44 protein-coding genes (2 of these 44 only partly in view) are annotated in these 57671 nt (G+C 36.7%); 15 read left to right on the forward strand and 29 right to left on the reverse strand.

Annotation, left to right across the window (positions count from 1 at the left end; all coding sequences use genetic code 11):
- The 3 genes in view from IQ282_RS13145 to IQ282_RS13155 are tightly spaced (at most 23 nt apart) and all read left to right on the forward strand, a layout consistent with a single transcriptional unit that may run on beyond the window.
- A protein-coding gene (locus tag IQ282_RS13145) for a DEAD/DEAH box helicase (protein ID WP_194852330.1) crosses the window boundary here: on the forward strand, nucleotides 1-3951 show its 3' portion. Its footprint begins 171 nt before the window's first position; only the last 3951 of its 4122 coding nucleotides appear in the window; the start codon falls outside the window, past its left edge; its stop codon occupies nucleotides 3949-3951.
- Entirely contained in the window at nucleotides 3944-7813 is a 3870-nt protein-coding gene (locus tag IQ282_RS13150) for a UvrD-helicase domain-containing protein (RefSeq protein WP_194852331.1), read from the forward strand. The genes IQ282_RS13145 and IQ282_RS13150 overlap by 8 nt, the downstream gene beginning before the upstream one ends.
- Nucleotides 7814-7836: 23 nt before the next feature.
- Nucleotides 7837-8862: a hypothetical protein gene (locus tag IQ282_RS13155; RefSeq protein WP_194852332.1), complete on the forward strand. Its 1026-nt coding sequence runs from the start codon at nucleotides 7837-7839 to the stop codon at nucleotides 8860-8862.
- 154 nt (nucleotides 8863-9016) lie between these two features.
- On the opposite strand, the gene IQ282_RS13160 is transcribed toward IQ282_RS13155, so the two are convergent.
- The 13 genes from IQ282_RS13160 to mnmE form a co-directional block, all read right to left on the reverse strand.
- Nucleotides 9017-9274 (reverse strand): hypothetical protein, encoded by a 258-nt coding sequence (locus IQ282_RS13160; protein ID WP_194852333.1) that lies wholly within the window; start codon nucleotides 9272-9274, stop codon nucleotides 9017-9019.
- A 9-nt stretch (nucleotides 9275-9283) separates the two neighbouring features.
- Nucleotides 9284-9862 carry a GIY-YIG nuclease family protein gene (locus IQ282_RS13165; RefSeq protein WP_194852334.1) on the reverse strand — a complete coding sequence of 193 codons (579 nt, stop codon included), beginning with the start codon at nucleotides 9860-9862 and terminating at the stop codon, nucleotides 9284-9286.
- A 235-nt stretch (nucleotides 9863-10097) separates the two neighbouring features.
- On the reverse strand, nucleotides 10098-10334 hold the full coding sequence (locus IQ282_RS13170; RefSeq protein WP_194852335.1) for a hypothetical protein: 237 nt from the start codon (nucleotides 10332-10334) through the stop codon (nucleotides 10098-10100).
- Nucleotides 10335-10408: 74 nt separating this feature from the next.
- Nucleotides 10409-11011: a ParA family protein gene (locus IQ282_RS13175; RefSeq protein WP_228547335.1), complete on the reverse strand. Its 603-nt coding sequence runs from the start codon at nucleotides 11009-11011 to the stop codon at nucleotides 10409-10411.
- Nucleotides 10992-11606, reverse strand: a complete 615-nt coding sequence (locus IQ282_RS13180; RefSeq protein ID WP_194852336.1) for a hypothetical protein — start codon at nucleotides 11604-11606, stop codon at nucleotides 10992-10994. Before IQ282_RS13180 ends, IQ282_RS13175 begins: the two co-directional genes overlap by 20 nt.
- A 2-nt stretch (nucleotides 11607-11608) precedes the next feature.
- A complete protein-coding gene (locus IQ282_RS13185) occupies nucleotides 11609-14341 on the reverse strand; it encodes a relaxase/mobilization nuclease domain-containing protein (protein WP_194852337.1) in 2733 nt (910 codons plus the stop codon).
- Nucleotides 14338-14637 (reverse strand): plasmid mobilization protein, encoded by a 300-nt coding sequence (locus IQ282_RS13190; protein WP_194852338.1) that lies wholly within the window; start codon nucleotides 14635-14637, stop codon nucleotides 14338-14340. Before IQ282_RS13190 ends, IQ282_RS13185 begins: the two co-directional genes overlap by 4 nt.
- 160 nt (nucleotides 14638-14797) lie before the next feature.
- Entirely contained in the window at nucleotides 14798-15694 is an 897-nt protein-coding gene (locus IQ282_RS13195; protein ID WP_194852339.1) for a DUF6371 domain-containing protein, read from the reverse strand.
- A 194-nt stretch (nucleotides 15695-15888) separates the two neighbouring features.
- Nucleotides 15889-17301 (reverse strand): DUF3987 domain-containing protein, encoded by a 1413-nt coding sequence (locus tag IQ282_RS13200; protein WP_194852340.1) that lies wholly within the window; start codon nucleotides 17299-17301, stop codon nucleotides 15889-15891.
- A gap of 185 nt (nucleotides 17302-17486) precedes the next feature.
- Complete coding sequence (locus IQ282_RS13205) at nucleotides 17487-17774, reverse strand: helix-turn-helix domain-containing protein (RefSeq protein ID WP_194852341.1); 288 nt, start codon at nucleotides 17772-17774, stop codon at nucleotides 17487-17489.
- Between the two features lie 164 nt (nucleotides 17775-17938).
- Nucleotides 17939-19456 carry a hypothetical protein gene (locus IQ282_RS13210; RefSeq protein WP_194852342.1) on the reverse strand — a complete coding sequence of 506 codons (1518 nt, stop codon included), beginning with the start codon at nucleotides 19454-19456 and terminating at the stop codon, nucleotides 17939-17941.
- On the reverse strand, nucleotides 19449-20588 hold the full coding sequence (locus tag IQ282_RS13215) for a site-specific integrase (RefSeq protein ID WP_194852343.1): 1140 nt from the start codon (nucleotides 20586-20588) through the stop codon (nucleotides 19449-19451). The genes IQ282_RS13210 and IQ282_RS13215 overlap by 8 nt, the downstream gene beginning before the upstream one ends.
- Before the next feature lie 171 nt (nucleotides 20589-20759).
- Nucleotides 20760-22217 (reverse strand): tRNA uridine-5-carboxymethylaminomethyl(34) synthesis GTPase MnmE, encoded by a 1458-nt coding sequence (mnmE, locus tag IQ282_RS13220; RefSeq protein ID WP_194852344.1) that lies wholly within the window; start codon nucleotides 22215-22217, stop codon nucleotides 20760-20762.
- A 125-nt stretch (nucleotides 22218-22342) separates the two neighbouring features.
- On the opposite strand from mnmE, the gene IQ282_RS13225 reads away from it, so the two are divergent.
- Complete coding sequence (locus IQ282_RS13225) at nucleotides 22343-24808, forward strand: S9 family peptidase (protein ID WP_194852345.1); 2466 nt, start codon at nucleotides 22343-22345, stop codon at nucleotides 24806-24808.
- An 878-nt stretch (nucleotides 24809-25686) separates the two neighbouring features.
- Nucleotides 25687-26115 (forward strand): DUF4268 domain-containing protein, encoded by a 429-nt coding sequence (locus IQ282_RS13230; RefSeq protein WP_194852346.1) that lies wholly within the window; start codon nucleotides 25687-25689, stop codon nucleotides 26113-26115.
- 321 nt (nucleotides 26116-26436) lie between these two features.
- Here the strand turns inward: IQ282_RS13230 and IQ282_RS13235 are convergent, their stop codons facing one another.
- On the reverse strand, nucleotides 26437-26802 hold the full coding sequence (locus IQ282_RS13235; protein ID WP_194852347.1) for an Hpt domain-containing protein: 366 nt from the start codon (nucleotides 26800-26802) through the stop codon (nucleotides 26437-26439).
- 19 nt (nucleotides 26803-26821) lie between these two features.
- Entirely contained in the window at nucleotides 26822-28360 is a 1539-nt protein-coding gene (locus IQ282_RS13240; protein WP_194852348.1) for a YifB family Mg chelatase-like AAA ATPase, read from the reverse strand.
- Nucleotides 28361-29130: 770 nt separating this feature from the next.
- Here IQ282_RS13240 and IQ282_RS13245 point away from each other — a divergent pair.
- Both IQ282_RS13245 and IQ282_RS13250 read left to right on the forward strand, forming a co-directional pair.
- A complete protein-coding gene (locus IQ282_RS13245) occupies nucleotides 29131-29700 on the forward strand; it encodes a nitroreductase family protein (protein WP_194852349.1) in 570 nt (189 codons plus the stop codon).
- A 140-nt stretch (nucleotides 29701-29840) separates the two neighbouring features.
- A complete protein-coding gene (locus IQ282_RS13250; RefSeq protein WP_228547336.1) occupies nucleotides 29841-31763 on the forward strand; it encodes a DEAD/DEAH box helicase in 1923 nt (640 codons plus the stop codon).
- 254 nt (nucleotides 31764-32017) lie between these two features.
- On the opposite strand, the gene IQ282_RS13255 is transcribed toward IQ282_RS13250, so the two are convergent.
- Nucleotides 32018-33997 carry an endonuclease gene (locus IQ282_RS13255; RefSeq protein WP_194852351.1) on the reverse strand — a complete coding sequence of 660 codons (1980 nt, stop codon included), beginning with the start codon at nucleotides 33995-33997 and terminating at the stop codon, nucleotides 32018-32020.
- A 126-nt stretch (nucleotides 33998-34123) separates the two neighbouring features.
- On the opposite strand from IQ282_RS13255, the gene IQ282_RS13260 reads away from it, so the two are divergent.
- A complete protein-coding gene (locus tag IQ282_RS13260) occupies nucleotides 34124-35305 on the forward strand; it encodes a DUF3095 family protein (RefSeq protein WP_194852352.1) in 1182 nt (393 codons plus the stop codon).
- Between the two features lie 352 nt (nucleotides 35306-35657).
- On the opposite strand, the gene IQ282_RS13265 is transcribed toward IQ282_RS13260, so the two are convergent.
- Both IQ282_RS13265 and IQ282_RS13270 read right to left on the reverse strand, forming a co-directional pair.
- On the reverse strand, nucleotides 35658-37106 hold the full coding sequence (locus tag IQ282_RS13265; RefSeq protein WP_194852353.1) for a glyceraldehyde-3-phosphate dehydrogenase: 1449 nt from the start codon (nucleotides 37104-37106) through the stop codon (nucleotides 35658-35660).
- A 264-nt stretch (nucleotides 37107-37370) separates the two neighbouring features.
- A complete protein-coding gene (locus IQ282_RS13270; protein ID WP_194852354.1) occupies nucleotides 37371-38771 on the reverse strand; it encodes a trypsin-like peptidase domain-containing protein in 1401 nt (466 codons plus the stop codon).
- A 114-nt stretch (nucleotides 38772-38885) separates the two neighbouring features.
- On the opposite strand from IQ282_RS13270, the gene dapF reads away from it, so the two are divergent.
- The 6 genes from dapF (at nucleotide 38886) to IQ282_RS13300 (ending at nucleotide 44062) form a co-directional block, all read left to right on the forward strand.
- Nucleotides 38886-39668 (forward strand): diaminopimelate epimerase, encoded by a 783-nt coding sequence (gene dapF / locus IQ282_RS13275; RefSeq protein ID WP_194852355.1) that lies wholly within the window; start codon nucleotides 38886-38888, stop codon nucleotides 39666-39668.
- Nucleotides 39665-40186, forward strand: coding sequence for a GNAT family N-acetyltransferase (locus IQ282_RS13280; RefSeq protein ID WP_194852356.1), 522 nt, complete (start codon nucleotides 39665-39667; stop codon nucleotides 40184-40186). Before dapF ends, IQ282_RS13280 begins: the two co-directional genes overlap by 4 nt.
- Entirely contained in the window at nucleotides 40179-41225 is a 1047-nt protein-coding gene (mltG, locus tag IQ282_RS13285) for an endolytic transglycosylase MltG (protein WP_194852357.1), read from the forward strand. Before IQ282_RS13280 ends, mltG begins: the two co-directional genes overlap by 8 nt.
- A gap of 257 nt (nucleotides 41226-41482) precedes the next feature.
- A complete protein-coding gene (locus IQ282_RS13290; protein WP_194852358.1) occupies nucleotides 41483-42142 on the forward strand; it encodes a peptidoglycan-binding protein LysM in 660 nt (219 codons plus the stop codon).
- A 366-nt stretch (nucleotides 42143-42508) separates the two neighbouring features.
- The gene (locus IQ282_RS13295; RefSeq protein ID WP_194852359.1) at nucleotides 42509-43291 is read left to right on the forward strand and encodes an Fpg/Nei family DNA glycosylase; all 783 of its coding nucleotides are present in this window, start codon (nucleotides 42509-42511) and stop codon (nucleotides 43289-43291) included.
- Nucleotides 43292-43717: 426 nt separating this feature from the next.
- Nucleotides 43718-44062, forward strand: coding sequence for a GIY-YIG nuclease family protein (locus IQ282_RS13300; RefSeq protein ID WP_194852360.1), 345 nt, complete (start codon nucleotides 43718-43720; stop codon nucleotides 44060-44062).
- 1527 nt (nucleotides 44063-45589) lie between these two features.
- Here IQ282_RS13300 and IQ282_RS13305 read toward each other — a convergent pair.
- From IQ282_RS13305 to IQ282_RS13335, 7 genes are all read right to left on the reverse strand, one after another.
- Entirely contained in the window at nucleotides 45590-47026 is a 1437-nt protein-coding gene (locus tag IQ282_RS13305) for a pyridoxal phosphate-dependent decarboxylase family protein (protein WP_194852361.1), read from the reverse strand.
- A 284-nt stretch (nucleotides 47027-47310) separates the two neighbouring features.
- Nucleotides 47311-47982, reverse strand: coding sequence for a YggS family pyridoxal phosphate-dependent enzyme (locus IQ282_RS13310; protein ID WP_194852362.1), 672 nt, complete (start codon nucleotides 47980-47982; stop codon nucleotides 47311-47313).
- Entirely contained in the window at nucleotides 47975-49201 is a 1227-nt protein-coding gene (locus tag IQ282_RS13315) for a DUF1015 domain-containing protein (protein WP_194852363.1), read from the reverse strand. Before IQ282_RS13315 ends, IQ282_RS13310 begins: the two co-directional genes overlap by 8 nt.
- 83 nt (nucleotides 49202-49284) lie before the next feature.
- Complete coding sequence (locus tag IQ282_RS13320) at nucleotides 49285-49734, reverse strand: hypothetical protein (protein WP_194852364.1); 450 nt, start codon at nucleotides 49732-49734, stop codon at nucleotides 49285-49287.
- A 91-nt stretch (nucleotides 49735-49825) separates the two neighbouring features.
- A complete protein-coding gene (locus IQ282_RS13325; RefSeq protein ID WP_194852365.1) occupies nucleotides 49826-50275 on the reverse strand; it encodes a hypothetical protein in 450 nt (149 codons plus the stop codon).
- A 3-nt stretch (nucleotides 50276-50278) separates the two neighbouring features.
- The gene (locus IQ282_RS13330; protein ID WP_194852366.1) at nucleotides 50279-51169 is read right to left on the reverse strand and encodes a 3-hydroxyacyl-CoA dehydrogenase family protein; all 891 of its coding nucleotides are present in this window, start codon (nucleotides 51167-51169) and stop codon (nucleotides 50279-50281) included.
- Nucleotides 51170-51383: 214 nt separating this feature from the next.
- The gene (locus IQ282_RS13335) at nucleotides 51384-52352 is read right to left on the reverse strand and encodes a Gfo/Idh/MocA family protein (protein WP_194852682.1); all 969 of its coding nucleotides are present in this window, start codon (nucleotides 52350-52352) and stop codon (nucleotides 51384-51386) included.
- Nucleotides 52353-52710: 358 nt separating this feature from the next.
- On the opposite strand from IQ282_RS13335, the gene IQ282_RS13340 reads away from it, so the two are divergent.
- Nucleotides 52711-53352, forward strand: a complete 642-nt coding sequence (locus IQ282_RS13340) for a protein-L-isoaspartate(D-aspartate) O-methyltransferase (protein WP_194852683.1) — start codon at nucleotides 52711-52713, stop codon at nucleotides 53350-53352.
- 176 nt (nucleotides 53353-53528) lie between these two features.
- Here IQ282_RS13340 and IQ282_RS13345 read toward each other — a convergent pair whose 3' ends face one another.
- The 4 genes from IQ282_RS13345 to IQ282_RS13360 form a co-directional block, all read right to left on the reverse strand.
- A complete protein-coding gene (locus tag IQ282_RS13345; protein ID WP_194852367.1) occupies nucleotides 53529-54098 on the reverse strand; it encodes a hypothetical protein in 570 nt (189 codons plus the stop codon).
- A 163-nt stretch (nucleotides 54099-54261) separates the two neighbouring features.
- Entirely contained in the window at nucleotides 54262-54795 is a 534-nt protein-coding gene (locus IQ282_RS13350) for a hypothetical protein (protein ID WP_194852368.1), read from the reverse strand.
- 218 nt (nucleotides 54796-55013) lie between these two features.
- Nucleotides 55014-56471, reverse strand: a complete 1458-nt coding sequence (locus IQ282_RS13355; RefSeq protein WP_194852369.1) for an FAD-dependent oxidoreductase — start codon at nucleotides 56469-56471, stop codon at nucleotides 55014-55016.
- Between the two features lie 144 nt (nucleotides 56472-56615).
- Nucleotides 56616-57671, reverse strand: the 3' portion of a protein-coding gene (locus IQ282_RS13360; RefSeq protein WP_194852370.1) for a Xaa-Pro dipeptidyl-peptidase. The gene runs 786 nt beyond the window's last position; the window shows 1056 of its 1842 coding nt (coding positions 787-1842); its start codon lies beyond the right edge, outside the window — the gene reads right to left on this strand; its stop codon occupies nucleotides 56616-56618.

Here is a 57671-nt window from a genome sequence, read left to right on the forward strand (position 1 = left end):
TCGCTATCAACTGCTAGCCCAAAAGTTATTCTGGATAATACTACTGTTATCAAAGATTTTACAAAGCTACCAGAAGTCCTTGTAGATTTCAAAACAGAACCAATCTTAGGGTATGTAAAGTATGTAGCTGAAGATAAATCTCATGCTTTTGTAAGAATAATCGAAAACTTTGAAGAGACGCTTAGTTTTAACTTTAATACGGATAGAGAGAAAGGAGTAAAGGTTGAGAATTTTGACACTCTACACCTTACTCAAATTGTACAACTTAAGGATATATCATACAAAAGGAGCCGAGTTAAAAAATATAAAATAGATAAGGAATATTTTATAGGTACCATCTCTAATATTAACAATGAGCTTACATTTATTGAATGGAACTCATTTAATAAGCCTTATGTTTTTGAAAAACCGATCGCCATTTTAAAGGATTTCAGTGATGGCCAATTATATAGACTCCGAATATTTTTAGGTAATAGAACTTTTAAGTTTGTTGTAGTCCAAATGGAACTTGAGCTCTATGGCTTTAGAGAAAAATTAAAAAGCCAATATGAAAAGATATTTGAGACACCCGAACTTTCAAGTATCGATTTAGTTTATGCTACTCTGGCTAAAACGCATTTGGAAGACGCTGATGATTTATTACATCAAAAACTAGAAACACAACTTCGTGAAATTTCTAATAAAAATGATAAAAAAGAAATATTAGATATCCTAGCATGGTGGAATAACTTATTTCCTAAATTCATAGATTATAGTAAGCTTAAAAACAATAATCTTGAACGTATATTGATATTATGCTGGATTGATAAAGATCTTCCCACTCCTTTTTTTCAAGATTATCTAATTGATATATTGTTACTGTTAGAAGAGAATGGATTCTCAATACCATCAAATTCAGAGATAAATTTTTACCACATTGAAGAGTTCGAAATAAAGCTTCAATCCATAATAACTAGCCTAAAAATTATTGATTATCGGCACTATGTGAAACTGGCCGCCCTAATCCGGAAGTTTGAATCTCCAAATTCTGGTCAATTGGAATCCAAATTAACATCAATTCTTGATGATGAAGGTCGATATCAATTATGGAAATCAGATGAAAAATTTCCCTTTGAAAGAAATTTTGCATTAAAATACTTTGGGGATGAGCCAGTAAAAATTCAAAATAGAATTATTGAGCTGGTCACTGAGAAAGATTTTCGAGCGATAGCCCCTCTTGTTCAAGATAGATCTAACTTGAATTTTGGTAGGAAGTTAAAAGCGTCATGTATACATCTGATACAATCAATTTTTAATCCTGTTAGTTTTGATTTGGAGAGCGACGGACAGAATGTCTCAGAGATCGCCTGGAATGTAGATTCGGACTGGAACTATTTTTTAGATGACGCAGAGGCTCAAATTGAACTTTTTAAAACAGTTTGCAATTCTCCTGAAAACATTATAATCGGTCACAATTGTTTGGATTTTGACATCCCCATATTAGAAACATTTAATTGCAACATAGACTTATCCATTGTCTGGGATACATTGAGAATGGAAACCATGCTGAGTCCAGACTTACTGAGCTATTCCTTGGTAACAAGCCATAAAGCAAAGGATGATGCTGAATTAACATTGAACTTATTTTACAATCAAATATGCAGGATTGTCATACTAGAAGCTGAATATCGGGATGAAATAATAGATTGTTTACCAAAGCATTTTAAAAGTAAAATTAACCTTATATGGCAAGATAAACTTGTCCGTTTACTTAGTAATTCACAACTTGAAGCCGAAAAGAACCTTTATTTTAAGCCTGAAAAGTTTGAATTAGGTACGCTTAGAGATTTGAAAGATCTACTTGATCAATCAGAATCTCTATGTACTGTAATAATTGCTCCTCTAGAAATAAGAAAGTACATACTCCGTACATTACCGGTTGTAATCTATCGACTTGACAATCTGCCTTATGATGAATGTTTATTAAATAAAAACTCCATCAAAAACTCGGATGAGTTATCGGATTGGGTTAAGTTGTCGGTATTGCACTTTTATAATTTCTGTGCTAAGATTAATATAAAACCTCTTTTAAAGAATTTATCTCCATACACTTACAACAAACTACAGCACGAAGTATTAGACATTTCTAAATACCTAGAAACCCCAGATTGGGATAAGGAGAGTTTTCTTTTTGTTGACCCTACTTCCTTAAATAGAAATACGTTCAAGGAACTTTCAATTAAACCACATCAGGCAATCTTGTTATATCCGGACTATGTAAATAACGTCCAAAAAGAATTATTAAGAACACTTGACTTGAAAGAATTGAGCAGCATTGGTAATGAAAATCCAATATGGATGCGGTTTTCTGGAGCTCAAAGCTATACAGTTTTAAGTCAAAAAGAATGTAATCTATTAGGTATAAAGGAAGAAGCTAACAATGAAAGGTGTTGGATAAAAAAAAGTGGTTTCAACACTTATGAAATCTACAGGAAGGAAAATATTACATCAAAAATTAAATCAACTGGAATAGATAGCATTGTCGAGGTCCACCCTGAAAATAATTCTATTTATAATGACAGCGCACATTATGTAAATTTCACTTTAGCTAACAATTACGGCAATTATCTTGAAATATTAAATCCTGACACGCTTTACCGATCTTCTTACTGGATTGCCATAAAAGAGATAGTCAAACAGATATTTGAAGTCAACAAGCACATAGTACTTCTAGTCAATAACAAGAACGAAATACAAGCATTACAACAATATTTTCGGTCTGAAGGATATTTTGTTATCGATCAAAATAAGTTTCCTAGACTGTCTAGAAGACTGGAAATATTACATAATAGTTTTTCAAACAACAAATTACTGATAGAACCACTAGATAGTTTATCGGCCATTTTAGAAGCGAACTACATAAGACATCTTACAATCTGTATTGACTCATTTATGCTGACTGAAAATATTTTTAGTTCGTTAAAAAAAAGCGATATAAAAGAAATACTCGCTGATAAGTTTAAGACAACTACAATAAATGATGATGATGATACAGTAATTATAGATATTCTTGATAACAAGCAAATAAGTCACAATTATTATTTAGGGCTACAACTCTATAAAAGTCAAATTGACTTCATGCGGTTACTTATTAGTGATAATGACTCAAAAAATATTTTATTTTTTCTAGATCCAAGAATAAACGATTTTCCTAATCTAGCAAAGACTTGGAGCCTGAAAAACTTTAAATTAAATCTGTGGCTATCTAAGGTAGATTACGAATCAGAACTTGAAAAAGCCGAAGTTTTTTTTGCTGGCCCAAAAAAAATTGATGAATTACCATTCAGTATAGAGGAATCTAAAGAAATACTTTCAAATATATTTCTTCCAAAAGAGTGTACATGGCGACCAGAACAGCATGAATACCTCGACTGGATTATTCCTGGTAAACTTGATGTTTTGGTTACCCTGCCAACCGGTGGCGGTAAGTCATTATTATTCCAAGCTCCAGCGTTGTTGAGGAATATGTTCACTAATAGGCTTTCTATAGTTATTACTCCGCTCAAAGCACTTATGCAAGACCAAGTTTTGGCATTGTGGGACAAAGGGTTTTTTGGTAATGTTGAATATCTAAATAGCGATAGAAAGTCTGATGCACCTATCATTTATCGTTCTCTGTTTAGTGGAGATATATCGCTGTTATTCATCACACCTGAACGTTTTAGAAGTCGTTCTTTTATAAAAGCTTTGGAATCTAGAATACAGAAAGATGGAGGGCTCGAGTATATGATTTTTGATGAAGCGCATTGTGTCTCTCAATGGGGACACGAATTCAGACCTGATTATTTTAATTGTGCACAACAATTGAAAAAGGTAAAAAGGTTATCGGACAACAACACTCCTCTCTTATTATTTTCGGCAACTGTTTCAGAAAAGATTCATGAAGACTTTATAACTATTTTCAATGATTGAATTTAAAAGAAACCTTACTCAGACCAACCCCATAAGAAAGCATATTGGATTATCATTCGATAGAGTAGGGTCTGATGATGAGCGAATAAATGAAGTCGTGAAAGTACTAAAGAGCAACAATTTTGACCCTTCTAAAAGTAAAGTTTTAATTTTTGTAGGATCGCGTAATGGTTGCGAGGAGGCGAATAAGGAATTAAACTCTTGCCTCATTGAATCTAAGCATCCCTCTGCTAATAGAACACAATTTTACCATGCTGGGCTAGATGCAATTCAAAGAGAGGAAAGGTATGAAGACTATAAAAATGATCGGCTTGATATTTTAATAGCAACGAAGGCATTCGGAATGGGAATGGATATTAAAAATATTCATTTTGTCTTTCACATAGGACCATCGGCTACATTTGAAGATTTCTTACAAGAGATAGGTAGAGCTGGCAGGGACCCAAATTTGCTCAATGCCGCAGGATATTCTGACTCTAAAAAGCTTATAACAAAATGCCTTTTAACAAATGATGATTTTGCTAAATTAAAAGATCGTAATCATAAGAACCAAATTACGTGGTTAGATCTAGGTAGGGCTTTTAATACTATCATTAATTATATATCCCAATTCAGAGATCTTGAAAGTACAATTGAGAACCCGTTTCCTCTACCATTAGATCTTATCGATAATGATGAAAAATACGATGAAGTTCTTAATAAAGATACATTTCTACGTGTATGCCTCTATTGGCTTGAGAAACTTGGTAGAGTTTCGTTAGGTTTATATACCCCTACACACTTCCCGTTTTTGATAATTCTCGATCAAACCAAAAATATTAAAATCTTTAAAAATTCATCTGATAGAGATAAAGCCCAGCTCATACAAAATGAGATTTTAAGATTAAAATCATTACCAGAAAACTCTGAAAAGGTCATGATTGGTATGGAAAGTCTAAAGCACCTCATTGCTGAAAATAGGAAAAGCGAGGTAATGAGAATACTGTTCCTAGGTCAAAATTCTGGAATGTTTAAAATCGATAGAAATATAAAGTTCGAAGTAACTAAGCTTAGGAGCGCGTCATTGAAAAGAAATTACCCGGCATATCATCCTACTATTTTAGCGACAATGAATCTGGCTCAGAAACTAATTGAACTTGTTCCTTTTGGAAAAGAGACGGCATTTACTTCTGATGAAATCGAAGATTTAGGTAGGAAAGTTGTTTCCGATATTTTTATAATAAAAAACTTAAATTGGAAAGAACCTAAACTCAGTAGCAGTATTCAAACAAATCCATTGTTTTACACTGCCAAAGACTTAAGAGCAAAATTAATAGAGGATTTTATCACTAAAAGAGCAAAATTTGCTTTCAGAATTTTGAGCTTTTTACCGGGTGTAAAGCACAAATCGACAATTAAAATTGATAAGCATACGGGTAAAGCTTCAACTATTAATCTTTTATACAATGGAAATAAAAATACAGTTCTAAATACAGAATCTTTAAAGACTTTCACTAGAGACTTGACAAAATTCGTGGAGTTCGTGGCTGAATACTACTTTCAGAATAATGTTGAAAAATTCAATTTGATTGATTTAATCAATGAACTAGAGTTATCTATTGGAACCGAAAGACATTTTCAACATATAATGTTTATAGCTAGAGCTTTAGGTTACATACGTGGCGATGGAAATATAGCCTCAATGGGTATCGAGTTGGGAGTTTTAAACTTTGAAAAACTAGACGCCCTTGAAACAAATAATCGAGATAGTAAGATTCAGCAAGAATTCAAGAAGGTCAATCGGATGAAATTACTTCGTTTACTGGCATTGGAGTGTTTAGCTAGTATCTCAAATCAACGACAAGAAGCTTTCATAGTGGGGTATTTTCAATGCAAAGAGGAGTCTGATATATTGATGCTGATGGATGAGCATTTCGGTAGTAATCACCCTAGTTTAGCTGCATTTAGAGAGGAAGCGCTTCAAAAGGCGAAAGAGGAGTTGAATCCAGATCAGAAGGCAATTTATGATTCGGCTTTGAATAAAAATCTTCAGGTTATCGCAGGTCCAGGAACCGGAAAGACTAAAACTCTTACTCTGCGCGTTGCAAGGCTTATACAAGAGGAAAATGTAAGGCCAGAAAAAATTTTAATTCTTGCTTATAATAAAGCAGTGGTTTTAGAGCTGAAAAGTAGGTTATCGGAGCTATTTGCTAAGTTAGGATACCACCGGATTATCAACCGTCTTAATGTATTCACTTTCCACGGATATGCAAAGTACTGTCTTGAAGATTCACTGAATGACACTGATTTCGACAAATGGATTCCAATACTAATAGATAAAATAAAAACAAATAATATCGATGTTTTGAGTAAGATCGGTACAATTAATTATCTGTTGGTAGACGAGTTTCAAGATATCACTGGAGAACGGCTCCGCTTTTTGAAACAACTAAGTACTGTAAATAAGCTAAAAATGACTGTGATTGGAGACCCTAATCAAAGTATTTATGGTTACGAAAGATCAGAGCAAGGTGATCAAATGAGTCCAGTACCATTGTATAAAAAATTTCAAGATGAATTCCGTCCAATTAATCTTCACTTATCGATTAATTATCGTTCCTATCCAGAAATTTTGAATGTTGCTCAGGATTTATTATCCAAGAATTCTGAGGAAATCAAATTGCCTAAAATAAGAGCAAACAGTGCTACTCCACTTGATTTTGTTCCCGTTAGAATACTGGGTAATGAAAATTGGAATACTGAATTAAAATCGCTTACTTCTTATATCGATCAAGACGGAAATAAACTTCAACAGATCGCAATTATGTTTCGGTCAAACAATGAGGTTTATAAAGCATTTAATTTGATACAAGATTTGTCTTGCGATACTTTAAGAATCAGAATTCAAGGGGCGAAGGGGGCATTAGTAAAAACTAGAGAATTCCATTTCTTTTTGAGTTCGTTGAACTCAAAATTAGACGAGTATTTAAATACTGATTTTATAAAGGAGTTTAAATCCTTAAGAGACAAAAAAATGGAGGAACGATCCAATTGGGACTTGTACTTACTGGACCTGTTTCTATGTATCCTCAAGGAATTTGGGGATGAGAAAAAATCAACATATGCGGAATTAAAAGAATTTGTTTGGGATTTATCATCTAAGGATGATGGTCACTTCGGTAAAATCTATGATAAAAATATTAGTAAAGTTTCAAATAAGACTGCCGGACAAGAAGTTGTTTTGACAACAATGCATAAAGTGAAAGGACTGGAATTTGATGCAGTTCTAATACCATCGTCAATCACTGATCTTGCGAAGACCAATGATACTTCAAAGATTGACGAAATACTCGAGGAAGAAAGACGCTTATATTACGTCGCCTACACAAGGGCAAAGAGGAAACTTACTGTAATTAAGCATAAAAGGGAAGAGGCTTTAGACAACAATGTTCCGTTTTCCTATCAAAAAGCAGCGATTGATAAGGCTTATGGCTTTTTCTTAGAGGAAGGTATTCAAAAATTCAAATTATTTTGGGGGGCCAGTAAGTATGGCGAGTCCTCTTATGATTTGATTGATTCAAAAATAAAAATTGGATCCGTTCTAACCTTAAATAGAACTTTACGTAGTGTCTATACTTTTTGGGAAGTAAGATTTAACAATCAAACCATTGCGCAATTAAGCACGGAGATCTCTAAAAGGTTACCTGACACAAACTGTATTTATGGCTTCATCATTTCCGCAGTTTATGTATCTACCTATGAGGAGACTTTAAAATCTGATGAGATAAATGACACAAAATTTGCATCTAAATGGAATCAAGAATCAATTGACCGTGGATATATTTATATAATCGATTTTTCTGGATTTGGTAAATACTCATAATTTGGAAATTTAAATGGAGGTTTGTGAAAAGTAATATTATTGAATCAATCAAAAACTTTGACATTATTAAGCTCAAAGATCTTCTTGATGATGAATTGTCATATATGGACGTTTCCAAGGAGCTGTTTATTATTAAATTGGAAGAAAAATTTGATTTAGCTATAAAAAATGATTGCCATTCCTTCGATGATGTTTTTTTCGGAATTTGTGGATCTTGCAACAAAGGGTGCGAAGGAGTGACTTTTCTTTCTAATACCGGATATTATTTAGACCTCTATTTCGAATCTCCAGATGGGAATGCGGTAGAGGATATTTACGTTTGTAATAAGCTTACAAACTTCGCTGATTTAGAAAAGACGGTAGACTTAGCCTTTTATTGTTATGAAGATGAAAAAGTATTATTTCAGCCGTCCATTAAATACTTGGAAATACAAAAAGAGTATCAACAGGCTTTGGATGACATCAAATACTTTCCATCAATTATAAAATTGTCAGAATTGGTCAATTGGTTTGACAGATACAATGGCTTTAGAAAGTTCGTTTTGGAAGTCGATATGTTTGAAAGATTCGACTATAAATTATATTCAGAAGCCTTCAGTTTGATTGGCGACATTGATAATATAGTCACTTTAAAAGATAGTTCTATTCATGCATCAAACGCCATGATAGAATTAGCAAAAGCGAACACAGAGCGTGAAAAGGTGATTTGGCTCCTGGGTAATTTGGATGATCTTGACAAAGCTATATATTTTGAAGATCTCTATATAAAAGACGATAGAACCCTTGAAGATCTCTATATAAAAGACGATAGAACCCTTGTAGACTGTAAAAGCAAAACTTTGAATATTAAGCTAGATATTACTGAGTATGAATATGTATTGGATTATTTTCAATTTATAGATGACCTACACGAGCATCTAATGACAAAGTACAAGCCATCTGAAGAGCAATTTATGAAGGGTAAAAATGGATATTTAGAATATTCCTTAGGAAATTATTTTCGGCTGAGCGATAAATATTTGGACTTGCTAGAGAAGTATGGTTTGTGACTCCTTAAAATAATAAATTGATTGAACGTCCTGAATATTTTAGAATTCCAAAAAATTGCATAAGCAGTTTGAATAATTTGAACTAACTAGTTTTGTAGATCACTACAATTATAGTAATCTATAAAACTAAATGCCATCTTGTAACTTTTGATGTTTAATTCTCTGGAAACAAGGTCTTTTGTACTTGTATTTCATGTTTAGCATTCGCTTCTCGGATAGCTTTATCATCCAGATAATCTATCAATGCTAAATCATTATCGTAATTCTTCAAAATAGCATTAGGATCAGTTCGAGGCCCATCATAATCTTGAAGTATGCAAATTTGCTCGTAGGTGTACGGCTTTCCATTTTTTGGGTTGAAAAAGCAGGTGCTTAAGTCAAATAGGATTTTTGATTCATTTTTGTTTTTCATTGTCATAATTTATGTCTTAAAATAGTTATCATAATTTTTAATTTCTGAAGAATCTTTTCTGTCTATTCCTTTCTCTGCCGCATATTTATACAGAGCTATATTTAAGAAGTCGACATAATCAATTTTGGTTTTTTTGCAAAAAGCATTGATATCATTCATTAGTAGTGGTGAAACTCCACTTACCGATTTATCAACTGGGAAATAACATTTAGGTATTGTTCCCTTATAATATCGACCACAAATATCTATACCCTTAAAAAACTTAATTTGAAGATTATAATTTTGCTGTTCTTCCAACCATTTTTGTAATATCGGTAAACTCTCGCCTGACCTAAATTCGTTCATTCCGGAAAACTTTACACCACTCTTCCAGTTCAGAGCAAAACCCCTAGTTATCTCTAGAAAGTTACGTTCTAATAATCTTATATTGGAATCTGAATGATTGGTTATAACGACTGAAACTGTATGATTGACTTTGTAACCAATTTCGGAAGCTAATGTTGAAATTCTTTTTTTTAGATTTTTAGTTATTCCGATTTTAATCCATCCAGGTTCGGAAAAATAAAGTACGTATAAGATTGTTTTCATTTTTGGCGATTTATGAGGTGACTTCATAAATCAAAAGCAAGAAGCGTGGAACTGAACTAGAAACCTCTAGGTATCGCCAAACACCCTTCCTTCCATCATAGAACAGCCCACGCCATGGCATGGGCGCTAAACTTTGATGGGGAGGAAACTTAAATTTTGGCGATTTTAAAGGTCCAATCAAGCTAAACGCTTACAGTATGTATTTTATTAATCGATCTAATCGACTAGGATAAAATTAATCATTGCTTTTGATATATAAGGTTATACTCTTGTTTATAATATTTTTAATTGTTTCATCTTCCTTTAAGGCTTGCATTTTCAGGCTTTTCATCAAGCCTTTATCCACATAGCAGGATAATTGAACTTCGTCCTTGGGTTTTTCCTGTATCACAGGAACTACTTTTTGTGTAACTGCTGGTGGTTTCTTGGCTTTAATTTTATTTATCCAATTACTGACTTCATCCTTTTCCATTGGTGTAGTTTTATATTAATATTTAATTGTAGAGGTCTAGTTTTGGAGAAATCTAGAACTGTATAAATCTAGTATTATAGTAATTTTGCTAATACCTCTCTGGTTAAACTATCTATTTGATTTTTTGCCTTCAAGTCTTTGCCTAAACCAGAACGAACGACAGACCTAGTAAATGATACCAAATCACTGATTTGTGTTTTGGCAACATGAACATCGTATTTATTCAATTCAATCAAGACGTCTAGGGTCAAGGTTGTATTTGGCTTTACCATGCTTAAAACAATTAATGTGTTATCTAGACGTCGTCTCTCTTCAATCATAAGTATTGTACTGTTAATAGCCATTAGATCTAAGACTCCAGCCTTAGTAGGAACAATGATTAGATCAGCAATACTTATCAATTGAGGCAATGAATTTGACAAATATGGTGGTGTGTCTATAAAGATGAAGTCATAACCTAAAGTGCTTATTGAATCCAAATCTGCTGGACTTTCCAATATGTCCATCGTAGTTATCGTTGATTTCAACTGTAACAAACTACCTTGAGCATCAAAATCGATAATGGCTACTTTCGCACTGTCTGCAAGGTTAAGTGCTAGATTAAAAGTCAGGGTAGATTTACCTACGCCGCCTTTCTGATGTGTGATAAGGATAATATTAGTTATCATAGAGTTCATTGAGTTTGAAGTTGTAGAATGCTTCAATTTCCTGTTTGGTTTCTTCTTTACCTCTTTCATAGGACTTTTTGTGCATGTGATTAGTGAAATATATCTGTGACACGAGAATTATCAAGAGCAATACAGTCGATATAAAATGATAAATACCGTACCATTTCAATCCATCATGAATGATATTGAAATTATTAATTAACAGCTGTTTCCCATCATCTGCATTCAGATAAGCGACTAAATTTTTGCTCAAATGATAGTTTTTCTTAATCAATTGTTTCATCTCAAGTTGATCTTCCTTTCCTGCGATTAAATGTTGAGAATTCTTAGTAGCATTTAATAATGCATTAATTTCTTGAGAATTCACTTTGCATTCTTTCCTTATATCAGCTTGTATATTTTTATCGAATATTCTCAAGTTATTTATTATCCCATTTGAATAATTTTTCAAAAGAACATCTACGTTATCCATGATATCATCAATGGTTACACTCTTAGGAACCTGTGCCTGGTGTATTTGAATTTCCTCTATCTTTTTTTGAAGAAGATCGATTTTCTCTACCATGATGTCCTGGCCTGTTTCTAACTTGTTTTGTTTTGCCATAATTATCGTTTTAATCCTCTTTTACGTTTTTTCTTGTGTCCTAAAGTCTCATCAATGCCACCCTCTGATTCGTCATGCATTGTTGGTGAACTAGGAATGAATTGAGATGTAATTGATTCAATGACATCCATCGTTCGACCGTCAGCCATTGATCCCTCCGGAGTTGCAGTTAATTTATTTGAGTTTGTTACCAATGGTGAACTTGTTACATCAGCATCTAAATTATTTCTGATATTTCTTAAAGACATAGATTTGTGTACTGAACTACCTTTAAAACTATGTCCAGCTAGTCCAAAACTAAATTCATCCACAATTCCTCGCGGGTTCATCAGTTTTGTCACTTTGATATTCACTTTTGCGAAAGCGTTGATATATTCTTCCTCATTTGTCACTTGAATATTGTTGATTATAAACAAGTGTTGTAAGTAAATGGCCTGACGATATTCTTCTACATTTTTTTGTTGTGGTTGCTGTTCTGTTTCCGAATTTCCTGAGGTTTTCTCATTCTCATAATCTTCATAGGCTGCTCTTCTCTCGTTCGATGTATTCTTATAATTGGATGAAAACGGTGAAACAGATTTCCTTTTTTGGGATAAGGACTGATCGCTGGAAGACTGTTGACTTGAGTTTTTGTATGATAATCCATCAATCGGAGCTTTATTGATTGCCTTTGGGATGAAGAAATTATTTTTTATTTTCTCAAAAGTCATCGATCTGTGAACTTCCCCACCCTCAAAACAATGTCCAGCTAACTCATATCTAAATTCATCTATAGATCCATTGTGATTTAAGGCTCTAGTTACTTTGATGTTCGCTTTCGCGAAAGCATTTATATAGTCATCCTCACTGCTAACTTCTAAGTTTTCTACTAGAATTAAATATTGCTGATAAATAGCCTGGAGGCATTCTTCAGAATTTTTATTTCGACCTTTTTGAGAAGGTGCTGCTCTACCTAAGACGTTTTCGCTTACATAACCATTATAGGCAGTTCTTTTCGCATTGTGTGAATTGTTAGAACCAGGTACAAATGTGTTAGAGATATTTTTTTTGAGACTTTCGGTTTGTCCACGATCAACTTTTTGATCTGATGAATTTATCTGTGAAATTTTTGTCGTCACTGTGTTGCCTCTCAATTCATTAATTGAGAAACTTTTTTCAATGTTTGTTAATGACATTGAACTGTGAATATCACTTCCGTTAAAAGAAAAACCAGATCTTTCAAATCGAAAACCATTGACGGATCCATCGGAATCCTGAACTCTCGTAACTTTTACATTAGCTTTCGCGAAAGCGTTTACATATTCATGCTCACAGTTGACCCGTAGTTGATTTGTAATATGCTGATGTTCGATATAAATGACTTTACTGCATTCTACAAATCTTTCATCTTGCCTGTTGTGATTTACTTCCGTTCCAGTTGAGATTCTTCCTTCTGAATAATCTGCATCCACTCCTTTTTCAATACTCATTTCCGTAGAACTAGTTTTAAGAATAGGCGTGATATCCATTCTGTTATTAGCCATATTATGACTGAAAAGTTCATGACTTGGAAGGTTTGACTTTGGGGTTTTTAGTATAGTGCTATTACTTACCGATTCTTTGAGTAAAAAATATTTTTTAATGTTTGTTGAAGACATTGAGCTATGTATTGAACTTCCTTTGAAACTAAATCCTGATTGCTCAAATCTATACTCATTGGCCGAGCCGTCCGGACTTAGCACTTTAGTGACTTTTATATTCACTTTATCAAATTCTTTGATATACTCCTCTTCACTGATAACTGAAGACAGGTTTCTAATATGTAAATTTTGCAAGTAGATAGCATGGCAAGTTTCTTCCTCATTCGATTTTGATTCGTACTGTATTGATTCTGTATTTCCTTTGGCATGACTCTTTACGTAACTGTCTAACTGATCCAAAATTTGTTTTTGATTTGCCTGGGAACCATACTTTCCACCGTCAGTTTTAAAGTTTTGTTTTTTCAGTTCAGATAATTTTATCTCTGGGAAAAGAGACTTATTTAGATTAGTTAGGCTCATAGATCTGTGAACTAAGCTAGCTTTCAAGGATGATCCACCCTTTTGATATCTAAAACCATTCAGATGTCCATTCTTACTTGTGATGGCAACAACATTTATATCTGCTTTCGCGAAAGCGCTAACGTAATCACTAAATAATTTAGGTTTTACGTATTCTAATACGTACACATGGTGTGTATGAATCGATTTCCTGTCATCATTGTAATGATTTCTTAATTTTTCTTCATTGTCTTTTTTAATTTGCTTAGGACGTTCAATGCCATATTTTATATTTAATTGATCAGCTATATCCCCAGCTTTGGATCCTATAAATGAATCATTAAATGCCTTTCCTTTAAAATTGATTCTATTTACATATAGGTGCACGTGGTCGTGATTTTTATCAAAATGCCGAAAAGCTATGTATTGATGATTTTCTAGTTTTAACTCTACAATCAAGTCAGTTATATAATTTTCCCAATCGTCTGTACTAAACTTTTTATCAGAAATGGCTGATCTAGAAAGCACAATACTGATTGTGTTTTTAGGACAGGTAACATTACTTGCTTGAACCATCTTGAACATTTCTGTAGCTTCTTTAGGGTTATTAGCTATCATATATTTTTGAGAAATAACGGTAGCTTTCTTCTCCTTTTCATTCCATCCGTACTCCATACTTTCAGAAGTATGAGAGATACTTTGTGCCAGCACCATCATTTGAAATTATTTGTTATGATCTCCCTGAAATCTTTAATTAGTTTTTCAACTTCTGATGATAATCTCGGATCTTTTTTTCTGAAAAGATTGCTGATATTTTGCCATCGATTCGATTCTATAAACAGGTTTTTCATTAAAGCTAAATCTTCATCGGTCAGCTTAGGATTTAGATGTTGTCCATCTAGTTTTTTTCGGATGAATTCGGCCAAATTCATTCTATTTAATTTTGCCATTCTAGTATATCTTGAGTGTTCCATTGAGGTCACTCTGAACTGAATTCTCTTTTTTCTTTTCATTTGGATTTTTTTCTAAATGCCGAACAGCTGTGAGCATTTCGAGTACGTTTAGAGGTTCACCATGTGAGCCGCTAAACACTACTCGAATACCCATTCAAATTATCGTTATATTCATGAGGCTAATATCATTTACTCCTTTCTCAAAATTCAAAATCAAGTATCAAGTAAAATAATCTGCTAGGTCCAAACCTTCTCGACGCTCATTAATTGACCCTCTATTTTCTAATAAAGTTGAGACTGATATATCGAACCCTTTTTTGTTTAATTCCATTGATTTCAAGCTCCATTTTTTAAATGGAGATTCTTTTTCATTGATCCCTAAATCTGGATACAAAACTATTTTTCGACCTTTCAAGGGAACCATTTTTGAGAAATTGATTCCATTTAAACTACCGGCAGCAAGCCATAAATATTTGTCAAATTTTAAACTCATTATTAGAGCGGTCTTTTCTGATTCAACTATAGCTATTGGTTTTTGTGAGGTCCTAATTAAATGCTCTCCAAAAAAGCATTGCTCTAATACAAATTCTTTTAGTTTACCATTTTTTAATTGATAGGAATGAACCCAGTTTATATACTTGGATCTTTTGCCTTTGTTGGAATAGCTAATCATCTTTCCTCCTCTAATATTTTGATTATTATCAATAAGCCAAAAAATTGTAGAATTATACCAATGAGGAGCTGTCCCAACCTTATATAGCTTCCAAACAGAATTGACGAGATTTCGGTTATATAGATCCGAGAGATACCTATATAAGTTACATTCTCCTGAAATCATTGACTGGATTACTTCATCATCTTTATGATATGTTACAGATCGCTCGATCGCTTGATTTATCTGTTTAGGATAGGCTAGGGGTCGTACCAACTCGTTATCGCCAAAATATTGTCTTGGTTTATAGTGATTCCCACAAGACTGCTCTGCATCACATCTCCCTACAGAGTAATCTAGAATCTTAGCATCAGAGTTATTCAAATACAAGACAAACCTTTTCCGCTTGCACTTGGGACATAAATATTTCTTACTGGACTTGTCTAAAGAATATAGGTGTTTCATTATTTATAATTTTTTACAGTTCACTTTCCGCACTTTCCGCACTTTCGACTGCTAATGGGAAACTTGGACCTCTTTGTTTTGCAGTTTGATTGCATTATCCGCATTTTATACACACTATTCGGTAGTGTTAAACCTCTGTATTTCAACATTTAAGGTTTGATTATGCGGAAAGTGCGGAAAGTGCTAGTATTTTATTAAGGGAGTACTTTCTTATAATGACCATGTTTCACTTTTGAAAATAGATTCTTGTCTTGGAGCCATATAAACAACTGACGTTCACTTATACCTCTTTCTCCGATGAATTCTTTGGTGGCTAAACCTTTAATCTCACTTGTAGAAAATTTTGGAGTCAGAGTTGTATAAATCTCTCTTTGAAAACTAGTTAGACTTTCAACAACTGCCACCCCAAATATTTGATGCTTGACTTTTAAAGCTGAACCTAGGAAATAGTGAAAAAGTTTTATAGCTTTTTTTACTGAATCAACTGTAATTTGCTCAACCTTACGCTTCGAGCAGACTGAGTCTACAACCTCTAAGATCAGGCTGAATCTCAATACATACTCTTGAAGTTTTGCCTCAATACCTTTTTCAAATTCATGGAAATGATCTTTCGGTCTGTCGTTTTGCCATTGGATCAAATAGGATTTTGCTTCTTTGCTAAATTCAATGACTTCAGGTTGAATTTTACCTTTTGCTAGGCTGTATATTTTATTTATAATCGAATTATAAAGAGCCTGAAATCTTTCTGTGATCTCTCGTTCGTTCCAATTCAAAGATTTTGATTCATGCGGATATGCAAATAGAAAACGATCAATAAATCCATTATCAGCTCTTCCATTTGCCCCTAAACTTTTTAAAGCCTTAATTTGAATTGACCCTAATACGTTTACAAAAGGATCATCTACTTGTTGTTGTTCAACAGTAGCGCGATCGGTCTGAACAGCAATTCCAGACCAAAAAGATAGATATTGCTCAGTTTCTCCTGATTGAGTGTATCTGCTAAAATTATTGAGCCAACCCTTTATTTCATCTACATAAATTGTGATCCCGTGTGGATTGTTCACATGATGTTTTATTAATGCTTCCAAGGTGAAGTCATTCAACAGCATTCGTTTTAGCCTTGGCTTATCAACTTTCGATTGATCTTCCTCTTTTAAATTTTTAAATTGGTTAATCTCAGATTCAAATCTTAGTAAATTTTCCCGATCTATTTTTCTTAATGGCTGTATACAGTTATTCAACGCAGGGGTTTTACCGTCTCCAGGATTACCGCAAACAATCATGTATAAATTTCCTTTACCTATCCAGCCTTTTTTGAATTTGTATTGAAATGATGTTCCTATTACTGATGAGCACGCCATTAGTATTGCTGTTCCAACGTAATCCTTTGGAAAATCCATCGATTGGGTTAATTCGTTTGTAAACTTCTCAATATCATCAGGATAAATTTCTGATGGGAATTCATTTGTTTGATCAGTTATATGAAACTCAAAATCATTAAGCAGGTCTTTATTTGATATTCTTTTGTTATCTTCGTTGTCGCTAAACGGTGAATCAACAGTTCGCTTATCCTCCTTGTCAAAGGAGGATTTTTTATTTTCTGACATATAGTTATTTGCTTATTTATTCTCCAAGATGTTAATGGAGAGATTAATCTGTTTTCAAGAGTTCAGCAGTTTACAGGAAAGGAGATTATTCAAAAGAATAAATATTCATCTGACGCATTAACTTCAGTTAAATCAGCTTTACCTCATAAACCTTAGAACCTTTCAAGGTCTCTACTGTATCTTTATTAGGAGCCTTTCTTATTGAGTATATAACTGGAGGCTTCGGATGCTAATTGCTGTGAAGACTTAACACCATTAGTAAGCATCCATTCTTCGATTTCCTTTTTACTGAAATACAGGACCTTGCCCATAGGTTTGTAAAAGGGTATCTGCCTTTTTGAAGTTAAAGTGTAGATGTACTTTTTTGAAAGTCCCGTAAAACTTGAGACTTCATCAGCTGTTAATACTGCTTTATTATTGCATAAAGCATCTTCAATTCTATTTAATTGATCTTTTAATTCTAAATCGTTCATTGATCTTTATTTTGAGATTAATGAACAAGGCCTTGTTCTTTTTGTTCTGTTAACGGAAGTAAACCTATCTCAAAAAGAACTTACAGCGAATTATCTCTCTAATTTGATAAAAATTAAATATAAAACACTGTACTTCAATTGAATATAATGTATGTAGTTTTACCTCAAGATAAAATGAGTTCTGATTGAGGATCAAGTATTGCATCATTTACATCAGACTGTTTATTATCTCTTACTTTTTCAAAACTCTTTTTAAGGTTTGATGCACTAAAACCTAGTTGAAAGTCGTGTTTGAACATCAAAGCAAAAGAATGATGGACGTCTTCAGCAGACTTGTATTCAATTTTTTGGTTTGCTATCATCATACCAATAGCCTTTCGAAGCTTGTTTTTAACTTGTCCAGAGAAATTGATCAGATATTTATCGGTTGAATGATCGAACAAGTAATTTACTTCCTCGAAAGGTTCGTCCGATTGCTTGGTAAAATTTATAACCAGTAACTCTATCCTTTCGAGCATCTTCTTTTTGACTTCTTTAGGAGCAGATACTTTTGAATAGTGAATCAATATATTTTGAAATATCTCAATCATATCCTCTTTTGAAAAATTATCACTTAATTTTAAGGGCTTAAAATTATCGACTATTATAGGGTTGAAATAGTCTTTTCGAAAATTAGAAATCCATTTAATTAGTGAACCATTTTCAAATAATAAATAGTCTAAGTTGGGTTCGAAATCATCAATTTCTTCTTTGTACAATACAGAATCCCTAGGATCTTTTACGTCTGGGTCTAGGATAGGGAGCCAATTTTCATTAAACCATCGCTTACTTTCAATTGTATCTCCAGAGTATTCCGGTTCATCACTCAAATAGTCATAAAAAGTGTAAGAAACCTGGAATCTATATAGGAACGGTTGATAAAAGGCCTTGTCCAATTCGAGCAGTTGTACGACTTCTTTCTTCCTGTTTGATAATTCTTCTTTGCTTTCAGCTTTTTTAAAGTAGGAGGCATATCGCTTTAACCACTCTTCAAATGTTAAACAGTACAGAAAGCATCTTTCAAATTTTAAATTGCTAAAATTTAAGGGTTTTGATAAATTAAATAATCGAAAATTATTGATCATTTCATTTTTTACATCTGAATATTGACTTAAGAAGTGATTGTCACTAAGCTCGCTCTCAAAATAGAATGCAATTGATTTTAATTTAGGAACAATGTCTTCATCATTTTTGCGAGTGTGAATATTGTTTTCATCTAAAATGGAGTTTATATCGTTTTCATGGAACAAAATCTCATGTCCGATAGTAGCAATTATTTTTTCCTTAATCTCGATTAACTTTTGCCAGCTACTGAAGTAATTAAGTGTATTATCTAATTTATCAACAGGGTCAAAAATGCTTTTTCTTGGAAAAGGTTTTCTATGATTTAGACCTTCAGTTATGTAATACTCTTCGCCAATAGCTGAATCGTAATCATAGTGTAAAATTTTGAAGAATAAATTAAGTTTATCTTCCGTAAGATCTTTGGATATAATAACCGAGTGAACCACATTTAGAAACTGGTACTCACTTAGACTGCCTAGACTATCTTTTATTTTTTCTAAATCTTTAGTCGAGGAGCTTTTGCTGATTCTTTTCATCACTTGTCGAACCGTTTTAGTAATAGTATAATCTTTATCCATTGTTAGATATATTTAATTCAGGTATAAGCTCTGCAGCCTCTTTCATTTTTTCATCAATGATCTTAGCGTAAATCTCTGTAGTTCGTAGCTCCCGATGCCCTAATCTTTTAGATACCGTGTAGATGTCAGCGCCCATAGTCAGTAAGAGTAAAGCATTGGTATGTCTAGCGCTATGAAATGTGATGTGTTTCGGGATACCAGCTCGTATACACCATTTTAATAATTCAGCGTTGTAGGTTGCACTGTATTTAAGCCCTTTGAAGACTTTATCAAACTCACCTCGTCGAATTCCCATGAGATCTCTTGATTGCTGGCTTATCGGTAAATATTCCATTCCCTTCGTTTTCTGCTGGCGAAAATTAACTTTACAACCATTAGGTTCGTCTCTCACTTCATACCATTTTAGTTTATCAATATCGGACCACCTCAATCCTGACAAGCAAGAAACCAAGAATGCATTTTTTAATTGTAGATACTTACAGTAAGTACGAGCTAATTTCTCTAATTCATCCATCGTTAAATATTCACGATTAGATTCTGCCATTTCAAAAGACTTCGCAGCTTTTCGTAGGTCTTTGTCTAAAAAATTTTCTTCGAATGCCCGGCGTAAACAAGCTTTAAATTTGTTGTAATATGTATGTTTGGTGTTCTGAGATAAACGAGTATGGGATTTTGTTTCAGCGGTTTGATCCAAATACCTCCTAAAACCTCTAACAAAATCCTCATTTACGTCTTCAAATGTATAATGGCTAGGACAGTATCGTTCTAAATGTAATCCGGCAGCATCCCAGTTGTCATAGTTACCTTTACTCTCGAATCTTTCTTCTTTGAGCTTCGTATAGTACTCAAGGAAGTTTGTATTTTTCTTTCTAGTGTTTGCGATTTTATACTTCCCTTGAAGATGTTCCGACTTTCGAATAGATAGGATATTGTGAGCTAACTCTAGATTTTCTTTATTTTGATTTTGAAGCTTTCTTTCCTTCGAACTGTGATCTAGATAGAGGTTAAGATATTCAAATGATCTTCTATGTTTTCTCTTTCCAGATTCATCTATAAGAGACCCGTTATAGTATTCAATAAATAAGCTCTCTCTAGAATTTTTAAGTTTTTTACCTTTAAGCGTAATCTTCATATTAAGTGTACTTTGTACACCTTATGGATAATTATCCAATAGTAGATGTACTAATGAGGTACTAAATGTAGTACCATCATTAAACATACACAACTAAAGTTATAAATAATTATCTGTAAATCAGTTGTTTGTTCGTTTTAATGCTGCTTTGATTCTTGTTGTTTCCCCTCTTTACTTCCCAATACAAAACTGACTAAAAATATTCCCCAGTAATTCATCATTAGTAATTTCTCCAGTAATCAATCCCAAAGATTCTGCTGTTGCTTTAATGTCGATAGCTAGAAACTCACTGGAAATATCGTTCTCGATTCCTTGCTGTACTTCTAGTAATGAACTATATGCTTTTTGTAAAGCATCATAATGTCTCGCATTACTCACGATACTATCATCTGCGCTCAGGGCGCCGCTCTGGAAACTGGCGACGAGGGCATCTTTCATTTCTTCCACACCAGTGCCCAGTTTAGCGCTTAGTGATATCACTATAGTTTCTGGCGAGCGTTTATGGATCTGCTTGGTGATTTCTGCATGTTCAAGTCCCGTGATCTCATCTAATTTATTCAATACAACAATCACAGGTTTGTCTGGAAATTTCTCTTTTAGTATCTGGATACGCATCAAACAATCAGCGATTGGGTTAATGGATTTTAACTGGGTAGCATCCAGTAGATACAAAATCAATCTAGATTGCTCTGCTTTTGAATAGCTGCGCTGGATCCCCATGGATTCAATGGTATCCGTCGTCTCGCGTATTCCTGCGGTATCAATAAACCTAAAACGGATTCCCTTAATATTAATCTCGTCTTCTATACTGTCGCGCGTGGTACCTGCAATCTCACTTACAATCGCTTTTTCCTCATTCAATAAGGAATTAAGAAGGGTGGATTTGCCCACGTTAGGCTCACCTACAATCGCAATCGGAATTCCAGATTTAAGAACATTTCCTAAAGCGAAGGAGTCAATCAGTTTCCGCAGTGTTTGTTGGCTTTCTGAAAGCAACCTTTTAAGATCATCCCGATTTGCAAACTCCACATCCTCTTCACCGAAATCCAATTCCAGCTCAATCATACTTGCAAAATTGAGCAGCTGTTTTCTCAAATCCTGCAGCTCTGTAGAGAAACCACCGCGCATTTGTTGTAATGCGATTTGATGTGCAGTTTGACTTTCACTAGCGATGAGGTCTGCGACTGCTTCGGCCTGAGAAAGATCCATTTTCGCATTTAAAAATGCCTGTAAGGTAAACTCTCCAGCTTGCGCCATACGAGCGCCTTTGCGCAAGCACAACCCTATAATTTCTTGTTGTATATAAATAGACCCATGACATGAAATCTCTACCACATCCTCGCCGGTGTAAGATCTGGGCTCATTAAACCTTGTTAATAGAACTTGATCCACAATTCTATCTCCATCATAAACGTGTCCCAGTGTCACCGTATTTGCTTTTAATCGTGCATAATTCTGTGGAGATGGTTTTGATTTTGCTTCGAGATTGACCTCATCCTTCTGATGAATGACAGGCATAAATATAGCAGCGGCAATAGTATGAGAATCAGAGCCAGATAAGCGAATTACGGCAATAGCTCCTGATCCTGCGGGTGTTGCGAGTGCAACGATGGTATCATTTTTAAACATATTCAAAGGTACATCATGAACTTTAAATCCCGCTTATGCATCCTAGAACTGTGAAGCAATACTAGGGTAAACTCTTTCAATATCGCTGTAGTGCGCTTATCTTTAAAGACCTAAAAATGCCAACTATGAAGAATTTAAGAATTGTTGCAGCAGCTTTTGTGATGTTCGCTTTCGCGAAAGCGTACTCTCAAGAAAATCTGACCTATCAGCAACCATCAGAAGAAATTATGAAGCTTGTGGACTATGACCGCCCTCCCACAGCGCTCATTGATAATGAAGCCAATAATATGGTGTTGCTATACCGTGACACCTATAAATCCATCGAGGATCTTTCTGAAGAGGAATTGCGTCTGGGAGGTTTGCGCATCAATCCAAAAACGAACATAGGAAGTCGCACCACATTTTATGATAAGATCGCAGTACAAAAAGTGGGTTCTAAGGAAATGCGCCCAGTTACTGGATTGCCTGCAAATCCTAAGTTGGCAAATATAAACTGGTCGCCAGACGACTCCATGATTGCGATGACCCATACCACTACAAATGGTACTGAAGTCTGGGTTCTCGATGTGGAAAATGCAACAGCTACTAAACTGACGGATGCCACAGTAAATGCTAATATGGGGAATCCGCTAGACTGGTTTAAGGATGGGAAATCATTATTAGTTAAAATGCTATCAGACGACCGTCAACCTTTAGTGGATACCAGTGTTGAGGTTCCTACCGGACCGACCATCTCTACCAGTGATGGATCTAAAGCCCAAAACAGAACCTATCAGGATCTTCTAAAAAACCCATCTGACGAGCATAATTTTGAGCAGTTAGCATTAAGCAAGTTGGTTAAGGTTAATCTCGATGGCACCGCGTCAAACTATTTATCTGGAGCTATGTATACAGGAGTTTCTATGTCGCCAGACGGTTCCCACGTGATGATTTCAAAGTTACAAAAGCCTTTCTCTTACATTGTAACTTACGGTAGGTTTCCAGAACAATCTTACGTTTACACTAGCGCTGGAAAATTAGTCGCTCAAGTAAATGATGTACCATTAATTGAAGAAATGCCACAAGGTTTTATGGCAGAGCGAGAAGGAAAACGCAACTTGTCATGGAGGGCAGACAAGCCTCACACTTTAATGTTTGCAACAGCACTTGATAAGGGAGATCCAGAAATAGATGTTCCTTTTAGAGACGCCGTGTATTCTTGGGAAGCACCTTTCAATGAGGGAACTCAAACCGAGTTGCTAAAAACGAAAGACCGTTTTTCAGGAATAACATTTGGAGATAATAATACCGCTATTGCTAATGATTACTGGTGGAACACCAGAAACACGAGAACTTATGTTTTTGATCCCAGCGATGCATCTATAAAGCCAAAAGTAATTTTTGATCGCAGTTATCAAGATGTATATTCTGATCCTGGAAGTTTTGTGACTGAGGAAAATGAGTACGGAAGAAGTATATTGAAACTAGATGGAGATAACGCATTCCTGATGGGAGATGGTTTTTCTGATAAGGGACAATTTCCATTTATTGATAAAATGAATTTAGAAACAGTTTCCACAAAACGCGTTTATGAATCGGCTTATACGGATAAGAAAGAAACGCTTGTGGAAGCGCTTGATATGGATAAAGGAACCGTTTTGGTTCGTGTGGAAGGTCCCACAGAGTTCCCAAATTATTATATCCGGAATATCAATAAAAAGAACAAGTTAGATCAAATCAGCTTTTTTGAAAATCCGTTTTCAGGACTGCAGAACGTTCATAAGGAGTTAATTACCTACAAACGTGATGACGGTGTTGATTTGAGTGCCACTTTATACCTGCCACCAAATTACGATAAGAAGAAAAAGGAAAAATTACCAATGTTAGTCTGGGCATATCCACGCGAATTCAAAGATGCAAGTAGTGCTGGTCAGAACACTCAAAACCCTAATGAATTCATTTACCCTAGCTATGGTAGTTTTGTTTATTGGGTAATGAAAGGATATGCAGTATTAGACGATGCAGCGTTTCCTATAATAGGAGAAGGTGATACAGAGCCTAATGATACATTTATCAAACAGTTAGTGGCTAACGGTAAGGCTGCCATTGATGCGGTTGATGATATGGGGTATATCGATAGAAATAGAGTAGGAGTAGGAGGGCACAGTTATGGTGCGTTTATGACCGCAAACTTGCTGGCACACTCTGATTTATTTGCTGCAGGAATCGCAAGGTCTGGAGCTTATAATAGAACCTTAACACCTTTTGGTTTTCAAAGCGAAGAGCGCAATTACTGGGAAGCCCCAGAAGTTTACAACACCATGTCTCCGTTTATGAATGCCGAAAAAATAAATGAACCCATTCTATTAGTTCACGGTCAAGCAGACAACAACAGTGGCACATACCCGTTACAAAGTGAGCGTTACTTCAACGCACTTAAAGGTTTAGGAGCAACTTCAAGACTGGTAATGTTACCTAAGGAAAGTCATGGTTATGCTGCCAAAGAATCTATTCTGCATGTACTGTGGGAGCAAGATCAGTGGCTGGATAAGTATGTAAAGAACAAACCTAAAAAGAATGAGATGACTCAAGATACTAAAATAAAAGGCTAAGTTGTTCCTTCAAATTATTATCAAAAGCGATTCTGAAAGGAATCGCTTTTTTTGTGGTGGGATTTTGAAACTCCACATACTGAATTGTCGAAGATCCACAAATTGAGGAACGAGGATGAGCTAAAAGAATTCAGTAAAACAAATTCTTTGATTTATTAATTATCTGGTTCGAGCAAAAGTCTAGTATGAGCGAGTCGCTCCACAGAGTGTTACTTTCAAATCGCAACTAATCATTTCTCGACTATCGCTCGAAACAGGATACAACATCTGTTTTTCTTTAGTAGAAACGGTTCGAGCAACTCTTGAGAATGAACAAGTCGCTCTTTAGTGTATACTTTAAAATTGCAACTACCCTTTTCTCGACTCTCGCTCGAAACCGGATACGATATTTTGTTTTACTAAATACAGCCGGTTCGAGCGAAAGTTGAACGAGTCGCTTTTACAAATGATCAACACCTATAGAAATCTGCACAGCAATTTTGTAGCGAAAATTGAAGCGGTTGAAGTGTTAAGAAAAAAATGTAGATCAATAAGCGATGAGCTGTAATCTGCTCAAATTTTTAAAAAACAGAATTTTGATGTTACCAAAAGTTTTTTCTTTTCCTTTAATGCAGGCCTTGATAATTTTAGACAGGTGTGTAACGTCCTAGCCTTTTTGGTCCAAGAAAAAAAATAATCTTAAACTTTAACTTGAAACAGGATATGAACCCTAAACTAATAAAGCGCAGCGATAGATAAGCCGGTCAGTCCTCAAGCTATCTTTGTCACTGATATTGTAAACTAATAGAAACAGGTACTGGTAAATCTGATCTCAAATCTTATACTGGTTTTACTAATTGGATTTTGAATTGCACACTTCCTCAGCATATCTTTACAGGATGTACACAAAGGAAGAATCAAAGCAGATACGTCAGGATTTCTGGACGTTTTTCGGTAAGCGTTACCATCGCAAATGGACACTTTATGACACAAAAATTAGAGATGTCAACCTCAAGTTTTCTATGGAATCTACAAGAGCAATCGTATCCATCGATATGGAACATGATGACGATCTAATCAGACAATACTACTTTGAAAAATTGATTAGTTTAAAGTCTGTTTTAAAAGATGCGGTCTCTACCGAGGTTATTTTTGATGATTGCTATGAGTTGGAATCAGGCAAAGTTATTTCACGAGTGTACATCTACAAAGAACTGGTCAAAATCACTAGAAAAACCGATTGGCCAGAAACCTACGCGTTTTTCCATGAGAACATGGACAAGTTGGAATCCTTCTTTTGGGAATACAAAGATTATATCGAGGACTAAAAGATATCCCCTATTGACAAGCGATTAAATGATGAGCGACCATTGACAAATGATTTCTCCTGTTTTCTGCGGCAACTTTCATGACAAGAGAGATAAGACATTTTATTAAGGTTATTTTGAATAATACCTCAGTTAATTCTGTTCCGATAACTTCAGTCTTATGTCCTAAGTCAGCAAGGTAAGAGCGTAGCGATTACCACGCCTGTCTTTCGTCAATGACTTTATTTCGAAATTTTGTAATGTAATAATGATAATTTTATTTTAGCTCACAGCTCACAGCTCACAGCTCACAGCTCACAGCTCAAAATTGACCACTAATTACTATTTACTTTTCTTCAAATGTTTAATAGTTCGCATTATGAGTTTCAGTCCTTCTGGATACATAGCTTTAAATTTTTCAAAAAGTGCTGGAATCTCGTCTAGTTCTTCCTTGCGTTTTGCTCGATCTTCAATTTCTTGCAGTAATAAGGTTTCCTCCTCCATTCCTATCATGCGATAACTACTCTTCACCTTGTGAGCCAGCAATCCTGAGGCGTAAAAATCATTGATATCCATTTTATTTTGGAGATCATCATAATCATTGGGAACCTCTATCATAAACATCTCAAGCACTGCGATAAAAGTATCCGGATCATCACCGAAGGACTCTCTCAACTGCTCTAGTTCTAAAATGTCGTTTTTACTCATAGTCGTAATCTTTAATAAGTTATCCCAGCCATCCATCACGATCGAGACTGCGGTATTGAATTGCTTCAGCGATATGTGTTCCTGTAACGATGTCACTTGCTTCTAAGTCTGCAATAGTACGAGAAACCTTTAAAATTCTATCATAGGCACGAGCACTTAAATTTAGTCGTTCCATAGCACTTTTCAACAATTCTTTGCTCGCATCGTCTAGTGCACAATATTTTCGTATTTCCTTTGTGCCCATTTGTGCGTTATAATGGGTTTTTTCGCTTTCGCGAAAGCGTTCTGTTTGAAGGTCTCGTGCTGCAGTCACACGTTTCCTAATTACATTTGACTTTTCTGCAAGACGTTCTTCTGTTAGTTTTTCAAAAGGTACCGGTGTTACTTCAATATGTATATCAATCCTGTCCAGTAATGGCCCAGAAACCTTGCTTAAATATCGTTGCATTTCCGCTGGACTGCTTTGAACTGGTGCATTGGGATCGTTGAAATAGCCACTGGGACTGGGATTCATACTGGCAACCAGCATGAAACTAGATGGATAGGTAATGGTGAATTTTGCACGAGAAATGGTGACCTCGCGATCCTCTAGAGGCTGTCGCATCACTTCCAAAACACCACGTTTAAATTCGGGCAACTCATCGAGAAATAAAACCCCATTGTGACTGAGCGAGATCTCACCCGGTTGCGGATAAGCACCGCCGCCGACCAAGGCAACATCGCTTATAGTGTGATGCGGACTGCGGAAAGGTCGCTGTGCCATAAGTCCAGCCTTTTCGAGCGTTCGACCCGCGACGCTGTGGATCTTTGTGGTTTCTAGCGCTTCTTGCAATGTCATGGGCGGTAGGATGGAAGGAAGTCTTTTTGCCAGCATAGTTTTACCAGATCCTGGTGGTCCTATCAAAATGATATTGTGACCGCCGGCAGCGGCAATTTCCATACATCGTTTTATAGACTCTTGTCCTTTGACATCAGAAAAATCAAATTCAGGATGTTCTAGAGCTTGAAAAAATTCATCTCTGGTATCAACAATGGTTTCTTCCAGCTCTTTTCCGTCGTTGAAAAATTCAATCACTTGCGAGATATTATCAACTCCATAAACACATAGATTATCTACAATACCCGCTTCACGCGCGTTCTGACTGGGAAGAATAAACCCTTTAAATCCCTCTTCTCGAGCCTTTATAGCAATAGGTAATGCTCCTTTAATAGGTTGTAGGGTTCCGTCTAAAGAAACTTCTCCCATGATCACATAGTTCTCAAGCTCATCAGCTTTTATAAGATTAGCAGAAACCATGATTCCTATGGCAATGGGAAGGTCATAAGCACTACCTTCCTTACGTAAATCTGCAGGTGAAAGATTGATAATGAGTTTTTTACCAGGCATTTTATAGCCTACGTTTGATAAAGCAGCGGCAATTCTAAAAGAACTTTCACTTATAGCTTTATCTGGAAGTCCTACCAGGTGATAGCCTATTCCTGTCGCCGCGTTTACTTCAACTGTAATTGTTTGAGCTTCAACACCAAAAACGGCACTACCATAGACTTTAGTCAACATTCTTAATTTGTTTTGATTAAATGTAAGTTAAAAAGGAGAGAGTAGCGGTGTTCTCTTCATTAATAGGTTGTACGGTCCCTTTCCCACGATTTTAGTCTAGATTGTAGAAGTTGATAATTCTACTTGAATTTTTAACAGGTGACCTGTTTAAAAGATTAAAGTGTTGTGAAACAATTATTTATAATTTTAAAGTTTGTACATTTTTATTATCTAATTGATAATCTGCTTATATTTAAATGATATTTATATGATTTAACTTGACCCAACCTAACTTCAAGATCATCATCCTCATAAACCTTATGGTTTTTACCCTAGGAAATTTTATCATGTATGTAACTTTCAAAGATGGCTCTAGACTTGATTTAATGAATGTCATTTTTGGTTCAGCAATTTTTAGTGTGTGTCATTTCATTGTTTGTATTAATACAGGCCTAATCTCTAGATTGCGTTTACACGTGGCGTTTGAGAGTTGCGCGTGGTTTTGGTCTACAACTATGGTTTCATTTCTGAGCCTCATTTATTTGTTTTTACTAAATTATTTGGGTTGATTTACAAAATAATCGTTTTTGCGCTAGCCCAATTGCGCCATTGCAAGGCACAGTTTCATAGAATTTTCATGTTATACAATCTAAATTATTCATGACGGTGGTGACATCTGTTTCCGGAATATGAAAATAAGCTGACTTGGATTCAGTTTTATTTATGAAAAGATCCATTGATTCTTAATAATTTCGCTTTCGCGAAAGCGAGGACCACCTTATCTTTAAAACATGCATACACTACTTCAAAAGATTCAACAAAGACGTTCCATTTTTCCAAAGGATTATACGGGAGGTGAAATTAAGACTGCGGATATGGATCAAATTCTGGAAGCAGGCCGATGGGCGCCCACACACAAAAAAACACAGCCCTGGAAATATAAAGTAGTTCAAGGCGATGGCTTACAAAGGTTGGGCGATTTTATGACAGCGCAATATGTCAAAGATTCTGGAAAACCAGAGAGCTTCAAATCCAGAAAACTAGCTGAGAAAATGCAACAGTCATCTGCGGTAATTTTGATATTTATGAGCCGGCAGCCCAAGGAATCTATTCCAGAATGGGAAGAAATTGCAGCGGTTTCCATGAGTGTTCAAAACATGTGGTTAACGGCACACGATCTGGGCTACGGCTGCTACTGGAGCTCACCTAAATCCTTTGCAAAAATGTCAGATTTCAATGATATTAATGTCGATAGCAATGATCAATTCCTAGGTTTCCTATACATGGGAACGGTAGATTCACAGCCTAAAGAACTTCCTGAACGTAAATCACCGGCTGATTTTGTAGAGTTTATTAATTAAGCCAGGCTTGTTGTATAGTTCATGCTTCGCTCAATTTTATTTGAAATCTTGCCGTTTTACATACTGATTACCAAAAAGTTAATGATTTATTTTTTCATGAATATTAATTGTATTTTTGCAAAATAATTAAATACTGTTATTTGAAAAATTTTGAAGCCTTAGGGCTCTCACAGCCGTTACTAGACGGCCTCGCTGAAATGGGTTTTGAAAACCCAACTGAGATTCAGCAACAGTCCATTCCCCTTTTATTGCAACATCACAAAGACTTTATAGGTCTAGCGCAAACCGGTACGGGAAAAACTGCTGCTTTTGGTTTACCCTTATTGGATCTTATAGATATTAATTCAAAAGAAACGCAAGCGTTGATTTTGGCACCTACTCGTGAACTGGCCCAGCAAATCTGTGGTCAGATGGAACAAATGTCCTCTAAACTGGGCAAAGTAAATGTTGTTCCTGTTTTTGGTGGTGCTAATATTATGAACCAGATACGTGATATACGTCGTGGTGCTCAAATTGTCGTGGCAACGCCGGGACGTTTGATGGATCTTATGAAACGTAAGGAAGTGAATCTGAATTCTCTTAAATATATGGTTCTCGATGAAGCAGATGAAATGCTTAACATGGGATTCAAGGAGGATATTGATTTTATTCTTTCTAAAAGTGATGGCGGTCGTAAAATCTGGTTATTCTCTGCTACTATGGCAAGAGAGATCAAACGTATTGTTGACACTTACATGGTCGATCCAGAAGAGGTACGCATTAACCAAGAAAACATAGTAAACACAAATATTGAACATAAATCTGTTCAATTGAAGGCATCTGATAAGATTGAGGCTTTACGTCGCTATCTTGATTATGATGCAGACATGTTCGGTGTTGTGTTTTGTCGCACGAAGCGTGATACACAACAAGTTGCAGATGAGTTGAATAACAATGGTTATGCAACGGAAGCTTTACACGGTGATATGTCTCAGGCGCAACGCGACTCGGCCATGAAGCGATTCCGCAACAAGAACTTAAAATTATTGATCGCAACAGATGTTGCTGCTCGTGGTATAGATGTAGATGACATTACACACGTAATTCACTTTGCATTACCAGACGATCCAGAATTTTACGCCCACCGTTCAGGTCGTACTGCTCGAGCTGGAAAAACGGGAGTTTCTCTAGCATTGATCACAAAAGGAGACGTTAGAAAACTAAAATACATAGCCAGCAAGCTTGGAATTAGCTTTGAGGCTGGTGAAGTTCCTGCCTTAGAGGCAATCACAGAAAAGCGTATCGCAAGATGGTCTGAGAATCTTAAGCAACAAGAAGTTAGTCCTAAGATTAGTGAAGAATTGATGTCGAGCGTTATTGAGCAATTTGAAGAACTTTCTAAGGAAGATTTAATAGGAAGACTTCTTACTAAAGAATTCAACAGCATCTACAAGCGCAATTCCATTAAAGATGTTAATGACCGTTCTAAGAGTCGTGACGATGGTCGCGAGGAACGTGGCGGTCGTCGTGAGCGTGGTCGTACTAATGATCGAGGTAAGGAAGAAGGAATGAAAACCTACTTCATTAATCTAGGACGTAAAGATAACATCAATAAAGGCGCTCTTTTAGGCTACGTATGTGATGTTACAGGAATTAGTGGGAATGATATAGGACGTATTGTTCTTGATGGAGCACATTCTTTTATGGATGTTAAGGAAGAAGTTGCGTCACAGATGTTAAAGGTGAACGGAACACAGCGCGATGGTCGTGAATTGAGAGTTGATGAGCATCACGGGAAAGTTACAGAATCTAGAGATGGCGGCGAGAGAAGCGGTGGTTTCAAAGGAAGACGTAATGATTCTGGAGGCGGTTATAAAGGTCGCAAATCAGATGGTGATTCAGGTGGCGGTTACAAAGGTCGTCGATCTGATAGTGATTCCTCATCAGCACCACGTTCTGGAGGGTTTAAAGGTAGAAGTACAAAATCAACAGACAGCTCATCGTCAAAGGATCGCTCTTCTTCATCAAAATCTGATAAAGGTGGGTCTGGAAGATCTAAGTTTTTTGGTAAGAAATGGGACTAATTTAATGTCGAGTTACAAGCTCAGCTAATTAGAAGTCATTTTATTATATTTAATTCCCGTTCAAATCTGATTTGAACGGGAATTTTTTGTTTTAGAAATATGATTATAATTCGTTAATGCACGATTTTAATAAAAACAATCATACTTATTTGCAACAGATGAATCCCAAAAAAAAATATCAAAATTCTCAAACGATCTTGACTTCAGTTTTGTATTGAACTTCAACCTTCTATTCAGTAATTATAACATGGGACTTAATTAACTACGATGGTTTTTACCGTAGTTCCCAGCTTTGTCTTTATCTGTAAAAGATAGATTCCCGCAATAAGTTTGTGCTCGATTTTTATATCGTGAGACAGGATTTGATGTAAAACGAGCTTTCCTTGTGCATCATAAATTTTAATATCTGTAGGATCAATAATATGAGCAAATTGTAAAAAATCTGTAGACGGATTCGGGAATACAATTATCCTACTGTTTTTCTGATCTTCAATGGAAAGCGTATAGGTTTCTCCCGCTTTATTACCCCATATAAACTCCGCGAGCTCTGGATCATCAATAAAAGGGTTCCTATTGCGTTGCCATTCATAAATGACATTATTCCTGTTCATTTCAAAATCATCGGGTGGGTCTTGACGATGCCATTCTAATAATGTTTCCAGATCACCTATCAATCCTAGCTTTGGATCTGGATCCCCATTCACCACTTGCAGTCCATTATAACGTAGCGTCATATAGAAAACAGATCGTGCCACATCACCATGCCAGCTTCCCTGACTGTCTTCTGGACCGTCATATTGAGTTGAACCTAATCCAAAGTTTTTGTTACTCCTACTCGAGTTTGTCCTGGAATCAGCGGCTCTTAAATGGTGTGCATCACTATTACCGTGTCTTAAACTATCGACACTAGTTTCTACCCACACATCTATTCCATCAGCGATCTCGTCTTCTTCGATATCAAAGTAGCCACCTCGAGATCTAGGGAAAACATGTTCTCTGTTCCATTTGTCTTTAGAAATACTGCTATTTTGAAATTTTACATCCCGTCGCTCTTTTTCATTGTAGAGCAGCCATACTTTGTTGGAATTCGCTGGACTGGCGTCCGCATCTTTTAAAATGGTGGTTATGTCAGCATAAGTATGTTCTCTGACCACTCCAGTTTCTGCAATTATGATAGTTATGGCTTTCTCTAATTCTGGTGATGCAAGGTTATTCAATGAAATATAATATTCTTTAGGCTGCGTGCTTTCAACAATTCCAAATGTAGGTGCTAGCGGATTCCCATAACTGGCGACCTTAAAATCGTTATCAATTACTAGATATTCAACTTTGTCTTTCAATCTTTTATACCCTGTGGGTAAATTATTTCCCAGATTCACTCTTAAAGATTCATCGCCTTCATCGACAATATCATCTGTAATATTAAAATCGAGTTGTTGTGTAGATTCTCCTGCAGCAATAAAAATACTTGTGGTTCCCGTGAAATCTGCGGTATTAAAACCCTCATTCTTTAAATCAAAATTTACATAAAGGTTTTGTGGGGCAGCTTTTGTAAGCGTAAACGTCAAACTAAATAAATCACCCTCATTTAAATCTCCCATAGGATTTATTGAAAAATCCAGCCCTATGTAACTCGGTTCCGTGGCGTCGTTTAATGAGTGTGGAGTAGGCTTTTTAGAAACGTATGTCCCATCTGGTTTGAGTTGTAATGAATTGGTGTTGTTTGGCGATCCTTCATTATATTGAACTGTTTCACCTAGAAGATCTAATAAATCTGTAGCGTCGTCGTCATTAGTTCCATAAACCAAGGCATCAATGAGATTATTTTGGTTTGCAAATGTAAATTCCGGAAAATCGCTGGGCTCACCTAGATAAATGGCTACCGCATCACCACCGTTTTGAAAGGTGTTTCCATCTTTCATTAATAATCGATCTACTGCTGGACTCACTTTTGAACTGCCTAAAACGACAAGTCCATTACTATCAGTGGTCAATCCATCCAGATCTTCCACATAGTAACTGCGACCCATTCCCGTTGTATAAGACCCAGAGCCGTTGAATAGAACCATAATGTATCCATCTAAAGATTCAAACGGAGATTGCGTTTTTAACTCTATAAACTCCTCAAAATCTGTGCTGGGCGTATCTGCATCTAGTTCGTTTATAATTACTTGGGAGTTCGCTTTCGCGAAAGCGAAAAAAACAATCATAATACTGCATAAAATTCGTTTCATGATTATTTTTTATCGAGATTCATAAAAGTAGACTTCTCACAAGGGATGAAACAAATCTGACCGTTTATTATAAAAACTTTCTATCAGAGCACCACTTTATAGGATTCTATCTGCGTATGTTTGATTATGACTTCAGATCGATCCACGCATTTCTATAGTGATCTACATACATACACCGGTTCTCTACAGAAAATTTATAAAGATCCGAATCATTTTTGTGCGGTTCCTGAAAACTGGAACATCGTTGTTACAGATGTTGAAAACTCAACTATTGCGGTGCGTGATGGAAAACAGCAAGAAGTAAATCTGGCCGCAACTGGCAGTATCGTTGCCTGTTTGAACATTTCTAGAAAAGCGGGAGTAGAGATTCCGTTTTTTTTTGGTGGTGATGGCGCCACGTTATTAATTCCAGATCTAATATTAAAGGATTGTTTGCATGCTTTGAAACTGCATCAAGAACGTTGTTATACGTCCTTTGGATTTTTTCTGCGAGTAGGTTACCGTATGGTTAGTTCTATGATTGAAAAAGGTTGCCAACTCCATATTTCTAAATTCAAAAGGAATGCATTCCACGTCATGCCTCTCATTCAAGGTGATGCGTTACAAAGAGCCGAAAAAGAGATAAAAGCAGAGGAACCCCAGGATCTGGGATTGACAGAGTTGAAAACACAACTTCTTAATCTGGAGGGAATGGAATGTAAATGGGATAAAATAGAACCTCCACAAGAAAGGAATGAGATTATATCGCTGATTATTAATTGCACAGATATTTCACAGCAGCATACAATATATGCCGCTATTTTAAATGAAATGGATAACATTTATGGGGAAGATGAAATTAGAAACCCAGTTTCCTTAAAGCGTTTGAAAATGGTGAACAGTTTAAGCCAACTCAAAAACGAGGTAAAAGTAAAATATGCGAAGTCTGGATTAAGGCAATTGTTAAGTGCCGCTGCACGGACCTTATTTGGCAAGTTTTATATTCATTTAACCGAAAAGGGTCGCAATTATCTTAACGAATTAATTCAATTAACAGAAGTGTTGTTGCTTGATGGATCTATAAATACTGTTATTACCGGGAATAAAAATCAACGTCATCAGCTTTTTGAAATGCTAGATCATATGGAGCGTAATCTTCAAATAAACTATGGGTTCTATGCCAGTGAAAAGAGTGTATTATCTTGTTATGTAACCGCGCTGGATGATTATCACATTCATTTCCTAGATGGAGAGAATGGTGGCTACACGCAGGCCAGTAAGGTTTTAAAGAAAAAATTAGCTTTGATTAATTCACGAGGTTCATATTAGCCAACTCGTGATTTTAGGAAAATAAACAAAGTTTACAATTACTGGAAATTAAGATATGATCGTATTTTAAAGACCTATTTTTTTATGGTTTTGTTTCTAAAATTTTTTTTCTGCGACGTTTAAAAATGTGATTTTTTTTTATGAAAGGTATTTCGTTTTTCTTACTTAAGTGCTGCTTTTTTTTATTCAGAAGATATAGTAAACCCATAATTTTACCGGACTGTCAACGGTAGCTCAATTACAGTGAGAATACCCGTGTAAATAATAGAGCCGCCTTTCTCAAGACGGCTCTATCTTAAAACTCTAGGAGATTTCATGAAAGCATTTACTCTGTTCCTAGAACTTCTGTTTTTTAATAATAAGTATATCGACGGACTTTGGCGATGTATTTTGCAAGACGTATTACCTGATGGCTGTAACCATACTCATTGTCGTACCAGACATAAAGGACCACTTTTTTTCCGTCCGGACTAACGATGGTAGCATTTGAGTCATAAATGGAAGGAGCGTTAGAACCCACGATATCTGTAGACACTAGCTCGTTATCAATGCTGTATTTGATTTGCTCTACTAAATCACCTTCCAATGCATATTTTTTCATGGTGGAATTCAGCGCATCAATACTGGTAGAATTTTCTAGCTCGAGATTTAAAATTGCCAGTGATCCATTAGGAACTGGAACTCGTATAGCATTTGATGTCAACTTTCCTTCAAAAGATGGAAGTGCCTTACTTACAGCTTTTCCTGCTCCTGTTTCTGTAATAACCATATTTAAAGCTGCAGCACGACCACGACGGTACTTGCTGTGCATATTATCAACTAAATTTTGATCATTTGTATAAGCATGGATGGTCTCTAAATGGCCACTCACCACTCCAAAACTATCTTCTACCGCTTTCAAAACTGGCGTTATGGCATTTGTGGTACAACTCGCTGCTGAGAATATATCCACAAGATCAGGATCATGTTCTTTATGGTTGACGCCATGAACGATATTAGGAATTCCCTTTCCTGGTGCCGTCAAAAGTACTTTATGTGCACCTGGCGCTTTTAAATGTCTTTTCAAGGCCTCGTCATCTCTGAAAGCACCTGTATTATCAATAATCAGGGCATTGTGGATACCGTAGCTGGTATAATCAATGTCTTCAGGAGCGTTTGCGCTGATCATCTTTACCGTAGTACCATTTATAATTAGGGATTCTTGTTCTAAATCATAACCTACTGTTCCAGCAAAATCTCCATGTACAGAGTCTTGATGTAGGAGCGAGGCTCTTTTTTCCAAAACACTTTCTGTAATTGCACCACGAGTCACAATAGCTCGCAGGCGCAGCTGACTTCCTTTTCCAGCCTTAGACATCAATTCCCTCGCCAGCAATCTACCAATACGTCCGAAACCATATAAAACTACATCTTTAGGAACGATGTTGTCGGAAGATTTAGCGTCGCTTAGTTTTTTAGAAACAAAAGCTGTCGCTTCCTGCAATTCATTATCTTCTAAATGGTATTCATAAGTCAATTTCCCTATATCCAACTTAGATGGAGGTAAATCCAGCGAAAGAATGGCTTGTGCAATTTCTACACTATCAAAAATAGAAATAGGCTTTTGAACGAAGGCACCAGCATATTCATGTAAATTGATGATTTCACTTACATTGCGATCGATCAACTGATTTCTAAACAGCACTAATTCTATGGACTTATCATACCATAAGTCGCTAACGACTTTAATAAAAGCAACCGCTGCGCGCCTGCGATCTGTTTGAAATGCAAGTTCCTTTTCGTAGGTATCTACCTGGCTCATTTTTTAATTATTTAGCTTTTGCAAAAATAGGCTACTCCATCGTTTTCGTAAAATATGGAAGTGCTTTTTTATGAAGTAATTAAAGGTAATGAAGCGTTTTTTGGTAAAGGATGTGTAGACTTTCAAAAAGCCGATTCTAGTATAAAAATAAACCCAATGTAAAACGCTTGCGTTTTACATTGGGTTTATTTTTCAGTATCACGTATTAACTTCACCTAACAGGAAAGAAGGAGTCTTAATTCCGTAGTATGAATATGGTAAGATCTAATCGGCAATAAGCCTCAAGCGCTCCACTTCGCCTTTAGTGTTCTTCAATTCTACTATGACGCTTTCGTTCGCAGATATTTTCTGCATGAGACTGCGCACATCTTCCACATTTCTAACTCCTCTATCATTAATTTTTGTAATAACATAACCACTCATATCATACCTGGCTAGATTGCCATTCGTTTTTACGATGCGCACACCACTACTTACCTTAAATAAGCGTTTTTCAGAAGAATCTAAATCTCTAAGATCCATTTCAAGTGCTGGAAAGGTTACCGTAGAATTTTTGGTAATCTCAATGGAAAGTGATTTTTCAGTTCCCTCGCGTAAAATAGTTGCCGTGACCAGATCGCCTGGATTTTTACTTCCTATGTACCCAGTAAGTTCAGAAAAAGATTTCATGCGAACACCGTTAATGTCGGTAATGATGTCTCCTTTGCGCAATCCAGCTTTATCGGCGCCACTATCTTTAACAACGTCGCTTATATAAATTCCTTCGCTGCTGCTTAAGCCCATTTCCGTCGCCACGCGACCATTAAGATCAGAGCCAGAAATTCCTAACATTCCCTTCTGTACAAAACCAAATTCCATCAAATCCTGAATAACCTTACGAGCATTATTAGATGGAACTGCAAACGAGTACCCAGCAAAAGATCCAGTAGGTGACTGTATCGCAGTATTGATTCCTACTAATTCGCCACGAGTGTTCACTAGCGCTCCACCAGAATTGCCAGGATTCACGGCAGCATCAGTTTGTATAAAACTTTGTGGTGTGGCATCGCGGACATCAAGATCCCTGCCTTTGGCACTAATGATTCCCGCAGTAACCGTACTTGTCAAATTAAACGGGTTTCCTACAGCAAGAACCCATTCTCCTATTTTGAGCTGGTCAGAATCGCCAAAAGCTACAAATGGCAAATCACCATCAGCATCAATTTTCAATAATGCAATGTCTGAGGAAGGTTCTGTTCCTATAAGCTTCGCTTTGTAGGTCCGGTTGTCGTTTAACGTAACTTCTAGAGCTCGTGAATTATCAATGACGTGATTATTAGTGACGATGTAGCCATCTTTGGTAATAATAACACCACTACCAGATCCTACTGCTTGACGCAGTGGCACACGTCCTTGCATTAAATCGCGCATGGAAGGATTTCCCCTAGATACCGTTAAATTCTTAACGTGAACAACCGCGTGTACGGTCTTTTCTGCTGCCTCTGTAAAATCGACACCAGTTATGGAGGTACTGCCTTCATAGCTTACAGGTGTTGCAGGAGTAAAAGATTCTGTAGCAACGGTTAGTTGGGATTCGGGTTGGTCTTCAATAAAGACCTTGTAAGATCCCAATACGATGGTGCCGCCTAAGACTGCAGCTCCCATGGTTTTAAGTATTGATTTCATAAATTAGGATTTTGTATTTTTAAACTTCTTAAAATAAAATTCATTGTTCATTAGTGGTGCATTAACCCGTATTTAACAAGCGGTAGTTATTTGCGTTACTCTTACATTTGTAGCATGCAAGCGATTCCGTTTTATAAATATCAAGGTACAGGCAACGACTTTATTGTTATTGATGATCGTCAAGAGCAATTCTTCAAAAAAGATACCAAACTTATACAGAGACTCTGTGATCGAAAATTCGGCATCGGTGCTGATGGATTGATACTCCTACGTAACCATAGACTCCATAACTTCACAATGGTTTATTTCAATGCTGATGGAAATCAGAGCAGCATGTGTGGTAACGGTGGACGTTGTATTGTAAGTTTTGCTAAATATCTAGGAATCGTTGCAGATAGTGCCACTTTTGAAGCCATTGATGGTTTGCATGAGGCAAAATTATTTGATAATAATCAAGTAAGTCTTCAAATGAAAAATATGGATTCTCTTCAAATGTTTGACGGCCATGTTTTCATGGACACAGGTTCCCCACATCATGTGGAGCTGACAGATAACGTCGATCATGTAGATGTTTATAGTCAGGGAAGGTATTTGCGCAATGAATTGTATGGAAAAGAAGGAGCTAATATTAATTTTGTCCAGCCAGTGACAGGAACAACCTTTAAGGTTAGAACCTATGAACGCGGTGTAGAAAATGAAACTTTAAGTTGTGGGACTGGTGTCACAGCTGTAGCGCTCGCGATGCATAAAACAGGTCAAACACAAGCTCATGAAGTAACATTAGAAACTCCTGGAGGGAACCTTAAGGTTAGTTTTGAGCCTGTAGCCCAGGGATATAAAAACATCTGGCTTACTGGACCGGCCACACTAGTCTTTAAAGGAATTATTGAAGCATGATTTTACAAACAGATACTTGCAAACTGCGTGCTGTAGATCCTGAAGATCTGGACTACATCTATGAGTTAGAAAATAACCCTGCATTATGGGATGTGGGCCACACATTAACGCCTTATTCAAAATTTACCATAAGAGAGTATCTTGAAAATGCACACCGCGATATTTATGAAGTAAAGCAATTGCGTCTGGCAATCTGTAAAAAAGACGACACCATTGTGGGGGTTGTTGATTTATATGACTTCGATCCATTTCATAAGCGCGCTGGTGTAGGTATTGTGATTCCGCAGGATCTGGATCGTTCTAAAGGTTATGCCAGTGCAGGATTACAAATGATGATTGACTATAGCTTCAATAGGTTGCGATTGCATCAGTTGTATGCAGGAATTGCTGCAGATAATGTAACTAGTAGAAGATTGTTTGAGAAGTTCCGCTTTCGCGAAAGCGGAATAAAATCAGAATGGATTGCTACAAAAGAAGGTTTTACAGATGAAATTATGTACCAACTAATAAATGAATAATTACAAGAAAATTTTACTGGGACTCGTATTGATCGGTCTAGTAGTCATGGCAGTTTTTGCCTACCAAGTTTACGGCACATTTTTCACCGCTAACACAAATTTTGAAACAGAAACCTACGAAATTCTGATTCCTACAGATGCAGATTATGATGTTGCCTTCATGGCAATCGCAGCAAGTGTAAAGGATCGAGATGCTTTCCATGAGACAGCGGTGCGAAAGGGTTACAATGCAAATGTAAAGTCTGGACGTTTTCTTTTAAAGCAAGGAATGTCAAATAATGACATCATCAATGCCGTTCGTTCCAGAAATATACCGCTCAATGTACGATTCAATAATCAAGAGCGATTAGAAGATCTTGCTGGTCGAATTGCCACCCAGATTGAAGCGGACAGCACATCCTTGATGGAAGTAATGCGTGATTCAACCTTTTTGAAAAAGAACGGTTTCACGCAAGAAAATGCTTTGTCAATGTATCTACCTAATCAATATGAGTTTTACTGGAACAGCAGTGCAACCACTTTTAGAGACCGCATGTTTCAGGGATACAAAAGTTTCTGGAATGAATCCAGATTAAAAAAGGCAAAAAAAATTGAGCTGAGTCCCCAACAGGTTTCTGTGCTTGCATCGATAGTTCACAAAGAAACGGCCAAAGTGGATGAGCGTCCTAAAGTTGCGGGAGTTTACATGAACCGTTTAAATACCGGGATGAGGTTGGAAGCAGACCCTACAGTAATTTACTCTAAAAAACTGCTGGATGGCAACTTTGATCAAGTGATAAAGCGAGTTTTGTTTAAGGATCTGGAACTGGATAGCAGGTATAATACTTATAAATATACGGGACTACCGCCTGGACCTATTGTATCTCCAGATTTAAGCGCGATTGATGCCGTTCTTAATTATGAAAAGCACGACTACTTTTTCTTTGTAGCAGATGTGCAAAACTTTGGATACCACAAATTTGCGAAGAATCTTGCCCAACATAACGCAAATGCGGCAGAATATAGAAGATGGATTCAGGCTCAAAATGTAAAGCGATAGTTGAAATCTAACGTTTTCGATCATTTTGATATTTTTCATTTGTAGGAATTTACATCGTTTTTATAATGTTTTCTTAAAGAGTTGTGCCATTTTTAAGTTTTGTCAATGTACTGTTTATCATTGGTGAGCGCATTTTATGGCCACTCAAAATAGCCTAAGTTGCTGTTTAACAAACTTTTGTGCGCTAACATGAACTATGTCGTAAATTTGCACCGCTTTTAGAAAAGAGTGACAGCAACTTTTCGAAATAGGTATCTATGAGAACACACTTTGTAAACTTTCTAGCTTATCCAGTAGTTTTGATCGCAGGATTTTTTGTCTTTAAAAAGGATAACTTGAGTAACGAGAGTATTGCTGAACATCAAATGTCACAAATGACGTTTCTATCCAGCGCTGAACCTATCTTCTATGGTCCACACCAGGAAGATTTCAAAACCTACACCCAGGACTTGAGATTTTATTCTCTTGCCACTTCTAGACCAGATTCGTTCATTTCCTTTAGAGAGGCGCTTGCTTTTAAAGAAAGCCAGGGAAAATACGGTATTGTGAATTCGCTAGGTTATTTGGGCAAGTACCAGTTTGGTATGACGACCCTGCGACATTTTGGGGTTAATGATTCAATGACATTTCTACAGTCTCCGAAATTACAGGAGCGCATTTTTGTAAAGAATTTGCGATACAACCACAATCTTCTAGAAGATTACATTGCTAAGTACGACGGTCAAAAGATAGGCGGTATTCAAGTAACTGAAAGTGGTATTCTAGCTGCAGCGCATTTAAGCGGTGTAGGTGGAGTCAAAAAATATTTAAGAACAAACGGCGCCGGTCGCAGCCGTGACGCTTATGGAAGTTCTGTAAGAGGTTATATGAAAAAGTTTGGGGGCTATGATTTGAGCAAAGTCATCAAGAAGGCATAATCTTTTTTAGTTTATCATTCAAAACCCAGCTTTTTAAGCTGGGTTTTTTTGTGGTTGTGTTTTACGAGGTTAATAAGGTGATTGAGGTATAATGATTCCGTTGTAATTATAGTTTCATGTAACGTATGACCTACTCTTTGAATATTTAAAAGGTTCCCCTTAAACTAAAGTATTTTTTAAGGAGAGACAGTTTTGATACGTTTATAATATTATCTGATAAGAAAAAAATGAACATAAAAATATGTTTAAATGTATTAGGTAATATTCTGATAGGTGATTGACGTCGCGCTAATTCAGAAAATAATAACAGATCTACATTATTCAAACTTTATCTTTAACATTAATACACTAAATTAAGATAATAGAATGCCAGAGTTACCAGAAGTCCACGGCTACAAAGTCTACATCGACAGCACTTGTTTACATACAAAGATAACCGCTATTGATTGCCGTGATAACCGCTTGTTCAAACAACCGGCAGCCAATTTTGAAAAAGCCCTATTAGGTAAAGAGCTTTCCAAAACGGTTCGCATAGGCAAATACCTTTTTATAGAAACCACTGGCGACAAGATCTTGGTGCTTCATTTTGGGATGACTGGTCGGCCTAATTATTACAAGTCAGTTGAGGATCGGCCTAAGTTTGGGCATATTGTTTTGACATTCGATAACGGATTTCATTTTGCTTTTGAGAACAAGAGGAAATTTGGTTGGTGGGATTTAGTTGACTCTATTGAGGACTATAAAAAAGAGCACAATTTAAGTGATGATGCTCGCGATTTGAGCATAGAAGATTTTAAAACGTCTCTAGCAACCCGTAAAACGGATATCAAAAAAGTACTGCTGGATCAAAGCGTATGTGCCGGTGTAGGTAACTGGATGGCAGATGAGATTTTGTACCAGGCTAAAATGCATCCTAAAACGAAGGTCGAATCAATGGATAACGATGACATTAATATTGTATTTGATGCTATGAAAAAGGTCATTGAAGTCGCTATTGAAAACGAAGCCCATTATGATGATTTCCCAAAAGATTTCTTAATGCATTTTAGAAAAGAAGGAGAAAAATGCTTTCATACAGATGGAAAAATAGAAAAGATCAAGCTAGGTGGAAGAGCCACCTACTTCTCTCCTGAATGGCAGAAAATGTGAACTAATAACAACCCGTTCGTTCACGACTGTCGCTCGAACCGGCTGTTTTTCTGGAAGGCGAAAATCTCATATCCTGTTTCGACCGTAAGTCGAGAAAAGGGTAGTTGAAGATCTGAATGGGACTTTGTGAAAGCGACTCGCTCGTTCTCGACTCTCGCTCGAACCGGCTGTTTTCTGGAAGGCGAGAATCTCATATTCTGTTTCGAGCGAAAGTCGAGAAAAGGGTAGTTGAGAAATTGCTTGGATGTTTGCGAAAACGACTCTCGCTCATTCTCGACTCTCGCTCGAATCGGCTGTTTTTTCGGAATATGAAAATGTTATATCCTGTTTTTGTTGGTTCCAAGAAAACTGTATCCTGTTTCGAGCGAAAGTCGAGAAAAGGGTAGTTGAGAATTTAAAGTGTGTCTTTTCCTTTACCTTCCTAAGATGTTCTTCTCAATTCACATCTACATTCTCCATTGCTCTGACGGAATATTATACACAGGCATTACTAAAAATTTAGAATTACGATTACAACAACATCAAACCGGTTCTAATAAAACGGCATTTACATACAGCCGCCGGCCAGTAAAGCTAGTTTATCACGAAGTTCTTCATGACATATTCCAAGCGCGTCATTACGAAAAGCGAATCAAAAAATGGTCTGCTAATAAGAAATGGTCATTAATTAATGGTGATTTTGATAAGCTCAAGTTATTAGCAATGTGTCAAAACGATTCCAGTAGTGCTTTTGTTTCTTCGGGATATATTCCTATTAAACATAGGAAATAATAGACTTATTATCTTTTACACGCTCATTCTCGACTCCCGCTCGAATCGGCTGTTTTTCTGGAATGTGAGAATCTCATATCCTGTTTCGAGCGAAAGTCGAGAAAAGGATAGTTAAGAAACTGATTGAATCTTTGAGGAAACGATCCGCTCGTTCTCGACTCTCGCTCGAACCGGCTGTTTTTTTTGGAATATGAAAATGTTATATCCTGTTTTTGTTGGTTGCAGGAAAACTGTATCCTGTTTCGAGCGAAAGTCGAGAAAAGGATAGTTAAGAAACTGATTGAATCTTTGTGGAAACGATCCGCTCATTCTCGACTCCCGCTCGAATCGGCTGTTTTTCTGAAAGGCGAAAATCTCATATCCTGTTTCGAGCGAAAGTCGAGAAAAGGGTAGTTGAGGATTTGAATGGAACTTTGTGAAAGTGACTCGTTCGTTCTCCACTCCCGCTCGAACCGGCTGTATTTCTGGAAGGTGAGAATCTCATATCCTGTTTCGACCGAAAGTCGAGAAAAGGGTAATTGAGGAATTGAATGGGACTTTGTGAAAGTGACTCGCTCATTCTCGACTCTCGCTCGAACCGGCTGTTTTTCTGGAAGGCGAAAATCTCATATCCTGTTTCGAGCGAAAGTCGAGAAAAGGGTAGTTTAGGATTTGAATGGGACTTTGTGAAAGTGACTCGCTCGTTCTCGACTCTCTCTCTCGAACTGGCTGTTTTTCTGAAAGGCGAGAATTTCATATCCTGTTTCGAGTGAAAGTCGAGAAAAGGGTAGTTGAGGATTTGAATGGGACTTTGTGAAAGCGACTCGTTCGTTCTCGACTCTCGCTCGAACCGGCTGTTTTTCTGGAAGGCGAGAATCTCATATTCTGTTTCGAGCGAAAGTCGAGAAAAGGGTAGTTGAGAAACTGATTGAATCTTTGCGGAAACGATCCGCTCATTCTCGACTCTCGCTCGAATCGGCTGTCTTTTCGGAAGCGAATCGCTCACCCGATAATCCTAGGGATTTACTCCCTCTCGAACTGGCTGTTTTTCTGAAAGTCGATAATCTCATATCCTGTTTCGAGCGAAAGTCGAGAAAAGGGTAGTTGAGAAATTGCTTGAGTTTTTGCGGAAACGATCCGCTCGTTCTCGACTCCCGCTCGAATCGGCTGTTTTTCTTGAAGGTGAGAATCTCATATCCTGTTTCGAGCGAAAGTCGAGAAAAGGGTAGTTGAGGATTTGAATGGGACTTTGTGAAAGCGACTCGCTCGTTCTCGACTCTCGCTCGAACCGGCTATTTTGCTTGAAGGCGAGAATCTCGTATCCTATTTCGAGCGAAAGTCGAGAAAAGGGTAGTTGAGAAACTGATTGAGTCTTTGTGGAAACGATCCGCTCATTCTCGACTCCCGCTCGAATCGGCTGTTTTTTCGGAAGCGAATCGCTCTCTTTATAATTCTAGGGATGTACTCTCGCTCGAACCGGCTGTTTTTCGGATTACAATAAAACCTTTGCCTCTTTTTATGTGTTGCACTCTACAAAAGCAATCAGATTCACTCGCTCAAAATCTCATCAGCAAACTTCTCACATAAATTAATTGTTTCACGTATATCTTGAATTGTCGTTCTTGGGTTGATAAGACACATACGTAGAACCACTTGATTTTGAAGAATCGTAGTTACTAATAATGCCTCGCCAGAGTTCATGACTCGCTCTGAGATTTTCTGGTTCAAAGCATCCAGTTCAGGTTCTGATAAATTCCTGTCAATGGGGTGGTATCTAAAATTGATAATGGCAAGTGTAGCAGGTGAAATAACTTCCCATTTGGCACTTTTACGGAACAATGCTTCAGCGTCTTCAGCAATTTTAATATTGTAATCTATGGCCTTTCTAAAAGCAGCCATCCCGAATGTTTTAACCGACATGTATAACTTCAAGGCTCTAAAACGTCTGGTTAATTGAACACCATGATCGTAAAAGTTGATCTCGCTTTCATTGCCTTCCACATCACGCAGGTATTCTGGAGTCTCTGTAAAAGTATCTTTCAGCCAGGCGCTGTTGCGCACTAATAAACATCCCATTTCATAGGGTTGGAAAAACCACTTGTGAGGATCAACAGTTATTGAATCTGCCTTATCAATTCCTTTTAAGAGCTGCTTTCCGTTTTTTGCTAGAATGGCAGCGCCACCATAAGCACCATCAATATGAAACCAAAGATTTTCACTTTTACAAATAGCAGAAAGTTCCATTAATGGATCAACAGTACCCGTATTGGTAGTTCCTGAGGAAGCAATAACCATAAAAGGTTGTAAGCCTTCTAAGCTGTCTTTTGCGATAGCATTTTTTAGTTTATTTAGGGACATTTTAAATTCCAGATCTGTAGGTATCAATCTTATCTGTTCTCTTTTAAAACCTAAAATCCGAATCGCCTTAATGTTGGAGGAATGAGCCTGATCACTCAAGTAAATCACTGCCTTGCTAAAATCCTCACCACATTTTATACGTCTAGCGGTCACGATGGCTGTTAAATTTGCCATAGAACCACCACTTGTAAATATACCACCGCCACGTTTTGCGGGAAAATTAAACAGCTTGAGCAACCAGTTTATAGTAACAATTTCAAGTTCTGCCGCGGCAGGTGAGGCAACCCATCCACCAGAAAAAACATTAAAACCCGTCGCCAGTGTGTCTGCAACAACACTTACATAATTACTGGGTCCCGGTACAAATGAATAGGATTTAGGATGTGAAACAATATTGCTATTGCTCATTACCTTATCGATCACAAATTGTAGTACATCTGACGCATCCATAGGATCTTCCGGTGCCTCTGCAGCAAACATTTTATCCATATCCTTGCGAGAACCTCTCGCTACTGGCGGTTTATTATGCTGGGTATCAAAATGTTCAACGATCTCATCAATAGCTTGATAACCCAGCTTTTTCATCTCGGCCTTGCTAAGTTCTAATTTATAATCGTCGTTATTCATCATTTTATTTTTGTCTTTAATTCAGAACCTTATGCTATTAGTTGATGTAACAATGGTCTAAAATTTATTTCGCTTTCGCGAAAGCGTTATTTCTACAAACTCACAAATAGGAAGGGAATTTGTGTTAATTCCAGCAAATTGCAAGTTAAAATTCTAAAGGTTAATAAAGATCCTGTAAGTTTAAATTTTAGGAAAAGAAAAGGTAATTTTATGTCAACGCGACTGGCCTAATAGCAGCTGAATTCATAAAACAGAAATCTTCCACCTTCAATAGAATTCATTTTTTAGTCTCTACTTCCAAAAATAGCGCTTCCTATGCGTACCATAGTGCTGCCTTCTTCTAAGGCTATCTCATAATCTCCAGTCATTCCCATGGAAAGCTCCGTAAATTTATCTTTATTCTTAAGTAGATCTGTGGTCTTTATCTCATCATAAAGAGCCTTGAGAACTTTAAACTCCTTGCGTACTTGATCTTTGTCGTCCGTAAACGTGGCCATTCCCATGAGACCTTTTATCTGGATGTTTTCTAATGCTTTAAATGCATCCGAATTTAAATAATCCAGTAACTCTTGCTTGTCAAAACCAAATTTACTTTCTTCTTCTGCTATGTGAATTTGCAACAGACAATTGATGGTTCTTTCATTATTTTTTGCCTGTTTATTTATTTCTTTGGCAAGTCTGGGCGAGTCAACACTGTGGATTAAATGGACGTAAGGCGCCATGTATTTGACCTTGTTGCGTTGCGTGTGGCCTATCATATGCCAGTGAATGTCCTTAGGAAGCGTTTCCCGTTTTTCGGTCATTTCCTGAATCTTATTCTCGCCTAAATGCCGTTGACCAGCATCGTATGCCTCTTGTAAATCGCTGTTAGGTTTTGTTTTACTGACGGCAACCAACGTTGCTGTGGGTTCTATTATTTCGCGAAAGCGAATTATATTTTCTGCTATTTTACTCATTTTCAAATTCGTATATAATGAATCCGCTAGGTAATTTAGGGCGGATGTAAGTACTTTTAGGAGGCATGACCAGATCTGCATCTGCAATAGATTTCAATTGCTCTACAGTAGTAGGAAACAAACCGAAGCCGATTTGAAAGTCACCTTTATCAATTTTGCTTTTCATAATCGATAAATCAAATTTCCCGAAACTGTATTTAATGCGATTGTCATGTCTTAAATCGCTGATGCCCAATAAAGGTCGCAACACTAGATCGTATAACATTTGAGTGTCTAAGTCATCCAGCGCCGTTGTGATTTTGTGTACATCTTTACGTAAATATAGACTGTAAAAATCACCATCTAAATACATTGAGAAGTGGTGTTTTTTGGAAGGTTGATATATTTCCAAGCCACGATTTTGAATTCGGAAATATTGATCCAGAAGCATTAAAAAGTCCTCCTTGGAATGTCCATTTAAATCTGTAATTAATCTATTGTATTCATAAATATTCAACTGACTTTCTGCGATTAGGAAGCTCATAAAATAGTTATAGCTATCGTGCTGTTCTCCCAATTCTTGAGATAATAGATTGGAACTTGCACTGCGGTGATGGCCATCTGCAATATACAGTTCTGGAAGTACGGTGAAGCGCTCTTCAATTTTAGCACAGATTTCCGCATCAGTAACAGCCCATATTTTATGTCTTTTAGAATCGGTGGTCACAAAGTCAAATTCTGGCTGCATAGTTTTAACTCGAGCAATTATCTGGTTGATTTCCAGATCATCCTTATAAGTTAACAAGACAGGCTCTGCATTGAACCCTACAATTTTCAGATATTCTTTAAACAAGACCTCTCGTGGCTGCAATGTGTCCTCGTGTCGTTTTATTTTATTATCTACATAGTCTGCAACACTTGTCCCACCGATGATACCCGTGTAGGAATGATGTGGATCAGAACTTTCATAGATGTAAAAAGCAGGGGACTCCTCTTGAATCAAATAACCTTCTTCCTTAAATTCTAAAAACCTATTGCGAACTAAATTAAAACGCTCTTCTCCGGTAATTTCATGACTAAATTTATATCCCGGATTTAGAATCTGTAAAAAACTGAAAGGGTTGTACTTGAGTTGCATTTCCAGTTCTTCCACAGAATAATCCTGATAGCTGCGCGATATCAAGTGCGCTGCTTTATCTGGAGTAGTCCTGGTGGCTTTAAAAGGTTTGACAGTGGGCATTTTTCTAATTGCGATTTATGAGTTCAAGTTTATTAATTTAAGAATCTAAAGGATTTAAAAAAATGAAACGGCATTCAGCCTAGTTATTTTCTTATTGCGGATTCTACCTTGACAATTTCTTGAGTAACGATAACAGATTGTTTATTTTCAATATTACTACTCTTCTCCTTTTCAAAATAAATTACTTTATAAAACGTGTAATCCTCTAGATTAGTGATGTGGCGTTCAATTATTGGATCCATTTGAGAGGTCAGGGTTATGAATTCATTTGAAGCATCAATATCAGTTCGTGGGTTCTCCACGTATATAATAAAAATAAAATATGATTTGTCACCCTCCATCCCTGAGCTAAATCCTAAAGAGATATTATCAGATCCAGTTAAATGTTCAATTTCACTTTCTAGAGCTTCATAACTCGAAAAGTATTTAGGCATTCCAATACTTTTTTCACCATCGAAAACTTTTTTTATCTGATCAGTATTACAAGAAACAAACATTAAGGCTGTTATAATCACTGCTGCTATTCTTCTCACATTTTAATTTTTAAATCTCTGCTATGCATTCTCAGTTTTTTAATAATTGGAAAGGGACAGCAGAATAAATCCTATGAAGTTTTAAGTTAATTTAATTCGTTTCATCTGTTTTGGTCGTATTTATTTCCTGAGTTACGATCACTGATTGCTTTTTTTCTAGATTTTCAATGATTTCACTTTTTACTAAATGTACTTGATAAGAAACATACTTATCAAGATTAGATACATGTTTTGCTATCAACGGGTTTACTTGTTGCGTGAGTTGCAACACTGCTTGCTCGTCATCTAAAACTAAATCCGGGTTTTGAAAAGCGATATAGAAAGAATACGTGTTTCCAGTCATTTTTCCATTTCTCGTGTAACCAAAAGAGATATCATCATTGTTCAAAAGCTTATCTAGATCCTCCTGAAATTTTCCCCTACTGAGCTTATATTCTAAAGCTCCCGTAAATTTATCTTGACCGAATAATTTTTTCCTCTGATCAGAAGTACAGCAAACGGATATGATTACGATTACTATGAGGCCAATTAATTTTCTCATCTATTATTTTTTGAATGCGGCAGAAACATGCTCTGCTTTTCTGGATTCTGAGTAATCATAAAATCCTTCTCCTGACTTCACGCCCTGTTTTCCTGCCATAACCATATTTACCAACAGTGGACAAGGTGCATATTTAGGATTTTTAAACCCGTCGTGCATCACATTCAAGATGGACAGGCATACATCAAGGCCAATAAAATCTGCTAACTGTAATGGTCCCATCGGATGTGCCATTCCTAATTTCATCACGGTATCGATCTCTTCTACACCAGCCACGCCGTTGTACAGTGTTTCAATCGCCTCATTAATCATAGGCATTAAAATTCTATTAGCTACAAACCCTGGATAGTCGTTGACCTCTGTTGGTGTTTTCCCTAGTTTCTCAGACAGCTCCATGATGGTTTTAGTCACTTCATCGCTGGTGGAATAGCCACGGATGATCTCTACCAGCTTCATGATAGGCACTGGGTTCATAAAGTGCATCCCGATGACCTTATCTGGTCTCGAGGTTGCTGCAGCGATTTGGGTAATGGAAATGGAAGAGGTGTTTGTGGACAGAATACAATCTGCTGGAGCTGCTTGATCCATTTGTTTGAAAATCTTGAGTTTCAAGTCTAGGTTCTCCGTAGCTGCTTCTACTATCAAATCAGCATTTTTGACACCTTCAGTTACGTCTGTAAAACTTTTGATGTTATCTAGAGTTTGTTTTTTGTCTGCTTCAGAAATTTTTTCTTTGGCAATCATACGATCTAGATTCTTACCAATAGTGGCTAGTCCACGATCGATGCTTTCTTGGGAGATATCAACTAGTGAAACATTATATCCTGATTGTGCAAATGTATGTGCGATGCCGTTACCCATCGTTCCGGCGCCTATTACTGTGATGTTTTTCATTTTAATTGTATTATATGTTGTGTAAAAAGTATCGTGATTGTCTATAAATATTCTTTGTCGGTAATCCGTATTCGATGCGGAATCTACAAATGGCTAGAAAGATGCTTCATTTCAAGGTTTTCTATTCATTGAAGATTACTCCTAAAGTATTTTTCGAGCCTGCTCGGCCATTTGTTCGAGCTGAATTCCTCACATTTAAGAACTAAAGTTAGAACTATAATGACTTGAAATTCTTGATAATTTTCAAAGCGACATCGAGAGCCGCAGTTCCGTCCTCTAAGTTTACAATAGGCCTGGTATCATTTTCTATGGCGTCAGCAAACGTTTCTAACTCGGCCAGGATGGCGTTACTTTCTGCAATGTCTGGATTATCAAAATAGATTTGTTTTTTAATGCCTTCCGCATTTTGAAGAATCATGTCAAAATCACCGGGAACTTCCGGTGCGTCTTTCATCCTGACAACTTCAACTTTTTTAGTCAGAAAGTCTATTGATATGTATGCATCTCTTTGGAAAAAACGTGCTTTCCGCATTTTCTTCAAGCTAATTCTTGATGCCGTAAGATTTGCAACACAGCCATTTTCAAATTCAATCCGAGCGTTAGCAATATCTGGAGTTTCAGAAATCACGCTAACACCGCTAGAACTCACGTGTTTTACAGGACTTTTTACCACACTCAAAATGGCGTCTATATCGTGAATCATCAGGTCAAGAACCACACTCACATCTGTTCCTCGTGGATTAAATTCTGCCAGTCGGTGGGTTTCAATAAACATGGGATTATCAATGCGATCTTGCACGGTTCTAAAGGCATCATTGAACCGCTCCACTTGTCCTACTTGACCTTTGACATTATGCTTTCGCGAAAGCGAAATTAATTCTTGAGCCTCTGCAACAGTTACAGTAATAGGTTTTTCAATAAATAAGTGCTTTCCAGCTTCCAAAACAAGTTTGCCACTTTCATGATGATAGGTTGTAGGTGTCACTACGTCAATCATATCGCAGGCCGCGATAAGCTCATCTATGTCATCAAAATAAGTGTAACCTAATGTCTTTTCAACCTCGCGAGCATATTCTGGATTTGAATCGTAAAATCCCACAAGATCATAGCGGGAGGATTGTTGCAACAATTTTAAGTGGATCTTCCCTAAATGTCCTGCTCCCAGAACGCCAGCTTTAAGCATAAACGGTGTGTTTCTCACAAAAATAGGGATTTTGATGGTTAATTTATCAGTATGGGAGCCTTGAGTTTTTTGATTTAGTTTTTTGAGTTTTTAACGGTAGTTATAAGCGCGTCACTACCAGCAAACCAGTTATCGCTGCTTGTGGGTGGTCAAGCTTAACGCTGCAAGTCCTCATTTTCCAAATTATCGTCTTGAAAGCTGTGGGCTTTCCACTTCAATCCCTAACGCGTGGAGATTCACAATTAATGCTATAAATTTTGAGTTTTTGAACATTTGACGATTTTGCACTGTGTATAACTAGAAGGTTTTTAGTGCTCAATCTCTCGCAAATCTTGTGGTCTAGTTCTATTTTTGCCGCATCAAGGATGACTTCATACATAAAGGAAAACGGCGCCATTTGGTGCAATTGATGCGCGATAAAGGAATCGCTGACGCTGCTGTGTTAGATGCCATGAATCGCGTGCCACGACATTTGTTTCTAGACAGCTCGTTTCTTGACCACGCTTATCAAAACAAGGCGTTCCCGATAGGTGCTGATCAGACCATATCGCATCCTTATACGGTGGCATTCCAGAGCGAACTTCTTCACGTTCAACCTGGAGACAAAATTCTGGAAATAGGTACGGGAAGTGGTTATCAATGTGCGGTACTGCTGGAAATGAAACTTCAAGTCTATACGATAGAACGTCAAAACGAGCTGTTCAAACGCACGAGTTCACTGTTTAGAAAAATGCAGTACCGTCCACGTAAATTCGTTTTCGGTGATGGGTACAAAGGCTTGCCAGAAGAAGCCCCTTTCGATGCCATTATTGTGACTTGTGGAGCTCCAGAAATCCCAGATGCATTATTGGGCCAACTAAAAATAGGGGGTAGGCTGGTAATTCCAGTAGGGGTAGAGCATCAAATCATGACACTAGTCGTACGAAAATCTGAGTCTAATTTTTCGAAAACAACTTATGGGGAGTTTAAATTTGTGCCGTTTTTAGGAGGGAAGGAGTGATTTAGTTAAATGCAAAACTTGAACTGTGTAGAACTCTTATGACTGACGGATTAATAAGGAAAGATCTTTACCGTTTTAGGATTGACAATTAATAATTAATGATTTTTCATCTCCTATTCTTTCATATCATTAATTCTATTCTATAATCTGAAGGTTAAACTAAGAGATTCTGTCTATTAAATAGACCAAAAACCCCATTTTGACTTCAAGGCCTTTGGATTTATCTCGGTTATCTTTTTAAGGAAAGTTGGAAAATTATAATTCCAAATAGACCAATTGTGGGTAAATCTAAAAATGACTTCTTCTTCGTTTTTTCTGACTTTGACTTGCCAGATTCTTCTATTGTTGATTTTAAGTAAAGTCTTGCTGACTTCAAAGATTTCGTGAAAGCTATAAATTGCTTTCTTTTCATCCTTAGTTATGACATAAAAATTAAAGTTGTCAAAATAAAAGGCTGCTTCTTGAATCGGTTTTTTTCCTAGCCAAATATTTAAAACAAACGGGGTCGTAGAGATCTTATTTAAGGAACTTGATTTCGCGATTTCTCTATCTTGATACTTAACTTCAGTCGTTATAGGGTTGACGTTAGAGTTTACTATTTTAAGAACGCCCCAAGTCATTAAAACAAAATATAGAATACTAACTCCTAAAAGGATAGGGATAAAGTTTTGATGCTGAGAATTTATCACTAAAATCACGGCTATTAGTGTGTAGACGGTGGATAGTAGCACAAGCTTTTTTATCATATATCAATTTTAACCTGTAGTGATTGAAATATTAAAAGGTTGCTTCTATGTTTTATAAGTAGCAGGCTTTCCTAAAGTTATGAAGATCAATAGTTATGATCTCTGCCAATCTCTTTTTCACGGTAATTCATTTTAGATTCCTTTTCAAGATAATAATTCCTGTTTACTCAGTGTTGGAGTTAGACACCATATTGGAAAACGGAGTTTTATCGATTTGAGATTGATCCAACTGATCATTTATTTTTTTGTAATCTCCTGCGACAGTTCCACCTCCAGAACAGTAGAACATCAATACCATTCGATCATCAATTTTTTCTGTTGAAATAGAAATCATTTCATCTTGAAATTTGAACAAAACGGTTTTATTATCGATGGTTGTCTGATAGGTATTCTCATCTTTTTTCTCCGCTATGGCATCAAAGGTACAGGTGGCACTCTTTTTATCGGTTCTTGATCGAACAGATACTTTCATTTGATCTTCCGCCATTTCTTCAGTGGAAACTGCTACCCAGTCATATCCTTCGGCTCTTTGATCATAGGAATCTGACACATAATTTCCTGAATAATTAAAAGATTTCTCAGAGGTTTCCTCTATAGGATTTGAGTCTTCTTGCAGATTATTTTCCGGTTTCTGTTTGCAGGAAACAAAAATCATTGAGAATAAGACGATCGTGGTAATGGCGTTTATAAATTTCATTTTTGCAAGTTCAAATTAAGTACAAAAGTATTTTAAGGTAAATGAAACGGTCCCGGTTTGATCAATATTTAACCTTACCTAAACCTAAACCTAAACGGAAACTAAAACTGAAACTGAAACCGAAAAGTTATTCTATTTGAGAATCACTACGCTTTAAGTGCTGAGAGATTTGATTAATATCAAAAAATGGAACAGTCTAAAACCAATTTGCTTTGATTTTATTTCTCATCCCTTTTTAAAACGCGTCCTCTAGGTTCATCACCTTCATGAAGAACTACATCTGTATGAAGGAACTTTGCCGCAGCTGCAGAATCTTTGACTTTTGAGGCAGTTCGCTCCAGCATTTCGGTCTCAAATCTTTTAAGAACACAATTTCTGATTCCGGTTTCTTTCCATGGGGACTGTGGTCTGCATTTTTTATATATCATACGTGCCAAAGAAAGGGCATCAAGTAAAGCCTGGTTTGCTCCTTGACCTTTAAATGGACTCATAGGGTGCGCAGCGTCGCCTATAAGTGTGATGGGTCCCAATTTATCTATCATTTCTGGTGAGAGTAATTCTCGATCATAAACTGGATAGCCCGAAATCTGAGCTTCTTGAGTTGCTTCAAGGATTTGAGGAATGGGATCATGCCATGGGGTTCTAAGAATTGCTTCCTTTTTGAGTGCTTTAGGTCCCAAAGCACTCAAGGCTATAGCTTCATTTTCTGGCATAGGAAAACTCAATTGCCACATTATTGATTTAGAATCATAAGGCATCATATAAATGCGCTCATTGCCATTTGCGGTTTGAAATACTGTGGCAGAATCTAACAACGAACTCTCAATATCCTCCAATGCTGCTAAAGAGCAAATTCCTAAAATAACTATACAATCCAGGTATTGTAAATGCGCACGATCTTCATTGATGACTAATTTGCGCACAGCACTGCGTATCCCATCGGCGCCTATGAGTAGATCGGCTTTAATGCTTTTGGTAGTTCCAGCTACATCAAAACTCATATCGATTCTTTCGTCATCAGTAACTTTAAAGTCTATAAATTGATGATCCCATTGCACAACGTCCTGGCCTCCTAGTTGTTCCAGCAACGCTAAGCGCAATGACTGCCGGGAAATATGAATATTAGTGCGGTTTGGAATGGTTTTCTCTCCGTTGTTCACCCACTTTCTCATTCCCCATTCCCCTATGATTTTACCATCTGTGGTGTGTACCACATGTCGTGTAGAGTTCACACCTTCTTTTAAGGTCATTATACCTAAACCTTCAATCGCCTTACTGGCTTGTTGCAATGTAAGCCCATACCCTTGTGACCTTGCATCAAAACCTTTATCACGTTCAAATAGTGTAAATGGAATTCCTCGATGCAGACATGCTACCGCGAGGGCTGCACCGCCTATACCACCACCTATAATAGCGACATTTGGGAAGGTTTCAAAGTTAATTTCGGGAGGATTTACAGCAGGTTTTAATCCAGATCCAGAACAATTTATACAGGAATATAAATGACCTTTTGGACGGGTGGGAGCAATTCCTTTCCCATCTGAATTTTCAAATAAATCCAGCGCCCTCAAATAGCTTAACCGCACATTTTTACGAATTCGCTGGCTTTTCTTCCCTCGACCTTTACATTCCGGGCAAGGGCTCCAACTGTTTTCTAAATGTGACTTTTTATTCAAATCCGCTCTACTTATTGTGGATTTGACAATCCTGTTTGTTTCAAATTTTATTAGAAATCTGGTGTTTAAGAGTTGCAATGATCCTTTTAGAAAGTTCGCTTTCGCGAAAGCGAAAACAAGACAGCTTCACATAAAAATTTCAATTTATTTTACAGCCGTTTTGAAAGCTTCAAGGCCGCCTACAATAGGCAAGTTTAATGTTGTCCCTTCCAGATCAACGGTCACTTCAGTTCCCGGCGCTGGATGTAAAGTAAATTCTTTATCACTGGAAAAAATCATCAAACCTATTTGCTGGCCTTTTTCAATAATCTGATCGTCTGGCATCAGATCAAATTTGACCTCGTAAAAAGTGCCATCGACAAGAGGTTCTCCTTTGGTCAAAGAGCTATGGTTTTGAGGGTCAGCCCAGCCACGCGTTATAATGTTGTCCGTAGACTTAACGCCTCTACCATCTTTCCAAGGAAGGGAAACCAGCCATACTGATAAATTTGCAGCAGGTTTACTACTGGAAAGCTTGACCGTAATTTTAGGCACTCCGGAAATATGTACCGATTTAGAGAATTTAGGAGTTACGTATAGTAAACGATGGTCTGTATATTCTGCACGTGCTAAACTCTCGCCAGTAAATGAATAGTTATCTACTAAAGTTTCCTGGCCTTGATTTGCAGGTTTTGTGGTGGTCAATACTCCTTGTTTTGGCGCACCTTTTCCTAGATATAAATCAATGGATTGAGCTGCTGGATTTGGAAAATCCTTGTAGGCTGTAGGTTGATCCATGTCATCACCTTCTCTTACGATCCACGCTTTATTAGTCTCCTTTTCAATGCCGTTATCCACACCAAATAAATAATGTGTAAACCATTTATTCATCATGCTCAATGGCGGTGGTCCTCCATGACCAAATTGGTGATAAAAAATTGCCGTTTCAAGGCCCATTTCCTTAGCTTTTTGATAGATGCGGTTGCTGTGTTCTGGCATCACATTCCAGTCGTTAAAACCGTGTGACATCAACATAGCGGCTTTCATGGGAGCCATCTGGTTTAAGTAATCCCTACCTTCCCAGAAATCGTTGTAATCACCAGTGATTCTATCTATACCATTGATGATTTCAGTATCTCTTACGGTAGAATTGCTGTACGCTCTTTTTGATTCATCACCACTATGAATAAAATCATATAGAACATCAACGTCTTCCCCTAA

This window comes from Nonlabens antarcticus (assembly GCF_015356755.1).
Classification (GTDB): Bacteria; Bacteroidota; Bacteroidia; order Flavobacteriales; family Flavobacteriaceae; genus Nonlabens; species Nonlabens antarcticus.

Excerpts from the sequence above, each read along its gene's own strand:
- IQ282_RS13185 (WP_194852337.1), bottom strand. The coding sequence starts at position 14,341 with ATGATGGTGCTGGCACAAAGTATCTCTCATACTTCTGAAAGTATGGAG.
- IQ282_RS13280 (WP_194852356.1), top strand. The coding sequence starts at position 39,665 with ATGATTTTACAAACAGATACTTGCAAACTGCGTGCTGTAGATCCTGAA.
- IQ282_RS13310 (WP_194852362.1), bottom strand. The coding sequence starts at position 47,982 with ATGAGTAAAATAGCAGAAAATATAATTCGCTTTCGCGAAATAATAGAA.
- IQ282_RS13230 (WP_194852346.1), top strand. The coding sequence starts at position 25,687 with ATGTACACAAAGGAAGAATCAAAGCAGATACGTCAGGATTTCTGGACG.
- IQ282_RS13195 (WP_194852339.1), bottom strand. The coding sequence starts at position 15,694 with ATGAAACACCTATATTCTTTAGACAAGTCCAGTAAGAAATATTTATGT.
- IQ282_RS13350 (WP_194852368.1), bottom strand. The coding sequence starts at position 54,795 with ATGAAATTTATAAACGCCATTACCACGATCGTCTTATTCTCAATGATT.
- IQ282_RS13225 (WP_194852345.1), top strand. The coding sequence starts at position 22,343 with ATGAAGAATTTAAGAATTGTTGCAGCAGCTTTTGTGATGTTCGCTTTC.
- IQ282_RS13160 (WP_194852333.1), bottom strand. The coding sequence starts at position 9,274 with ATGAAAAACAAAAATGAATCAAAAATCCTATTTGACTTAAGCACCTGC.
- mnmE (WP_194852344.1), bottom strand. The coding sequence starts at position 22,217 with ATGTTTAAAAATGATACCATCGTTGCACTCGCAACACCCGCAGGATCA.
- IQ282_RS13245 (WP_194852349.1), top strand. The coding sequence starts at position 29,131 with ATGCATACACTACTTCAAAAGATTCAACAAAGACGTTCCATTTTTCCA.
- IQ282_RS13150 (WP_194852331.1), top strand. The coding sequence starts at position 3,944 with ATGATTGAATTTAAAAGAAACCTTACTCAGACCAACCCCATAAGAAAG.
- IQ282_RS13205 (WP_194852341.1), bottom strand. The coding sequence starts at position 17,774 with ATGAACGATTTAGAATTAAAAGATCAATTAAATAGAATTGAAGATGCT.
- IQ282_RS13235 (WP_194852347.1), bottom strand. The coding sequence starts at position 26,802 with ATGAGTAAAAACGACATTTTAGAACTAGAGCAGTTGAGAGAGTCCTTC.
- IQ282_RS13255 (WP_194852351.1), bottom strand. The coding sequence starts at position 33,997 with ATGAAACGAATTTTATGCAGTATTATGATTGTTTTTTTCGCTTTCGCG.
- IQ282_RS13175 (WP_228547335.1), bottom strand. The coding sequence starts at position 11,011 with ATGAACTCTATGATAACTAATATTATCCTTATCACACATCAGAAAGGC.
- IQ282_RS13270 (WP_194852354.1), bottom strand. The coding sequence starts at position 38,771 with ATGAAATCAATACTTAAAACCATGGGAGCTGCAGTCTTAGGCGGCACC.
- IQ282_RS13345 (WP_194852367.1), bottom strand. The coding sequence starts at position 54,098 with ATGATAAAAAAGCTTGTGCTACTATCCACCGTCTACACACTAATAGCC.
- IQ282_RS13170 (WP_194852335.1), bottom strand. The coding sequence starts at position 10,334 with ATGGAAAAGGATGAAGTCAGTAATTGGATAAATAAAATTAAAGCCAAG.
- IQ282_RS13200 (WP_194852340.1), bottom strand. The coding sequence starts at position 17,301 with ATGTCAGAAAATAAAAAATCCTCCTTTGACAAGGAGGATAAGCGAACT.
- IQ282_RS13240 (WP_194852348.1), bottom strand. The coding sequence starts at position 28,360 with ATGTTGACTAAAGTCTATGGTAGTGCCGTTTTTGGTGTTGAAGCTCAA.
- dapF (WP_194852355.1), top strand. The coding sequence starts at position 38,886 with ATGCAAGCGATTCCGTTTTATAAATATCAAGGTACAGGCAACGACTTT.
- IQ282_RS13305 (WP_194852361.1), bottom strand. The coding sequence starts at position 47,026 with ATGAATAACGACGATTATAAATTAGAACTTAGCAAGGCCGAGATGAAA.
- IQ282_RS13265 (WP_194852353.1), bottom strand. The coding sequence starts at position 37,106 with ATGAGCCAGGTAGATACCTACGAAAAGGAACTTGCATTTCAAACAGAT.
- mltG (WP_194852357.1), top strand. The coding sequence starts at position 40,179 with ATGAATAATTACAAGAAAATTTTACTGGGACTCGTATTGATCGGTCTA.
- IQ282_RS13295 (WP_194852359.1), top strand. The coding sequence starts at position 42,509 with ATGCCAGAGTTACCAGAAGTCCACGGCTACAAAGTCTACATCGACAGC.
- IQ282_RS13210 (WP_194852342.1), bottom strand. The coding sequence starts at position 19,456 with ATGGATAAAGATTATACTATTACTAAAACGGTTCGACAAGTGATGAAA.
- IQ282_RS13215 (WP_194852343.1), bottom strand. The coding sequence starts at position 20,588 with ATGAAGATTACGCTTAAAGGTAAAAAACTTAAAAATTCTAGAGAGAGC.
- IQ282_RS13335 (WP_194852682.1), bottom strand. The coding sequence starts at position 52,352 with ATGCTTAAAGCTGGCGTTCTGGGAGCAGGACATTTAGGGAAGATCCAC.
- IQ282_RS13290 (WP_194852358.1), top strand. The coding sequence starts at position 41,483 with ATGAGAACACACTTTGTAAACTTTCTAGCTTATCCAGTAGTTTTGATC.
- IQ282_RS13330 (WP_194852366.1), bottom strand. The coding sequence starts at position 51,169 with ATGAAAAACATCACAGTAATAGGCGCCGGAACGATGGGTAACGGCATC.
- IQ282_RS13260 (WP_194852352.1), top strand. The coding sequence starts at position 34,124 with ATGACTTCAGATCGATCCACGCATTTCTATAGTGATCTACATACATAC.
- IQ282_RS13325 (WP_194852365.1), bottom strand. The coding sequence starts at position 50,275 with ATGAGAAAATTAATTGGCCTCATAGTAATCGTAATCATATCCGTTTGC.
- IQ282_RS13180 (WP_194852336.1), bottom strand. The coding sequence starts at position 11,606 with ATGGCAAAACAAAACAAGTTAGAAACAGGCCAGGACATCATGGTAGAG.
- IQ282_RS13315 (WP_194852363.1), bottom strand. The coding sequence starts at position 49,201 with ATGCCCACTGTCAAACCTTTTAAAGCCACCAGGACTACTCCAGATAAA.
- IQ282_RS13190 (WP_194852338.1), bottom strand. The coding sequence starts at position 14,637 with ATGAAAAGAAAAAAGAGAATTCAGTTCAGAGTGACCTCAATGGAACAC.
- IQ282_RS13165 (WP_194852334.1), bottom strand. The coding sequence starts at position 9,862 with ATGAAAACAATCTTATACGTACTTTATTTTTCCGAACCTGGATGGATT.
- IQ282_RS13300 (WP_194852360.1), top strand. The coding sequence starts at position 43,718 with ATGTTCTTCTCAATTCACATCTACATTCTCCATTGCTCTGACGGAATA.